This is a genomic window from Flavobacterium sp. N2038 (assembly GCF_025947185.1).
GTDB lineage: Bacteria > Bacteroidota > Bacteroidia > Flavobacteriales > Flavobacteriaceae > Flavobacterium.
Window position 1 is genome coordinate 3,402,609 of record NZ_CP110001.1, and the last position, 57,671, is coordinate 3,460,279.

59 protein-coding genes (2 of these 59 cut by a window edge) are annotated in these 57,671 nt (G+C 32.5%); 33 read left to right on the forward strand and 26 right to left on the reverse strand.

Translation table 11 applies throughout. The features are described from left to right. The 13 genes from OLM51_RS15025 to OLM51_RS15085 all read left to right on the forward strand — a co-directional run. Positions 1–4,385, forward strand: the 3' portion of a protein-coding gene (locus OLM51_RS15025; protein WP_264551413.1) for a fibronectin type III domain-containing protein. It extends 925 nt beyond the left edge of the window; only the last 4,385 of its 5,310 coding nucleotides appear in the window; its start codon lies off the left edge, out of view; its stop codon occupies positions 4,383–4,385. A gap of 11 nt (positions 4,386–4,396) precedes the next feature. Then, the gene (locus OLM51_RS15030) at positions 4,397–5,392 is read left to right on the forward strand and encodes a hypothetical protein (RefSeq protein ID WP_264551414.1); all 996 of its coding nucleotides are present in this window, start codon (positions 4,397–4,399) and stop codon (positions 5,390–5,392) included. Positions 5,393–5,394: 2 nt separating this feature from the next. Continuing rightward, positions 5,395–6,099, forward strand: coding sequence for a hypothetical protein (locus OLM51_RS15035; RefSeq protein ID WP_264551415.1), 705 nt, complete (start codon positions 5,395–5,397; stop codon positions 6,097–6,099). Positions 6,100–6,207: 108 nt separating this feature from the next. Then, positions 6,208–6,570, forward strand: coding sequence for a hypothetical protein (locus tag OLM51_RS15040; protein WP_264551416.1), 363 nt, complete (start codon positions 6,208–6,210; stop codon positions 6,568–6,570). A 12-nt stretch (positions 6,571–6,582) separates the two neighbouring features. Then, positions 6,583–7,128, forward strand: coding sequence for a hypothetical protein (locus OLM51_RS15045; RefSeq protein WP_264551417.1), 546 nt, complete (start codon positions 6,583–6,585; stop codon positions 7,126–7,128). A gap of 43 nt (positions 7,129–7,171) precedes the next feature. Continuing rightward, positions 7,172–7,867: a hypothetical protein gene (locus tag OLM51_RS15050; protein ID WP_264551418.1), complete on the forward strand. Its 696-nt coding sequence runs from the start codon at positions 7,172–7,174 to the stop codon at positions 7,865–7,867. A 61-nt stretch (positions 7,868–7,928) separates the two neighbouring features. Then, on the forward strand, positions 7,929–8,426 hold the full coding sequence (locus OLM51_RS15055; protein WP_264551419.1) for a hypothetical protein: 498 nt from the start codon (positions 7,929–7,931) through the stop codon (positions 8,424–8,426). 11 nt (positions 8,427–8,437) lie between these two features. After that, positions 8,438–8,749, forward strand: coding sequence for a hypothetical protein (locus OLM51_RS15060; protein ID WP_264551420.1), 312 nt, complete (start codon positions 8,438–8,440; stop codon positions 8,747–8,749). Between the two features lie 21 nt (positions 8,750–8,770). Continuing rightward, positions 8,771–9,091 carry a hypothetical protein gene (locus tag OLM51_RS15065; protein WP_264551421.1) on the forward strand — a complete coding sequence of 107 codons (321 nt, stop codon included), beginning with the start codon at positions 8,771–8,773 and terminating at the stop codon, positions 9,089–9,091. A 94-nt stretch (positions 9,092–9,185) separates the two neighbouring features. Next, positions 9,186–9,614, forward strand: a complete 429-nt coding sequence (locus tag OLM51_RS15070) for an SMI1/KNR4 family protein (RefSeq protein ID WP_264551422.1) — start codon at positions 9,186–9,188, stop codon at positions 9,612–9,614. A gap of 21 nt (positions 9,615–9,635) precedes the next feature. Further along, positions 9,636–10,292, forward strand: coding sequence for a hypothetical protein (locus OLM51_RS15075; RefSeq protein WP_264551423.1), 657 nt, complete (start codon positions 9,636–9,638; stop codon positions 10,290–10,292). A 135-nt stretch (positions 10,293–10,427) separates the two neighbouring features. Then, positions 10,428–11,003, forward strand: coding sequence for an SUKH-3 domain-containing protein (locus OLM51_RS15080; RefSeq protein ID WP_264551424.1), 576 nt, complete (start codon positions 10,428–10,430; stop codon positions 11,001–11,003). A 235-nt stretch (positions 11,004–11,238) separates the two neighbouring features. Further along, positions 11,239–11,442: a hypothetical protein gene (locus OLM51_RS15085; RefSeq protein WP_264551425.1), complete on the forward strand. Its 204-nt coding sequence runs from the start codon at positions 11,239–11,241 to the stop codon at positions 11,440–11,442. Between the two features lie 93 nt (positions 11,443–11,535). On the opposite strand, the gene OLM51_RS15090 is transcribed toward OLM51_RS15085, so the two are convergent. The 4 genes from OLM51_RS15090 to OLM51_RS15105 all read right to left on the reverse strand — a co-directional run bounded on the left by OLM51_RS15090 (position 11,536) and on the right by OLM51_RS15105 (position 17,271). After that, complete coding sequence (locus tag OLM51_RS15090) at positions 11,536–12,441, reverse strand: LamG domain-containing protein (RefSeq protein WP_264551426.1); 906 nt, start codon at positions 12,439–12,441, stop codon at positions 11,536–11,538. Between the two features lie 383 nt (positions 12,442–12,824). Further along, positions 12,825–13,745, reverse strand: a complete 921-nt coding sequence (locus tag OLM51_RS15095) for a LamG domain-containing protein (RefSeq protein WP_264551427.1) — start codon at positions 13,743–13,745, stop codon at positions 12,825–12,827. 351 nt (positions 13,746–14,096) lie between these two features. Further along, complete coding sequence (locus OLM51_RS15100; protein ID WP_264551428.1) at positions 14,097–15,137, reverse strand: PLP-dependent cysteine synthase family protein; 1,041 nt, start codon at positions 15,135–15,137, stop codon at positions 14,097–14,099. Positions 15,138–15,207: 70 nt separating this feature from the next. Continuing rightward, positions 15,208–17,271 carry a S9 family peptidase gene (locus OLM51_RS15105; RefSeq protein WP_264551429.1) on the reverse strand — a complete coding sequence of 688 codons (2,064 nt, stop codon included), beginning with the start codon at positions 17,269–17,271 and terminating at the stop codon, positions 15,208–15,210. Between the two features lie 149 nt (positions 17,272–17,420). On the opposite strand from OLM51_RS15105, the gene OLM51_RS15110 reads away from it, so the two are divergent. Beyond that, positions 17,421–17,741, forward strand: coding sequence for a YbaB/EbfC family nucleoid-associated protein (locus OLM51_RS15110; RefSeq protein ID WP_264551430.1), 321 nt, complete (start codon positions 17,421–17,423; stop codon positions 17,739–17,741). 201 nt (positions 17,742–17,942) lie between these two features. Here OLM51_RS15110 and OLM51_RS15115 read toward each other — a convergent pair whose 3' ends face one another. Beyond that, a complete protein-coding gene (locus OLM51_RS15115) occupies positions 17,943–18,962 on the reverse strand; it encodes a threonine aldolase family protein (RefSeq protein ID WP_264551431.1) in 1,020 nt (339 codons plus the stop codon). Between the two features lie 308 nt (positions 18,963–19,270). On the opposite strand from OLM51_RS15115, the gene prfB reads away from it, so the two are divergent. The 8 genes from prfB to hemN all read left to right on the forward strand — a co-directional run bounded on the left by prfB (position 19,271) and on the right by hemN (position 27,119). Then, positions 19,271–20,369, forward strand: a protein-coding gene (gene prfB, locus OLM51_RS15120) for a peptide chain release factor 2 (RefSeq protein WP_264551432.1) whose coding sequence is annotated in 2 segments (ribosomal slippage) — positions 19,271–19,333 and positions 19,335–20,369 — 1,098 coding nt in all. Because the reading frame shifts where the segments join, the coding sequence is not laid out codon by codon here. A 103-nt stretch (positions 20,370–20,472) separates the two neighbouring features. Further along, a complete protein-coding gene (msrB, locus tag OLM51_RS15125; protein ID WP_264551433.1) occupies positions 20,473–20,919 on the forward strand; it encodes a peptide-methionine (R)-S-oxide reductase MsrB in 447 nt (148 codons plus the stop codon). A 334-nt stretch (positions 20,920–21,253) separates the two neighbouring features. Continuing rightward, complete coding sequence (gene lpxD / locus OLM51_RS15130) at positions 21,254–22,252, forward strand: UDP-3-O-(3-hydroxymyristoyl)glucosamine N-acyltransferase (RefSeq protein WP_264551434.1); 999 nt, start codon at positions 21,254–21,256, stop codon at positions 22,250–22,252. Between the two features lie 160 nt (positions 22,253–22,412). Then, positions 22,413–24,041, forward strand: a complete 1,629-nt coding sequence (locus tag OLM51_RS15135; protein ID WP_264551435.1) for an acyl-CoA carboxylase subunit beta — start codon at positions 22,413–22,415, stop codon at positions 24,039–24,041. A 124-nt stretch (positions 24,042–24,165) separates the two neighbouring features. Beyond that, positions 24,166–24,588 (forward strand): DoxX family protein, encoded by a 423-nt coding sequence (locus OLM51_RS15140; protein WP_264551436.1) that lies wholly within the window; start codon positions 24,166–24,168, stop codon positions 24,586–24,588. A gap of 121 nt (positions 24,589–24,709) precedes the next feature. After that, the gene (locus tag OLM51_RS15145; protein WP_264551437.1) at positions 24,710–25,057 is read left to right on the forward strand and encodes a hypothetical protein; all 348 of its coding nucleotides are present in this window, start codon (positions 24,710–24,712) and stop codon (positions 25,055–25,057) included. 104 nt (positions 25,058–25,161) lie between these two features. Continuing rightward, positions 25,162–25,638 carry a hypothetical protein gene (locus tag OLM51_RS15150; protein WP_264551438.1) on the forward strand — a complete coding sequence of 159 codons (477 nt, stop codon included), beginning with the start codon at positions 25,162–25,164 and terminating at the stop codon, positions 25,636–25,638. Positions 25,639–25,754: 116 nt separating this feature from the next. Then, positions 25,755–27,119, forward strand: a complete 1,365-nt coding sequence (gene hemN / locus OLM51_RS15155) for an oxygen-independent coproporphyrinogen III oxidase (protein WP_264551439.1) — start codon at positions 25,755–25,757, stop codon at positions 27,117–27,119. 7 nt (positions 27,120–27,126) lie between these two features. Here the strand turns inward: hemN and OLM51_RS15160 are convergent, their stop codons facing one another. From OLM51_RS15160 to OLM51_RS15195, 8 genes are all read right to left on the reverse strand, one after another. Continuing rightward, positions 27,127–27,828 (reverse strand): sulfite exporter TauE/SafE family protein, encoded by a 702-nt coding sequence (locus tag OLM51_RS15160; protein WP_264551440.1) that lies wholly within the window; start codon positions 27,826–27,828, stop codon positions 27,127–27,129. 5 nt (positions 27,829–27,833) lie between these two features. Beyond that, positions 27,834–28,283 (reverse strand): FixH family protein, encoded by a 450-nt coding sequence (locus OLM51_RS15165; RefSeq protein ID WP_264551441.1) that lies wholly within the window; start codon positions 28,281–28,283, stop codon positions 27,834–27,836. 12 nt (positions 28,284–28,295) lie between these two features. Next, positions 28,296–29,714 (reverse strand): cytochrome c oxidase accessory protein CcoG, encoded by a 1,419-nt coding sequence (gene ccoG, locus OLM51_RS15170; protein ID WP_264551442.1) that lies wholly within the window; start codon positions 29,712–29,714, stop codon positions 28,296–28,298. A 10-nt stretch (positions 29,715–29,724) separates the two neighbouring features. After that, positions 29,725–30,663, reverse strand: coding sequence for a cbb3-type cytochrome c oxidase N-terminal domain-containing protein (locus tag OLM51_RS15175; protein ID WP_264551443.1), 939 nt, complete (start codon positions 30,661–30,663; stop codon positions 29,725–29,727). Then, complete coding sequence (locus OLM51_RS15180) at positions 30,660–30,860, reverse strand: CcoQ/FixQ family Cbb3-type cytochrome c oxidase assembly chaperone (RefSeq protein ID WP_264551444.1); 201 nt, start codon at positions 30,858–30,860, stop codon at positions 30,660–30,662. Before OLM51_RS15180 ends, OLM51_RS15175 begins: the two co-directional genes overlap by 4 nt. Positions 30,861–30,867: 7 nt before the next feature. Further along, entirely contained in the window at positions 30,868–33,054 is a 2,187-nt protein-coding gene (ccoN, locus tag OLM51_RS15185; RefSeq protein ID WP_264551445.1) for a cytochrome-c oxidase, cbb3-type subunit I, read from the reverse strand. 2 nt (positions 33,055–33,056) lie between these two features. Beyond that, positions 33,057–33,248, reverse strand: coding sequence for a cbb3-type cytochrome oxidase assembly protein CcoS (ccoS, locus tag OLM51_RS15190; protein ID WP_264551446.1), 192 nt, complete (start codon positions 33,246–33,248; stop codon positions 33,057–33,059). Positions 33,249–33,358: 110 nt separating this feature from the next. Continuing rightward, positions 33,359–35,752, reverse strand: coding sequence for a heavy metal translocating P-type ATPase (locus tag OLM51_RS15195; RefSeq protein ID WP_264551447.1), 2,394 nt, complete (start codon positions 35,750–35,752; stop codon positions 33,359–33,361). A 203-nt stretch (positions 35,753–35,955) separates the two neighbouring features. Here OLM51_RS15195 and OLM51_RS15200 point away from each other — a divergent pair, with 203 nt between their 5' ends. After that, positions 35,956–36,636, forward strand: a complete 681-nt coding sequence (locus OLM51_RS15200) for a Crp/Fnr family transcriptional regulator (RefSeq protein WP_264551448.1) — start codon at positions 35,956–35,958, stop codon at positions 36,634–36,636. Here OLM51_RS15200 and mazG read toward each other — a convergent pair whose 3' ends face one another. The 3 genes from mazG to def form a co-directional block, all read right to left on the reverse strand. Beyond that, positions 36,637–37,407, reverse strand: coding sequence for a nucleoside triphosphate pyrophosphohydrolase (gene mazG / locus OLM51_RS15205; RefSeq protein ID WP_264551449.1), 771 nt, complete (start codon positions 37,405–37,407; stop codon positions 36,637–36,639). It lies immediately after the preceding gene. 99 nt (positions 37,408–37,506) lie between these two features. Continuing rightward, positions 37,507–37,992 (reverse strand): DUF5606 domain-containing protein, encoded by a 486-nt coding sequence (locus OLM51_RS15210; RefSeq protein WP_264551450.1) that lies wholly within the window; start codon positions 37,990–37,992, stop codon positions 37,507–37,509. A gap of 65 nt (positions 37,993–38,057) precedes the next feature. Continuing rightward, positions 38,058–38,648, reverse strand: coding sequence for a peptide deformylase (def, locus tag OLM51_RS15215; protein WP_213255621.1), 591 nt, complete (start codon positions 38,646–38,648; stop codon positions 38,058–38,060). Between the two features lie 201 nt (positions 38,649–38,849). Here def and OLM51_RS15220 point away from each other — a divergent pair, with 201 nt between their 5' ends. Then, a complete protein-coding gene (locus OLM51_RS15220; RefSeq protein ID WP_264551451.1) occupies positions 38,850–41,072 on the forward strand; it encodes an FUSC family protein in 2,223 nt (740 codons plus the stop codon). A 38-nt stretch (positions 41,073–41,110) separates the two neighbouring features. Here the strand turns inward: OLM51_RS15220 and OLM51_RS15225 are convergent, their stop codons facing one another. The 3 genes from OLM51_RS15225 to OLM51_RS15235 form a co-directional block, all read right to left on the reverse strand. Further along, positions 41,111–42,607 carry a malate:quinone oxidoreductase gene (locus tag OLM51_RS15225; protein WP_264551452.1) on the reverse strand — a complete coding sequence of 499 codons (1,497 nt, stop codon included), beginning with the start codon at positions 42,605–42,607 and terminating at the stop codon, positions 41,111–41,113. A gap of 125 nt (positions 42,608–42,732) precedes the next feature. Further along, a complete protein-coding gene (ruvX, locus tag OLM51_RS15230) occupies positions 42,733–43,149 on the reverse strand; it encodes a Holliday junction resolvase RuvX (RefSeq protein ID WP_264551453.1) in 417 nt (138 codons plus the stop codon). Positions 43,150–43,311: 162 nt separating this feature from the next. Continuing rightward, entirely contained in the window at positions 43,312–43,941 is a 630-nt protein-coding gene (locus OLM51_RS15235; protein WP_264551454.1) for a PAS domain-containing protein, read from the reverse strand. A 279-nt stretch (positions 43,942–44,220) separates the two neighbouring features. Between OLM51_RS15235 and OLM51_RS15240 the strand changes: the two genes are divergently transcribed. Then, positions 44,221–45,036: a 2,3,4,5-tetrahydropyridine-2,6-dicarboxylate N-succinyltransferase gene (locus tag OLM51_RS15240; protein ID WP_264551455.1), complete on the forward strand. Its 816-nt coding sequence runs from the start codon at positions 44,221–44,223 to the stop codon at positions 45,034–45,036. A gap of 295 nt (positions 45,037–45,331) precedes the next feature. Here OLM51_RS15240 and OLM51_RS15245 read toward each other — a convergent pair whose 3' ends face one another. Together OLM51_RS15245 and OLM51_RS15250 are read right to left on the reverse strand one after the other, a co-directional pair. After that, positions 45,332–46,057: a polysaccharide deacetylase family protein gene (locus tag OLM51_RS15245; protein WP_264551456.1), complete on the reverse strand. Its 726-nt coding sequence runs from the start codon at positions 46,055–46,057 to the stop codon at positions 45,332–45,334. A gap of 341 nt (positions 46,058–46,398) precedes the next feature. Beyond that, entirely contained in the window at positions 46,399–47,163 is a 765-nt protein-coding gene (locus OLM51_RS15250; RefSeq protein ID WP_264554296.1) for a glycosyltransferase family 2 protein, read from the reverse strand. A gap of 127 nt (positions 47,164–47,290) precedes the next feature. On the opposite strand from OLM51_RS15250, the gene OLM51_RS15255 reads away from it, so the two are divergent. Together OLM51_RS15255 and OLM51_RS15260 are read left to right on the forward strand one after the other, a co-directional pair. Continuing rightward, on the forward strand, positions 47,291–48,355 hold the full coding sequence (locus OLM51_RS15255; RefSeq protein ID WP_264551457.1) for a glycosyltransferase family 9 protein: 1,065 nt from the start codon (positions 47,291–47,293) through the stop codon (positions 48,353–48,355). A gap of 19 nt (positions 48,356–48,374) precedes the next feature. Continuing rightward, a complete protein-coding gene (locus tag OLM51_RS15260; protein ID WP_264551458.1) occupies positions 48,375–49,142 on the forward strand; it encodes a glycosyltransferase family 2 protein in 768 nt (255 codons plus the stop codon). Here OLM51_RS15260 and OLM51_RS15265 read toward each other — a convergent pair. Then, positions 49,123–49,890, reverse strand: a complete 768-nt coding sequence (locus tag OLM51_RS15265) for a lipopolysaccharide kinase InaA family protein (protein ID WP_264551459.1) — start codon at positions 49,888–49,890, stop codon at positions 49,123–49,125. The genes OLM51_RS15260 and OLM51_RS15265 overlap by 20 nt on opposite strands. Before the next feature lie 60 nt (positions 49,891–49,950). On the opposite strand from OLM51_RS15265, the gene OLM51_RS15270 reads away from it, so the two are divergent. The 3 genes from OLM51_RS15270 (at position 49,951) to OLM51_RS15280 (ending at position 52,933) form a co-directional block, all read left to right on the forward strand. Continuing rightward, entirely contained in the window at positions 49,951–50,901 is a 951-nt protein-coding gene (locus OLM51_RS15270; protein ID WP_264551460.1) for a hypothetical protein, read from the forward strand. Positions 50,902–51,121: 220 nt separating this feature from the next. Then, positions 51,122–52,279, forward strand: coding sequence for an acyltransferase family protein (locus OLM51_RS15275; RefSeq protein WP_264551461.1), 1,158 nt, complete (start codon positions 51,122–51,124; stop codon positions 52,277–52,279). 93 nt (positions 52,280–52,372) lie between these two features. Continuing rightward, on the forward strand, positions 52,373–52,933 hold the full coding sequence (locus OLM51_RS15280; protein WP_155100773.1) for an L-threonylcarbamoyladenylate synthase: 561 nt from the start codon (positions 52,373–52,375) through the stop codon (positions 52,931–52,933). A 106-nt stretch (positions 52,934–53,039) separates the two neighbouring features. On the opposite strand, the gene OLM51_RS15285 is transcribed toward OLM51_RS15280, so the two are convergent. Next, positions 53,040–54,164, reverse strand: coding sequence for a cysteine desulfurase family protein (locus tag OLM51_RS15285; protein ID WP_264551462.1), 1,125 nt, complete (start codon positions 54,162–54,164; stop codon positions 53,040–53,042). 85 nt (positions 54,165–54,249) lie between these two features. Between OLM51_RS15285 and OLM51_RS15290 the strand changes: the two genes are divergently transcribed. Then, the gene (locus OLM51_RS15290; protein ID WP_264551463.1) at positions 54,250–55,242 is read left to right on the forward strand and encodes a hypothetical protein; all 993 of its coding nucleotides are present in this window, start codon (positions 54,250–54,252) and stop codon (positions 55,240–55,242) included. A gap of 139 nt (positions 55,243–55,381) precedes the next feature. Here OLM51_RS15290 and OLM51_RS15295 read toward each other — a convergent pair whose 3' ends face one another. Both OLM51_RS15295 and OLM51_RS15300 read right to left on the reverse strand, forming a co-directional pair. Beyond that, positions 55,382–55,933 carry a Smr/MutS family protein gene (locus tag OLM51_RS15295; RefSeq protein WP_264551464.1) on the reverse strand — a complete coding sequence of 184 codons (552 nt, stop codon included), beginning with the start codon at positions 55,931–55,933 and terminating at the stop codon, positions 55,382–55,384. Continuing rightward, on the reverse strand, positions 55,923–56,108 hold the full coding sequence (locus tag OLM51_RS15300; RefSeq protein WP_264551465.1) for a hypothetical protein: 186 nt from the start codon (positions 56,106–56,108) through the stop codon (positions 55,923–55,925). Before OLM51_RS15300 ends, OLM51_RS15295 begins: the two co-directional genes overlap by 11 nt. Positions 56,109–56,214: 106 nt before the next feature. On the opposite strand from OLM51_RS15300, the gene OLM51_RS15305 reads away from it, so the two are divergent. Further along, the gene (locus OLM51_RS15305) at positions 56,215–56,499 is read left to right on the forward strand and encodes a DUF2752 domain-containing protein (protein WP_264551466.1); all 285 of its coding nucleotides are present in this window, start codon (positions 56,215–56,217) and stop codon (positions 56,497–56,499) included. A gap of 12 nt (positions 56,500–56,511) precedes the next feature. Here the strand turns inward: OLM51_RS15305 and OLM51_RS15310 are convergent, their stop codons facing one another. Next, the gene (locus tag OLM51_RS15310) at positions 56,512–57,213 is read right to left on the reverse strand and encodes a DUF1003 domain-containing protein (protein WP_264551467.1); all 702 of its coding nucleotides are present in this window, start codon (positions 57,211–57,213) and stop codon (positions 56,512–56,514) included. 191 nt (positions 57,214–57,404) lie between these two features. Between OLM51_RS15310 and epsC the strand changes: the two genes are divergently transcribed. After that, positions 57,405–57,671, forward strand: partial view of a serine O-acetyltransferase EpsC gene (epsC, locus tag OLM51_RS15315; protein ID WP_264551468.1) — the 5' end (the start) only. The gene runs 525 nt beyond the window's last position; the window shows 267 of its 792 coding nt (coding positions 1–267); it begins with the start codon at positions 57,405–57,407; its stop codon lies off the right edge, out of view.

Genomic DNA, 57,671 nt, shown 5'->3' on the forward strand with positions numbered 1-57,671 from the left:
ATATTGATAATTTTGATTATCAGGTAAAATACCGCGAAAAAAATTCGGGATCTGAGTGGTATAGTCTTGTAACTCCAAGAGAAAATATCACCATTAGCAATTTAAAAGCAAATACAACTTACGAATATACTGTTGGTTCATCTTGTGATGTTGGAAAATATACCCACAGTACTATTAAAGAATTTACAACACTTGTAAGAGACGAAATTGCTTTTCAGGGTTGTGGTATAAAACCGGATCCAAAAGATTTGGCTAACAAAACACCGCTAAAAGATTTATTCCCTAATGATGTCGTAACGGCCGGAGATTTTCCAATCGTAGTATTACATTCTACTGGCAGTAATGGAACATTCTCTGGTGATGGTTATGTAACATTGCCATTTTTAGAAAAATTCAGAAAATTAATTGATGCTGCAGATGCCTTAGCCGGAGAAAATGAAAAAGGCGAGTCAAAAGGCAAAATCGGTGAAAATACACGTATCAGAATTACGTTTAACAACATTGGAATTAATACCGATTTCAAATTAATTTCGGGAGAGATCATTGCCAGTTACGATCCTAATTGGAGCAGTATGGCAGATTTGGATGGTGTGTTTAATGATGTATTTGGTAGTGATGGAAAACCAATAGAAGTTAAGGTTAATTATGAGGTAAAATCAGCTGTTTTAAATCCTGATGGAAGTACAACTATAACCGGAACTGATGGACAGATTACAAATGTTCCAAAATCTGCTTACAATCAGGTTTATACAGATAATAAAGGAACAACCGTTACTATTCCTGCAAATGGCAAAGGTGAACCAATCATCACAGCTGCTGCCCCAGGTGGTAAAGCAACGGCCGCAAATACCAACGGGGTATCTTCTAGTGGCGAAGTAACACAAATATATACTTCTAATGCTAAAATTACCTTTAAAAACAGCACAGACAGTAAATACGCTTTTGATGCTAAACCAGGTTCAGGTTCACAAAAACTATTAGATACTTACGAGAAAATCCCTACCAGTGATGGTAGTACGTATAATGTAAATTATAAAGCTGTCTCAAATCTAAAAGGTCCGGAAACGTTTATTGCTACAGCTATATTTAAAAACGGAAAGACAAAAGATGATATTGTTTTTAAAACCAATACAGGAACTATAGTTGATGCTAACTGGAAAAATGATACCGAAGCAGAAATAACAGTTGAGCAAACATTGGCCTTCTCTAAAGAAAGTATTATTGCCACAGTAAAAGGCGTAACAAAGAAAGATCCTGATAATGCTACTAAAACTATTGAAGGTAAAGCTGAGATTGCCGGTAAACTAAATGTTTGGCAACTGGAGAAAAAACCTGTAATAAGCGTAACGATCTTAAGTGTAAACAAAGCAAGCGTTCCAAAAGCTTCGGTAATGCAGGATTCTTTAAACAGTATCTACAATAAAGCCGGAGTAGAATTTAAAGTAAGTTCTCAGAATGTTGATATAAATCCGTTACCCAATATAATTGATTGCGGAGACAGTAATATTGTTAATGTATATACCAATGCTCAAAATGATATTAAGAACCAGATTGAAGCAAGTTCTACTTTCACTTATAATGACGAAACCTACTACGTTATTTATACCGGTAAATTGGGCAGTAACGGATACAATGGTTTTATGCCTTTGGGTGGTCAGTATGCTTTTGTTTTTGATAACAAATTAAGAACAGCGGCACACGAACTGGGACACGGTATTTTTGGACTTAAACATCCATTTACAACCGATGCCGACAAAGGAAAAACTAATCTTTTAATGGATTATGGAACAGGAACTGTGTTATCTCACAACGACTGGGACATTATTCATAGCGGCGGATGGAAATTCTATGGTTTCCAGAAGAGTTCTTCTGGTGGACATGTTTCTTCAGAGCTTTCTAGTCTTCCAGCTAGATATAAAAACAATAACAATACATATAGTTTTTTAACTCCATCAGGAATAATCATAACATTGCCTTCAACTACCAAAAAAGTTACTTTTTCAACTTTAGATCCGTTTAAATATAAATTTGATGGAAAAAATTCCGGAGATTATGCTCCTTTAGGAAGCTTAATTAGTTTTACAACTTCAACAAATAATAGGTATGCTTACAAAGGGGGTAACAATGAATTTGTATATGAATGTGAAGAATGCAAAGAAAACAAACAATATAATGATCAATTAAGTAGTGCATTAGGTAAGAATTTATCTAAAACAATAGTAGCGATTCCATATTATGAGAATAGTAACATCTATTTACATTTTATTGTTTATCCAAAAAAATCGGATCAAAACTTCAACACAAATAACATTAATTATGGAAACCCATTAAACACTTTCTCTATAATAGAAGAACTGAATAATAGCGAAAATTTAAATCAAAATTATTTTGATTTAATAAAAGATGACGATTATTTTTCAAATGAAATCACAAGTAGTGCTCTATCAGAATTCTCGATTGATTTTCTGGAGAAATATAACACTATTGCTTCAAAATATAGTCCGCTTTCTCCTCTAGTTGTTTCAAGTGGATTTTTATTTTCTGAATTTGATTCTAGTGAAAGTAATATCACATGCAACATAAATACAATCCAGGAAGAATTAGACAAAATATTTCAAAAAATAGAAGAAGCTACAAAAACAAAATCTAGATCTGTTGCTATCACTGCGTATTTAAGAGCATTATCAAGTGACTTAATAATTAAACAATTGGGACAAAAGTATGATTTGTTTAGAAATGGGCTTCAAAACACTAAAGACAATAAAGAGACAACTCGTAAAATAAATAGTGAAATTGCCAGTTCAAATACAGCAAATCAAATGGCTGAGATTATTAATAAATATGATAACTGTAATCTTGAATTAATAAACTTTGAAAACAGAATAAAAGCAATAAATCTTTTAGAGAAAACTAATAATGAAGAGGAAATTATTAAATTAATAAATACTGTCGCTTATAATAGTCAAACACCACAATTGCTACAAAAATTATTCGAAAATAAATCGAAGCTATTTATTAAATTATGGAACAGGCTAGATTTTTCAGAGTTTCACTTATACATTAATAAAATTACCGAATATGTAAAAATTAGTGATACAAGCACTCCTAAAGAAAACTTTTCATTTAGTTTAAATCAGAATAACAATTCGGGAACAGACTTCAATTTTATATTTAATCCTGATGGTACATTAAAGGTTGAACTAAAAAGACTGCCTATATATTCTTCTTATGTATTAGCTGCAAATGCAGGATTTCTTGCAGTACCAATAGAAGGAATTAATGAAACAATAAAAACGTGGAATTTCACAAATCTAAATCAGATTGTAAGTATAACTATTCCGGCAAATGGTACATTTTTAGAATGGGAAAACAATCAAAAAACAGATGTAAATATAGATGTCCCGGCATATTATATTGCTTATTTAATTCACAATAAACATCTTAAACAAGGCATGCTTGCTGCTAGAGTTTTAGGTAATCTGGTAGCCATAGTAACTTCAATACCATCCGGCGGACAATCTCTTACAGCAATGGAAGCATTAACTATTGTCCTATCTAGCAGTGATTTAATAATTGCTCTAAATGAGGATAAAATTAAAGAATTAAATGGCGGAACTACATTTATTGAGGCTTGGGATACTATAATGTTAGTAGATGGAGGAATTGCCCTAACACGTTTAGGTATATCAGTAATTAAGAGTTCAGCCGGAAAAATTTTAAAAATAAGTTTTGATCTTGAAAAATTTAAAAATGCTTTAAAGACTTTATCCATTGAAGATTCTAAAATAATTAAACAATTAAAAGAAATTTCACCACTTTTAAAACGAATGGGGCAAGAAACTTCGCAAGTAATTTTTAATAATAAGCTGCTATCTTATATTGAACAATCTATACTAAAGACAAAATTTACATCAATGAACAAGTCAATTTTAGATTTTGAAAATTGGATTATTGGTAAAATCGGAACAACAAAAGTATTTGAAATTGACTTTGCAACGAGTGGCGGTTTCGTCAAATTTACAAATATTAAAAGTTCTTTAGTAAAGGCAAATGATGAAGTTATTGGGACGCTAACTGAAATACGTTATGCTGATGAAACTGGGAAAATACAAGAAGGCTCATTTAATATAATGAAATCTGGAGATTCTGTTTATGTAATAAAAATAGCCAATGAAACGAACGATTTCATACGTAAAATTTCTGGTACACCATTGCTTGCAAAATTTAATTCACTAAGTGATGAATTCAAAAGCCTTCTTATGCACGATTTTGGTGACGCTAGTACAGATCTTTTTAAAGAATTAAGTAAGAAAGATTCAGAACTATTCACTGGATGGAAAAAATTCAGAACTAACAATCCTAAAGAAATATTATGTACAAATTAAGACCTACAACTATGAAAAAAATACTTCTTATAGTATTAATAAATCTGTTAAGTTTTACAACTGCACAGTCTCAGTGTTGGTATACTTCATTTCTAAAAGACTATGAAGCTGGTAATGTTGATTTTAGAAAGTTTATCGGTGAAAGCAAAGATGGTATGGGAGTCTATAGACGACTATACGATGGAGGAAGTACTTATGTACTAAAAAATGCCACATATTTACAAAAATTCGAAAAACTAAGCCCTGATGTAGCCTCAAGAATAGCAAAATTTACAGACGACAAAATTGGATCTACTCTTGCTAAATTTTTAGATGATTGCGATGATCCCGAATTTCTCAATTTTATTAACAAATCCGAAAACAGTAAATTTGTAGATGCATTCTCAAATCACAAACTTACTGATGCTGAAGCTCAAAACATTGGTGACTTAGTAGCTGAGTTAAAGTTAAATGAACAAAATACTGAAAAGATTGAAAAATGGCTTGTGCGAAGCGACAAAATTTCAATAATGAAAGGTCGTTTTAAAGTAGCTGATGATTTCGAAAAATTTAGTAACAGATCCATTGCAAGTAATACTGATATACCATGTAAAGCTTGGGGAGGTAACGGTAACCGAACACATTATACTCAACTCCAGGCAGGTGAACCAAAAGTGATTTTAGATGATGCCTTAGTAGATCCAATTCCAATAGCAACTGATGAATTTGGGGCTAGAACTTATAAAACACTTTATCACGATAGTAAATTAACTAAAAATGCTCCCTGGACACCCAACCAAAGTAGCGAAATAATTGATAAATTTACAAGCGGGAACGGTGTGCTTACTGATACAAAAGGTTTACAATATGTTGAACTTGAAGTAAAAAGTAGTGCAAATTATTTCAAAGACTATGGAGGAGTTTTAAAAACTGGTGATAAGATTAGAATTTACAAAAATGAAATTTATAAATCAATTAGTAATGGTGATGGAAAATCAATTATAGAAACAATTAAAATATTCAAATAAACATGACAAAAGAATATATTAACGAAAGATACAACCAAATTCTACCTGATAATTTTAACATTTTAACATTAGAAGAAAAATATATTGAAGCAATATCTATTGCTGATAATAAAGTAAATGCTCTATATTTAGGAAACATTGAAATTTACCTATTAAAGAATATATTAGCCAGTATTGAGTTCAATGACGTTGAAAAAATTTTAGATCCTAAATATAAAATTGGTCAAGGAAATTCAACAATCAATATCAATATAAACAAGCATCTTTTCAAACATAATGTAGGAGAAGGAATTTTGAACCAATTACCTGCTAATTTAGACACTGAATCTGGCATAGAAAAAGCTTGCCATCTTATGCAGCAATACATCCAACAGGAAGCATTGCCTTTTTTTAACTATTGGCAGGATATACGTGATTTTTTGCCTTTTTTAGAATCCGATGACATTAATTTTATATCAGATATATTTTATAGTGATGCATTATTTAAAAAAATAATTATCTGGAAACTGTGTTCACATCCCCAATACAATAATTTTACAGACAAAAAAACTGAGCAATTAACAAAAAGGCTTCTCGAAATACCCAAAGATAAATCATTTAAAAAAAATTATGACCGGTATATTAAAATTTTAAAAACATTAGAAAAAACAAAACCTTTGTATGAATGGGATGAAAAATATCTGATAGAAAAACCTTATGTAAAATAGATTTAATTTTAATAGTTCACTGCAGAATATTTCCCGTTGACTAGAGCGTCTCGCTTCCATCAACGGGAAATATTTTAATCACAATATCTTAAAATTAATGGATAATATATGACCATAACAGCTCAAAAAATAAATCATTTCCTTTTTAATACACAAAATGGCTTTTTAATAAAATATCATATGAAAGAAGGTATTGATCTTATTTTATTAGATGAATTATATGAAATTTTGGAAGAATTAAAAGCGGATTGGAAATATAAAAAAGAGGTCCCAAAAGATATTTTATATTATTTGATGACTATAGTACCTGGATTATATGCCGATTTGGAATTATATAGAAATGACGAAGAAAAACATTATATCTATGACGAAATGATTTACAATTTAAGCATCGCTATAGAAATGTGCTTAAATCCTGCTCCAGATGATGAACAACATTTTAATACTCCACTTAAAGAATTGGGTATTTAAAAAAGTAAACACATGATAAAAGTTTTAGAAAAAGACTGGGAAATTCTTCACGAAAATTATAGAATTAGCAGAGAAGAATTGTTTCCCATTTTCCCTTACAGAGCAAATTTTGAAGAACTAAAACAATTATTAATAGACTCAAAAACAGATTCTGTATTCAATAATCGATTTAATGCAATATTATGGAGATTTCCAATTTCTATGTCGGATAATGAATTCATGAAATTACTGCAAATCTTTATAGTAGAAGATGGGCATCATGATCATGAATTCATGATTGAATCTTTTCAAAACTGGTTCAATGAAGACAAAGCGAATGTAAAACTTTTAATGCAGGCACTTTCTTCACTTCCTGAATTTTATAAATATGATGAAGATCTTAAATACCCCTATATTCGTAAAATTATCTATGCCATTGGTGCACAACCGGAACCTTATAATATCGAAGCATTAGAAACGATTTCACAATCGGAAGACGAAGAAATAAAGGCATTAGCACTGCATCAAATTGAAAAAAGAAAGCGACTTGGCAGATGGGAGGCAAAGAATCATGAATAATTTTTTCATTAAAAACACTTATTTAACTTTCCAGAACTAAATCATGATACAGCTCACAAAGATTGAAAAGTTAAATCACTCTAAAACTCCGAACAAAAAAATAGAATTTGTTTACAAAGGCTGGGAAGAACCCAATCGAGGTCAGGAGATTGTATATTACAGCGTATTGATAAATGGAATAGATAAAACCCAAGAATTATTTTCAGAAGAAAGAATTCAGTATTGTATCAATGAAAAAATAGAAACGGAACATCCAGGTAAAAATTTTGTATTTATTCCTTCTTTAGATTTTCTTTTAGTGGATACTCAAAATTTTAATAAAATGAATTTAAAGGTTTATTTAATCGAAAATCGCAAGGCAATTCAAGACAGTTTGGTTGGCAGCTTTTTTTACAAAGAAAATCATCTCTTAATCAATAAAAGAAGTCTCATCATTACAAACCTTTCAACTTTTCAAAAGATAAAAGTAAAGTTTGAAAAAGATATTGATATTGAATGGGCATTTTTTATTAATTCAATGCAAATACAAGTCATTCAAGCCTTTTCTAATAGCAGTTTTATTTATGATTTAGAAAAGGAGACAATCATAGAGAGAAAAAATATCATTAGTGAATCTCTTTACCCTGATATATTTCGATGGATTTACAGAGGACAAAATTATCAGACTAATGAAGTACAAATGGAACTACTCCAAAAAAAAGAAGATCAATTTATAAGTACTTACTTTAAATTAAACTAAATTTTGTGATCAACTTAAGCATAACTTACAGACATGATCAGAAATAAAAATTGTTTGACAAATGATACCCGAAAATAATATAGTATCACATTTTGATTCTAATCTTATTAAGAGAGAAATTGCCTCTGGAATAAGCCAAAAACTTACTGATGAAGAAATCTCTATTATCTCTCATATAGGACTGCCAAATGGTGTTTTAGATTTTCAATTTACAGAAAATCTTTGCTTAATGTCAGAATCTAAAATTATAATTGGAAAAACAGCTTCTGACAGTAATCTGATTTTAGATTTAAAATCCCGAAAGATAATAACAGATGACAACCTTTTTATTTCTAAATCTCTAAAAAATTTAATTCTACAGCTTTATACTTATGATCGTTTATGGAAAATCAATATTTCACAAAAAACATTTGGGAATTATCGGGAGGATTCCAATCATAAGAAATATGCAAAATTTTTAGAAACTGAATTATTGCAAATAGATGAAGGTTTATTAAAAAATGATAATGGATTATGGCTATCATTAATAGAAGATATTGAGTTTGGTATAGTGGGTTAAAAAATTAAATAATGGCACTAAATGATATTGAATTAGAAAAGTTCAAACGGACTCTTAAGAAAGCAAGTGAAGAATTGGGAACAAAAGAAATAGTGCTTTTCTCTGAATGGTTTTATTTATTGCCCGGCCAATCGCTTGAAATGAACGGGGTACCTCTTAATGAAAAATATGATATTCCTATTGGCTGGGACGGTTATGGAATTGATGATCTTGATAAATTGGAAAAAATGGAATTTCTAATAAAAACTTTTGAGTCGGAAGAAGATCCGGTTACTTTCGAAAAAACTATAAAATACCAGATATTAGAAACCAACACAAAATGATCCTTTTCTCTAAAATAAAATATGAATACTTTAAAATACAAAATCAAACCCGCTATTTATCTTGAAGATAAAGAACTGTGGATTTTTAATAATGAAATTTTAGATATGCCGCTTTCAATGATAGAAGACGGTATTATAAGTTGCAAGCGAGTCATGAGCGGAGAATATCCTGTGATGCACTGGGGCTTAGAGGTATCTGAATTATTTATAAATAAAGAAATAACTACATTAGAATACCACGGGAAATTTGTGACAGAACTACCAACAAAAGAGATTTGCAGGATGCTTGAAAAATATCGGGACAAATTAAAGGAATATGAAAATCATGACGGTTCAATGTAAAATTTCTGAAATTGTTTCCTTTGGCAGTATGGCATACTCTGGTTCAGTTACATAATAAAAAGCATATTTGAGAATTACTAAATATCCATAAAAAATGAGAAAATTAAATCTATATCCAAGAATGGGGGACTCAAATATGAGATACATCGAAAGTATCATTAGTGAAAACTTACCTGAATATTTTAAGGGTTTTCTAAAATTAAATGGAGGATTGAGCCATTATGAAAGATATTTTATAGATCATGACGAAACTGTCTGGGAAGTTAAAAATTATTTAAACTATGCTGATTTATTTAAACTTACTGAGGAGTTTCTTCAAAATTATCATCGTAAACTTGTTCCTTTTGCTTTGGATATGGGAGGATGGCATTTTTGTTTATGCCTAGATGAGGGTCCAGATTATGAAACAATCTTAGTCAACCGCTGGACAGATTATCTTCCTGAAGAGCAATTTTTAAAAATTGCAGATAATTTTGAAGATTTTATAAATAAACTAAAAACTGAAGAGGAAATAAATTTATAATGATTTATTAATTTTTAAATTATGAAACTTTATTCACCGGAAAAATTAAGAGGGAGTTGGCATTTTGACAGCAATAAATACGATTATGATTATGACATAGCACCATACCCGGAGATTAGATCAGACTTAAAAACTTTATTAACTATTCTTATCGAATCAAAACTATTGATTCCAAAATCATTAGAAGGTAAGAATGAAAAATTGGATTATAATAACATAGAAGATTTAATCTCTTTAATAGAAAAAGACAATTATTTACAAACTTGTTTTGAGTTTGATATCAACGGAGACACTGTAATATACACCGAAAAGGGTGAAGAAACACACTCAGGTATCTTTTGTCTGCAAAGCTTTCGTACGTTTCAACAAAGTTTTGTATTATCAACAAAGTCTGATATCTGGATGCCAATGTCTTTTGATGAAGATAGTTATTCCTATGTTTGGAATCTTGAACGATATAATTTAAATAATCAAAGATTATCATCTGTTTTAGAAAAAGTAAATAAAAGTTTAGACTGGGAAAACGAAAATCTATTGCAGAAAGAATTTAATGAAAGAGGGAGTTTACAAATAGGATACAACATTTTTCTATCTAAAGAAGTATTGATAAGAGAATATGAAGAGAATCCAAATCCTGATTTTAACATAAAGGAATACATCGAAAAAATGGAAATTTAATTTTTCATCTGCTATTCGTAAAATAAACTAATTTCAATCTTAATTTTTGAGGTTTGCATAATTTGCAATCCTTTTTTAGAGTACTTTGGAGGAGATGAAATAAAAGTAAATATTATTTAAAAATTGAATCATTTTATGCCTAATAATCAAGAAGATTTAAAAACCACACTAATAGATGCTGGATGGTATGAAGGACGAAGCATAAGACAAAATATAGCAAATAGTCTTCTTTATGAAATATTGCCAGCAAAGATTCAAGATTTTCTTTCTGAATTTGGTGATCTGAAAATCCACGCCGAAAATAAAATAGAAACAATGACAATTGATACTAGCCATATGGATAGTAAAAAAGTTTTTGACTATCATCTTTTCAATGTTTATAAGATAGGCGATAAAATTGATTTATCTGAAGATAAAAGTCTTGTATACTATTATTCAACATTGATTGGTACGCAGTTATATCCAGTTGCAGAATTAATCGAACAATGCACCGTAATGATGGATGAAAATGGTAATTTTTACATTATTAATTTTTTACCAGAACTTATATGGATTTCTAATAGCACTTCTGACGCCCTTACTAAAATAATATTTGGTTCAAGAGGTATGGCAATTTTAAATGAAAATACTTTAGAATGGATGCCTCCAATAGGAAAAGAATTAGAATATACACTTCCTATTAATCCAAATTTAAAAATAAATCCCTGGTAGTAATAAAATGTGTTTTTAAGTTTCTTGTTAAGGAACAGGATAACATACTTGCAAGCACTGGCAGGAATGTCTTAAAATCTCTTTTTTACAAATATGAGTATAATAAAGATTTTGATTAGTCCCTCACTCACAATAAAAGCATCTATTTGAATTCATTTTAAACTAAGAGCATAAACATCAAAAAATGCTATTAAAAAGTATATTTGCAGTACCTCAAATAAAAAATAAATAGAAGATGCAAACATCAAAATACACAAAAATAGCCGTAGTTGTACTCGTACTTTTGTTTTTAGTATTAAGCGTAATCAGCTGTAGTACTCATACGCATACTTACAATCAAACAACAACCACTAAAAAAGTACCACCGGGACAAGCTAAAAAAATGTCTGGTAGCAAAAGTGCAAAAAATTATGCACCAGGACAGCAAAAGAAACACTAAAAAAATGCCTTCCAATAATCTGGAAGGCATTTTTGATTTAGAGAAGTTGGTCTTATTATTTCTTAGAATCTTAAATTTTAGTATACTGTAAGTCTATTTTTTTGCATGCGTCTTTGTTATTTTCAGTAAATAAGTTCCTTCAGGCAGATCCCCAATATTAGAAGCGTTACTTCCTGTTATTTTCCTTCCTTGTGAGAAAACCTCAACCGTTTTAGAATCTGCATTTGTTTCCGGTGAACTTATAGTATTGGAAACTGCAGTTTTAACAGGCGACGAAGGTGTCGATACTACAGCTTTTTTTACTGTATTTGAAATCTGAACAGTCTCTGCTTTAGAAGCTGTAATCGGTTTTGAGCTGTTATAAGATTCCAAAACCTGCTCCTCGGTCATTGCAACATTATATATCTTAAGATCGTCAATATCTGCATTAATCGTAACAGTTGTATTTATTTGACCTAATCTCAGAATATAACCTTTGGTCAAGCGCTGAATTCCGTTTGCAGATTTCAATAATTCACCATTACGATATATTTTAGAGGTAGTTCCGTCATAAGTAAGATTGTATTGGTACCAAACCTCTTTTTGAAGCGGAACTGAAACAATAATGTTAGTATCTCCCCAACCCACCAGACTTACATCTGAATTGCCCGAAACTGCAGGCTGTTGCAAGAAACCAAAATACTGACCATTTACTGCATTACCATAACCAAAAATATAATTTGCTGAAGCGACAGTATTAAACTTCACCCAAAAAGAAATTGATCTGGGTTTATTATCCTGCGGAAGCTCCCCCACTACACCCTGCAAGACCTTATTAGTAAGTCGTTGAGCTTTCTTGGTCTCTCCCATTCTGTCATTTACAAAATTAGGAGTTCCTAAAAGCGAAATTGTATTATCAGTACTGTTTAAAGTTCCGTTGAAAGTAAACTCCTGAACCGGATTTTGAGCATTAGTATTTAAAAAAGTTACAAACATTACAGTCAGTAATAATTTTTTCATATTTACAATTTTAGGGGATTTTAAAAGTAATTTCAATAATATTAAACGACAAAATAATAAGCACAAACAAAAAATTTAATTCATTACAAATCTCAATAAGCATCAAGCTTTTACAATTAGTAATTTCAAAAATTTTGTTAAAACTATAAATTTAATTCAAAGTTACCAAACATTTTACACACTTAAGTACGATATTCTTATTTAAATTATAAAAAAACAAAAAACAAGGAGCTTCTTGGCTAACATTTGTAAAGACATTTTTACAAAAATATATTTACAGTATATAAAAATTTAAAAGCCCTCTGACTTTCAGAAGGCTTTCTCAACTATTCAAAATGCTTACTAAACAAAAAACTAACTAACTATTTCTATTAACCAAAATCTTATTTGGAAGTCACTTTTTTTGCCGGTACATCTGTTATTTTTAGCAAATAAGTTCCTTCTGGCAGGTCATTAATGCTCATGGCATTATTTCCTATTATCTTTTGTCCTTGTGAATAAACTTCAACATTTTTAGATACAGCGATATTACTAGTTGTAATTATTGTACCTGATGGTTTTACAGTTGCTTTGGCAGTTTTAGTTGCCGCAACCGGTTTACTGCTTTTTACTGTTGATGCTACTACCTCTGCAGTTACAGCCAAAGTTGGCTTAGATTCTTCATAAAGCGCTGCAACCTGCTGATCAGTGAGTGCAACATTAAAAATCTTTAAATCATCTATATCAGCATTTATACCAACGGTAGTATTTATTTCTCCCAACCTAAAAATGTTACCTTTAGTAGATCGTGTAATACCACTTACAGATTTCAGCAGCTCACCATTTCTAAATATTTTAGATACTTTTCCGTCGTATGTAATGATATAATTATACCAGGTTCCTTTTACTAATGACGTAGAAACAATAACATCATTACTTGCGCCCCAGCCTGCCAAACTTAAATCAGAATTAGAAGTTGCAGTACCCTGCTGTAATAATCCACAATATTGTGCATTATAAGCAGTTCCATAACCCCAAATGTAATTTGCAGAAGCAATATCATTTAGCTTTACCCAAATACTCACAGTTCTTGAGCTATTATTTTGAGGAAGATCATCAATTACAGCTTCCAAACCTTTATTAACCAATCGTTGAGCTCCATTGACATTTCCCATTCTATCGGCAACAAAATTATTTGTGCCCATGAATGAAGTTGTATTTGCAGTATTATTTAAAGTACCATTGAAGTTAAATTCCTGAATTGGGTTTTGCGCATTAACATTCAAATGACTTACAAACATCAAAGTAAGTAGTAATTTTTTCATAATGATAGATTTAGGGGATTAAAAAACAATTGTGTCATTTTAACACTGCTAAACTATATTTTTATGTTTCTTAACAGAAATTTTTCCGATAACTAACCTAAATAATCGTTTAAATAACCAAAATTGATAATTTTAAACGATTAATTACATTTACTTATACTTCTGTAAATAGTATTAAAATAATAAATATTCATCAACCAAACACTTAATTTCTTACGTATAAATACGGTATTTATATTTTATAGAAAACATTTAATACTTAAAAAAACATACATTTTAAGTATGTAGCATAAAAAAACTCCATCGCTTTAAGCAGATGGAGTTTCTATATTTTAAAAAACGGTATGTCGTTTATTTTACAAATTCAATTTTTTGAACTTCTTCTTCATTTATACTGTCAAAGAATCCTTGTTCGTTCATCCAGTCATCACTAAATACTTTACTCATATATCGTGATCCATGATCCGGGAAGATGGCAATAATATTACTATCTTTTGTAAACTCACCTTCTTCTGCATATTGTTTAATTGCCTGCATTACTGCCCCAGACGTATATCCAACAAAAAGTCCTTCTTTTCTGGTAACTTCTCTGGCTGAGTGAGCACTTTCTTCATCCGTCACTTTCATGAACTTATCGATGATATCGAAATCTGTCGCTGATGGAATCAGGTTTTTACCTAAACCTTCTATACGATATGGATAAATTTCTTTATTATCAAATTCTTTTGTTTCGTGGTATTTCTTCAATACTGATCCAAAAGCATCAACTCCAAGAATTCTGATATTAGGATTTTGCTCTTTTAAAAATTTTGCTGTTCCTGAGATAGTTCCTCCGGTTCCGCTACAAGCAATAAGGTGTGTAATTTTTCCGTTTGTTTGTTCCCAAATTTCAGGACCTGTAGTGTTATAATGGGCATCAATATTTAATTGGTTAAAATATTGATTAATGTAAACCGAGCCTTTTGTTTCTTCATGCAGACGTTTTGCTACATTATAGTAAGATCTCTCATCATCTGCAGAAACGTGAGCGGGACACACATATACTTTGGCTCCCAAACTTCTCAACATGTCAATTTTGTCCTTAGATGATTTTGAACTTACGGCCAGGATACAATTGTAACCTTTTATAATACTTACCATTGCCAGGCTAAAACCTGTATTACCCGATGTAGTCTCAATAATAGTATCGCCTGGAGAAAGTATTCCTTTTCTTTCGGCTTCTTCAATAATATATAACGCTATTCTATCTTTTGAGGAATGACCTGGATTAAAAGCTTCTACCTTTGCGTAGAAATTACCTTCTAACTCTTCGGTGACTTTATTTAGTTTAATAAGTGGGGTGTTACCTATTAACTCTAAAACATTATTATAAGCGTTTATTTCTTCTTTCATAAAAAAATAGTTAATCGAAGGCATTTTAAAATAACCTTGATAGGTTGCAAATTTAACAAAAAATTTCTAATTAGCTTTTAATTTTTTCTAAATCTAATAAAAAACTAAATTCCTTTGCTAAGTCTTTTAAAGCCTCAAAACGTCCTGAAGCCCCACCATGACCCGCATCCATGTTAGTATCTAAAAACAAAAGATTTTCATTTGTTTTCAGATCTCTCAACTTAGCGACCCATTTAGCTGGCTCCCAATATTGTACCTGAGAATCGTGCAATCCCGTTGATACATACATATTTGGATATTTTTGTGCTTTTACATTATCATAAGGTGAATATGACAACATATAATCATAATATTCTTTTTTGTTAGGGTTACCCCATTCGTCATACTCTCCGGTAGTCAGCGGAATACTGTCATCCAGCATCGTTGTAATAACATCTACAAAAGGTACCTGAGCAATAACTCCATTGTATAATTCCGGGGTTTCATTTACAATTACTCCCATCAGAAGCCCTCCTGCAGATCCACCTTCAGCATAAAGATGTTCAGGCGAAGTATATTGCTCGTTTATTACAAATTTAGAAGAATCGATGAAATCTGTAAAGGTATTTTTCTTTTTTAACAGTTTCCCGTCATCATACCATTGTCTTCCCAGGTCTTCTCCGCCTCTAATATGAGCAATTGCGTAAATAAATCCACGGTCCAACAAAGAAAGTCGCGTCGAAGAAAAATACGTATCCATAGTAATTCCGTATGATCCATATGCATAAAGCAGTAACGGATTTTTACCATTTTTCTCTAACCCTTTTCTGTAAATCATCGAAATTGGCACTTTTACTCCATCTCTGGCCGTTGCCCAAACTCGTTCTTCTATATAATTCTCTTTATCAAACTTCCCTCCTAAAACCTGTTGTTCTTTTAAGATTTCTTTGGTTTTAGTCTTCATATTAAAATCAATTACAGACGATGGTGTCGCAAGTGATTGGTAGCTGTAACGCAAAATATCGGTATCAAAATCAATATTTGTTGTAGTAAATGCACTGTAAGTTTCACTACCAAAAGGCAAATAATAATCTTCCTCTTCTTTATTCCAAGGCATGATTCTGATATGATTTAAACCATTTGAGCGTTCTTCAACCACTAAATAGTTTTTAAAAATCTCAATATCTTCAAGTAAAACATCTTCTCTGTGCGGAATAATATCGACCCAGTTTCTTTTTGCTGTTTTATTTTCAGGCGTTTTCATTAACTTGAAGTTTGTCGCTTTATCTTTATTGGTCAAAATATAAAACGAATCTTCAAAATGTGAAATACTATATTCTAAACCACGAACACGAGTCTGAAAAACTTCAAAATCACCATCTGGATTATCTGAATTCAGAATTCGGTATTCAGTTGTTAGCGTACTTCCGGAACTAATAACAATATACTTTCTCGATTTCTCTTTACTTACCGAAACATTAAAAGTATCATCGGTTTCATTATAAACCAAAACATCGTTTTTTGAATCTGAATTTAGTTTGTGTCTGAAAATTTTATCTGCTCTTAAAGTAACTTCATCCTGTCGGGTATAAAAAACAGTTCTATTGTCATTTGCCCAAACAGATCCACCTGTGGCATTTTCGATTTTCTCTTCTAAAATCTCACCAGTTTCAAGATTTTTAAACTGAATGGTATAGATTCTTCTTCCTACAAGGTCTAAACCAAAACTGGCAAATTTATTGTCAGGACTTATACTTAAACCTCCCAATTTGAAATAAGCATGTCCTTTTGCCATTTCGTTACAGTTGAATAAGATTTCTTCATCTGCCGAAAGACTACCTTTTTTTCGGGCAAAAATGGGGTAATCCTGACCTGTTTCAAAACGGGTAATATAAAAATAACCGTTGTAAAAATAAGGAACAGATGAATCGTCTTCCTTAATCCTTCCTTTCATTTCCTCGTATAAAGACTCTTGTAAATCTTTTGTATGCGAAGTCATTTTTTGATAATAATCGTTCTCTTTATTCAAATAATCAATAACTTCAGGATTTTCGCGGTCGTTCAGCCAAAAGTAATTATCGATTCGGGTTTCTTTGTGTTTTTTGAGTTTTTTAGGAACTTCTTTAGCCTTTGGAGCCAGTATATCGTTTTGCATTGATTTAATTAAGCATTAATTTTTTATTCAGAGAGGCAAAAATACTACAATCACAACAGAACCTAAATTAATATTTTCATAAAATATTCTATTGTTATCAAACAGCAATATAGTAATTTTGTCTGAAATAATTTAAAAATCGACAAAAAATGGATTTAATGGGAATGATGGGCAAACTTAAAGAAACCCAACAAAAAATTGAAGATACAAAGAAACGTCTTGATACTGTTTTAATTGACGAACAAAGTGCTGACGGATTATTAAAAATAACAATTACCGCAAGCAGAAAAATAAAAACAATCTCTGTTGATGATTCTCTTTTAGAAGACAAAGAACAATTAGAAGATTATTTAATTGTAACGCTAAACAAAGCAATTGAAAAAGCAACAAGTATAAACGAACAAGAACTTGACGCCGTTGCCAAAATGGATATGCCAATGATTCCCGGAATGGATAATTTGTTTAAATAAAGACTCTAAGATACTAAGGCTCTGAGTTGCTAAGATTCATAGAAACAAGTCTTTTAAAATAATAGACGCACAAATTGTGCGTCTATTATTTTTTAGCAAAGTAAAACTCAGAAACTTAGCTGCTCAAAACCTTAGTATCTTTTTTTTAAAGTAAAGCAAAAAACTCAGAACCTTAGCAACTCAGAGCCTTAGTATCTTTTTTTAGATTTTCGAAAAAATCTCCATCACATAAGTATGCATCACTTCTTTATAATCCAGATGCGTAACAATTCGAAGTTTATTATGACCTAAAGAGCTAATTAAAATATTTTTTTGTTTTAATTTTTCTATTAAAAGCTGATCACTATAACCTTCAGCCAGCGAAAAAATCAAAATATTAGTTTCTACCGGTTCAACAGCCGAAATCCAGGATTTAGTACTCAAAATAGCCCCGATTTCTTTAGCTCTGCGGTGGTCTTCTGCAAGTCGCTCAATATTATTTGCTAAAGCGTACAATCCGGCTGCAGCCAAATACCCTACCTGACGCATTCCTCCACCAAGTATCTTTCTGATTCTCAACGCTCTATGAATATCACTTTTACTTCCAAGCAAAACTGAACCAATTGGAGCGCCTAAACCTTTTGACAAACAAACCGAAATAGTATCGAAAATTGCTCCAAATTCCTTCGGATTCTGTCTTTTAGCTACTAATGCGTTCCAAATTCTCGCTCCATCTAAATGGAATTTTAAATTATTAGCATCGCATACTTTTTTTATCTCTCTTAAATCTTCTAATTCGTAGCAAGCCCCGCCACCTTTATTGGTAGTATTTTCAACACAAACCAAACTTGTTAACGGACTATGATAAAATTCAGGATCATTTATAGCCGCAGCAACCTGAGCAGCATTTATCATCCCTCTGTGTCCATCAAGCAAACAACAGGAAACTCCACTGTTAAAGGAAACCCCTCCTCCTTCATAATGATAAACATGTGCATATTTATCTGCTATTAACTGTTCTCCAGGCTGAGTATGAAGTTTAATAGCAGTTTGATTCGCCATAGTTCCAGACGGAAAAAAAAGTCCAGCTTCCATACCAAAAAATTCAGCTACCCTAGTCTCTAATTCGATAACAGTAGGATCTTGTTTGTATACATCGTCGCCAACCTGAGCGTTAAACATATACTGCAACATTTCGTATGTAGGTTTGGTAATGGTATCGCTAATTAAATTTATTTCCATATAAAAACTATATCTTTTTTTGGACAGCAAAATTACATATTACTGTTAGTTATTGATCGTAAGTTTTAATAAAATTTAACTTCCGGATTACAATACAACCAAATTAACGTAATATTTATAAAAAACATATAAAATCCTCTTTATAATTTAAAAAATGATTTCTTATTTTATACGATCACTGTCTTATAAATTTATTGCTGTATTCTAAAAACTAAATCTTATTTTTGTACTACGAAATTACGCATTAATTCTTTGAAATAAATTAACGTAATATCAACAAAAAAACCTATAAAACTATTTATAAATTTATGACAACAGCCGAACAAGTAAAAGGTATTGTGGAGCGCCTTGGTGCGTTGAGGAGGTATCTTTGACGTTGATGCCAAGCTAATCGAAATTGCAAACGAAGAAGAAAAAACATTCGCTCCTGATTTTTGGAACAATGCAAAAGAAGCAGAAAACATTGTAAAAAACCTTCGAAACAAGAAAAAATGGATCGAAGATTATGACAAAGCGGTTTCTCTAACGGAAGAATTACAACTTGCTTATGATTTTTACAAAGAAGGCGAACTTTCTGCTGATGAACTGGATGAGCAATACAACATTACTCAGTCTCATGTAGAAAACATCGAGTTCAAAAACATGCTTTCTGACGAAGGAGACAGCTTAAGTGCAGTTCTTCAAATCACTGCCGGAGCAGGCGGAACTGAAAGTTGTGACTGGGCGGGAATGTTAATGCGTATGTACATGATGTGGGGAGAAAGCTATGGTTATAAAATAAAAGAACTAAACTTTCAGGCTGGTGATGTTGCCGGAATCAAAACTGTAACATTAGAATTTGAAGGAGATTATTCTTTTGGCTATTTAAAAGGAGAAAACGGTGTACATCGTTTAGTGAGAATCTCTCCTTTTGACAGTAATGCCAAACGCCATACCTCTTTTGCTTCTGTTTACGTTTACCCGCTAGTAGATGACAGTATCGAAATTGACATTAATCCTGCCGATATCGAAATTACAACTTCTCGTTCTAGTGGAGCCGGAGGGCAAAATGTGAATAAAGTTGAAACAAAAGTTCAATTAGTACATAAACCAACCGGAATTCAGATTCAATGTTCTGAAACGAGATCCCAGCAAGATAACAGACAGCGTGCTATGCAAATGTTACGTTCTCAATTGTATGAAATTGAATTAAAGAAACAACAAGCACAACGTGCCGATATTGAAGCCGGAAAAATGAAAATCGAATGGGGTTCGCAAATACGTAATTACGTTATGCAACCTTATAAACTGGTAAAAGATGTTCGTACAGGCTATGAAACCAGCGATGTTGATGGCGTAATGAACGGAAATATCGATCCGTTCCTGAAAGCATTTTTAATGATGATGGGACAGAAGGAGGAGGAATAAGTCAAAGTATTCCGTTTTTTAGTGTTCCGTCTTGGTTTACAATCATAGTAAACATGAAACGTGAAACATGAAACATGAAACCTCAAACTAAAAAGAAAAGATTATGATAAAATGGGCAGATGTAATTCATTTTACAAATAAAGGAAATCCGGCTCCGGAAAAAAGAGTGGAGAAAACAGAGGAAGAATGGAAACAACTTCTAACTCCTGAAGAATTTCAGGTAACACGTTTGAAAGGAACTGAAAGATCTTTTAGCTCTGAATTATGCAGTTTATTTGATCCGGGAATTTATGAATGCAAATGTTGCGGTACAGTTCTTTTTGATGCCCGCGAAAAATTTGAATCAGGAACTGGCTGGCCTTCATTTACACAACCAATAAAAGAAAATGCTATTGGTTATCATGCCGATAAATCCCACGGAATGATTCGTGTTGAAGTAGTCTGCAATGTTTGTGATGCACATTTGGGACATATTTTTCCAGATGGACCAGAACCAAGTGGTTTGCGATACTGCATCAATGCACTCTCTCTTTCCAAAATAAAAGAATAACAATCAAAGCGATTCCTTCTCAAAAGTGAATCGCTTTTTTTTACACACAAATCTGTTACCAATAAAAATTGTAAGACACTGCTTATCAATAAATAAAATTTATTTTTGAATTGAAATCACCTCTGTCTGTGCACATTATGTTTCAATTTTTCAATAAAAACGGCTAGTGAAAATTACAAAACCCACAGTATTTTAATAGGTAAAATGTTAATTTTGTAATATTTAAACTGTTATTTTAAATATTTTTTAAAAAACACCAAAAAAACATTAGGTAATTAAAATGTTATTCATTTTATTTGGCAAAAATTAACCTAAAATTCTATTCAACACATTAATGAAATCCTATTCAATTCAAGAAATTAATGAAGTGATTAATGGCGTGATCTACGGCACTACTTCACAAAGTATAACTGCAACAGAGCAACTGGAAAAAGCTACAACTTCAGAAATCTCTTTTATAGGAAACAAAAAATACGAAAAATACTGGTCTGCATCAAATGCATCTATTGCTGTGGTAAACGAAGACATTTCTATCGAACCCGGCGAAAATCGTGCATTCATCAAAGTAAAAAATGCAGACTTAGCAATGTCTCAAATTTTAGCCCTTTTTGCCCCACCTACTCCAATCTTTCGTGTTAATATACACAAAACAGCAACAGTTGATGAAACTGCAATAATTGGCGAAGGAGCTAAAATTGGTGCTGGTTGTTACATTGGCCCAAAAGTCGAAATTGGAGCCAATGCAACAATTTATCCAAATGTGACCATTTTAGACGAATGTACTATTGGCAAAAATACCGTAATCTGGTCTGGAACTGTTGTTCGTGAGCGTTGTCACATTGGTAGCGATTGTATTATTCATCCAAATGCAACTATTGGTGCTGATGGCTTTGGATTTCGTCCATGCAAAGAAAACGGCTTAGTTAAAATTCCACAAATCGGAAACGTAATTATTGGAAACGGAGTTGAAATTGGCGCCAATACCTGCGTAGATCGCGGAAAATTCAGCTCAACAATCCTTGGTGATGGCTGTAAAATTGACAATTTAGTTCAAATTGGACATAATAGTAAACTAGGTAAATTTTGCATTATGGCCGGAAATAGTGGTTTAGCAGGTTCTGTAACTTTAGGAAATGGTGTTATTATTGGCGGGAGCGCCTCTATAAAAGACCATACTACTATTGGCGATGGTGCTGTGGTCGGAGCTGGTTCAGGTGTAACCTGCGATGTTCCGGCAGGAAAAACCATGTTAGGATATCCTGCGGTTGAAGCTCGTGATGCACTAAAACAATGGGCAATTTTAAAACGAATGGTTTGTGATTCGAAAAAATAACATTTTTCGATTTTAGATATAAAAGCAGAAGTTAATCTTCTGCTTTTTTGTTTTAAATAAGTTAATAATTAATAAAAATTACACATCTGTAAAATATTCTGTTTATTTCAACGGATTTTGTAAATTAGCCAACCTTATTTTGTAAAATTAATATTATATCATGGATTTAAACTTCAATAAAAACGAAGATCACAATAAACTATTACTTTCAGAACTAAAACAAAAATTTGCCAAAGTAAAACTGGGCGGAGGCGAAAAACGTATTGAAAAATTACATGCCGAAGGAAAAATGACGGCTCGTGAACGTATCGCGTACTTATTAGATGAAAATTCAGAGAATATTGAAATTGGCGGTTTTGCCGGTGATGGAATGTACAAGGAACATGGCGGATGTCCTTCTGGTGGTGTAGTCATAAAAATAGGCTACATAAAAGGAAAACAATGTATTGTTGTAGCCAATGATGCAACGGTTAAAGCCGGCGCCTGGTTTCCTATTACAGGCAAGAAAAATCTTCGCGCTCAGGAAATCGCAATGGAAAACAGACTTCCAATTATTTATTTGGTAGACAGTGCCGGAGTTTATCTTCCTATGCAGGATGAAATCTTCCCGGATAAAGAACATTTCGGGCGAATATTTAGAAACAACGCACAAATGAGCAGCATGGGAATCACCCAAATAGCAGCCGTTATGGGAAGTTGTGTTGCCGGAGGTGCATATTTACCAATTATGAGCGACGAAGCTTTAATTGTAGACAAAACAGGCAGTATTTTCCTTGCAGGTAGTTATCTGGTAAAAGCTGCAATTGGAGAAACAATCGATAATGAAACTTTGGGTGGCGCCACAACACATTGCGAAATTTCAGGTGTTACCGATTACAAAGCTAAAGACGATAAAGATGCTTTAGACAAAATAAAAAACATTGTAGATAAAATTGGTGATTATGACAAAGCCGGTTACAGCCGAATTAAAGCTGAAAAACCTGCCTTAGAGCCAAATGATATTTATGGAATCTTACCAAAAGCCCGAAACGAACAATATGATATGATGGAAATCATCAATCGTTTGGTTGATAATTCGGAGTTTGAGGCATACAAAGAAGGTTATGGTCAATCATTAATTACCGGTTATGCCAGAATTGATGGCTGGGCGGTGGGTATTGTAGCCAACCAGAGAAAAGTGGTTAAAACTAAAAAAGGCGAAATGCAATTTGGCGGTGTTATCTATTCTGACAGTGCCGATAAAGCAACCCGATTTATTGCCAATTGTAACCAAAAGAAAATTCCATTAGTTTTTTTACAGGACGTTACAGGTTTCATGGTTGGATCTAAATCTGAACATGGCGGAATCATTAAAGACGGAGCAAAAATGGTGAATGCCGTAAGTAATTCGGTAGTTCCGAAATTTACTGTAATTGTAGGGAATTCTTATGGAGCAGGAAACTATGCCATGTGCGGAAAAGCCTATGATCCAAGATTAATTTTTGCCTGGCCAAGTGCAGAACTTGCTGTAATGGGCGGAACTCAGGCTGCAAAAGTTTTAGCACAAATTGAAGCTTCTTCGCTTAAAGCAAAAGGAGAAGTTGTGGATGAAGCTAAAGAAACTGAGCTTTTTAATAAAATAAAGGCTCGTTACGACGAACAAACATCACCTTATTATGCTGCCTCAAGATTATGGACAGATGCTATTATCGATCCTCTTGATACCCGAAAATGGATTTCAATGGGAATAGAAGCTGCAAACCACGCTCCTATTCAGAAACCATTCAATTTAGGTGTAATTCAGGTATAAGCAATTTCGACATTCTCAGGTAAAAGTTAAATAAAAGGCAAAAAGCTTATTTTCAAGTACTTAAAAATAAATATCTGATTAAAAATTAGTAACTTAGTTAAAAATTTAAAATCACGTAAGTATCATGGAAAATGTAAAAAGTTTGAATAAATGGGCAAATTCGCACACTTATTTACCAGTAGATTTAGTACGTATTGTATTGGGTGTTTTTTTATTTATGAAAGGAGTTTCATTTGTAACGAATGTCCAGTATTTACATGATTTAATTTCTCCCATTGATCAATTCGGTGGCGGTATGTTTCTTTTGCATTATATCGCGCCAGCCCATATGATTGGAGGAATAATGATTGTTTTTGGGCTACTCACCCGTTGGGCAATTGCAGCGCAATTACCAATATTATTTGGTGCCGTCCTTATTAATTTTATGGGACGTATGCATTCTGAAAGCTTAATCCTGGCAATAGTAATTTTATTACTTTGCATATTTTTCCTTTTCTACGGAGGAGGAAAACACTCCGCTGACTATTACTTTAAAATGCAGCAATAATTTTTTTTATCCTCAACTTTTTACAAGCAAAAGTTGAGGATAATAACAAAAAAGCCACTTTTAAGAAGTAATTGGCACTTAAAATTTCTTTTATTGTGTTTTATGAACTAAATTCGCCCACATGAATTGGATTCGTAAAACCATAATTTTTGTTTCACTTTTGTTCCTAACCTTTTTTGCCGTTCAGGCAAATGAGATTCCTGTGCAAAAAATTGAAACACAAAAAACAGATTCCAATTTCACAAAGGAAACACCAGATTCTTCTGCTTTCATCCAACCGCAGGCAAGCTATCAGTTTGCTGCAAACATCAAAACAAATCATCCCGGCATTATAAAATGCTTTGACTCTTTATTGCTTATTGTTCCTCAACACAAAGCAATAAAATCAAGCGCTAACTTTGCCAATCAATTTTCTACTCAGAGCAAAAAAATCTTATTGATGCTCTACCCCTTCCATTTTTTCTGGTAGTCATATGAAATTTTAAAACTGAAGAACTCATTCTTCACCATCATTAAACCGTTTTCTATCAGGAAACTGTTTATTATTTCATATTATTTATCAAATTTTCAAACATGGAAACAAGTGTAACCATAATTGGTATTGTGATCGCAATCATAGTAGCCATTCCCGTATATTTTTCAGCACGATCGAGCGCTGCAAACAAATCAAGAATTCTAAATATTAAAAAGAAATTTAATCCGACTCATCCGGAAGATTTTGACTTAACAGAATCTCAAAGCAATAAAACTTTAACCATTGATCAAAAATTTAGAAGATTTATTTTGATGAATTTTAATCCAAATCAGCAAGAAGCAACCTATTTAGATTTAAAAACTGTTTCTTCCTGCAAATTAGTTTTAACCGAAGACGGAAACTCAAATACAATCCTAAAAATTGATTTTGAATTTCAGGAAAAAGATACACCTAAAAAAATCATCATACCATTCTATGATTTTGATGATGACCGCATTAAACAAATAAGTGCTTACCAAGATCATATGTTTGCAAAAAAATGGCTTAAAATCATCCAAGATTCTATTTCACGTTAGTTATTTAATTCAGAAAAGAGGCTCATTATGAGTCTCTTTTTTTATAGATACATGACATTTGTCATTTTATGCCTGAGCCTGAAATAGTAATTTTGATGCATACTTAATCCGTCATTATGAAAATTTCCTTAACTCAAAAATACAATGTACCTGGTCCAAGATATACGAGTTATCCAACGGTACCTTACTGGAATGAAGCTGCTTTTACGGTTGAAGAATGGAAAGAATCTTTTCGAAAATCATTCATAGAAAGCAATTCTGAAAACGGAATAAGTTTATATATTCATTTACCATTTTGTGAAAGTATGTGCACCTTTTGCGGTTGTAACAAACGAATCACAAAAAACCATTCGGTTGAGGAAAAATACATTCAGGCTGTTCTTAAAGAATGGAGCTTATACTGCAATTTACTGCCCGAAAAACCTCTTATAAAAGAAATACATTTAGGCGGAGGAACACCAACTTTTTTCTCCTCTGATAATTTAGAACTTCTTATTAACGGAATCTTTGCCTATGCAGGTAAGGCAGAAAATCACGAATTTAGCTTTGAAGGACATCCTAACAATACAACATACGAACAACTTAAAAAACTTTACGATTTAGGCTTTCGCCGAGTAAGTTTTGGTGTTCAGGATTATGCCGAGAAAGTGCAAAAAGCAATTCACAGAATCCAGCCTTTTCATAATGTTGCTAAAGTAACCTTTTGGGCAAAAGAAATTGGTTATAAATCAATTGGACATGATATTATATTTGGATTACCATTTCAAACTATAGAAAACATCGTTGATACAGTTGAAAAAACAAATTCATTAAAACCGGATCGTCTTGCATTTTACAGCTATGCTCACGTGCCATGGATAAAAGGAAATGGACAGCGAGGATTTAATGAAGAGAATCTTCCAAAAGATGCCGAAAAACGAAAACTATACGAAATCGGAAAACAATTGCTTTCTGCAAATGGTTATCATGAAATTGGAATGGATCATTTTGCATTGTCTTCAGATAGCTTATTTCACGCTGTACACAACAAAAAAATGCATCGTAATTTTATGGGGTATAGTGCTTCAAAAACACAGCTTATGATTGGTTTAGGCGTTTCTTCTATTAGTGACAGCTGGTACAGTTTTGCCCAAAATACAAAAAGCCTTGAAGACTACTATCAATTAATAGATGCTGATCAATTACCAGTTGTAAAAGGTCATATTTTAAATGAAGAAGATTTAATTATTAGAAAACACATCTTAAACTTAACCTGCGAACTTGAAACTTCCTGGAGCAAAGATTCTTTATACTTTAAAGAGCTTCCGGATGTATTAATGGCTTTAAAAGAAATAGAAAACGATGAATTAATCGTAATAGAAGGTCATAAAATCAAAATTACAGAAGCCGGGAGACCATTTGTTCGTAATATCTGTATGGCTTTTGATTTGCATCTAAAAAGAAAATCTCCGGAAACAAATCTGTTCTCAATGACCGTTTAATCACTGTCTAATGGCATTCAGGAGTTCCCTGAACAAACAAACTCATGTTTGAAGGAGATATATAAGGTATACCCAATCCTAAACCTCTCAATATAAAAAGTACACCAATTAGTACTGCAACATAAGGAATTGCTTTTTGAATTTTATTTCGAAATGGCAGTTTTAGTAGTGAATGGATATAAACAACGATTGTCATTAAAGGAAGAGTTCCTAATCCGAACAACAACATATACATAACACCCAGACTGGCGCTTTGCATTGCAATTGCCCCAAATAAGGCCACATAAACCATTCCACACGGCAAGAAACCATTTAATAAGCCTATTGTAAACAAAGATTTATAGCTTTTCTTTTTAAACTGGCTTCCTAAACTGGTTTTTATATTGGAGATAATCTTATATACTGGTTTTGAAAAATTGTATTTTGCGAATATTTTTTCCGGAATTACAACAACGAGAATCATTGCAACACCAATAAATATAGACATTTTTTGCTGCATTCCGGCCAGGAAAAAGCCACGTCCAAGTAATCCAAAGATTAAACCTATTGTTGCATAAGCTGTTAATCTTCCTAAATGATACGTTACAATCTGGGTTACTTTCTTAGCCTGATTTTGATGATCGACCGGCAACATCATAGCAATAGGCCCACACATTCCAACACAATGCAGACTACTGATAAGGCCTAATATAAAAGCAGAAAACAGCATTTTATTTAATTTACGTAAATCACCTCTTTAGTTAAGTATTTTTTACCCTCATATTGCCATTCCATATTAACATCCCAGCGTCCTTTAATCAATTTATTCTGCGGAATATGTAAAGAAGAATTTGTCAGTGCAAGTTTGGTATCAAAATCAAATTTTTTATTTGATGGCCTGTACAACAAAACATTACCTGTAATTTTATTACTCTCAAAAGTAGCAGGAAATATAACTGTCAGCCCTTGATCATTGTATTTTACAACAGGCTTATGCTGCAAATCATGTGCGTTTTGAATTCGCGCCATCTCTTCCTGAAAATGAGTATCGTGTTTGTAATACTCTTCTACAACCAAATCATTATCATATTTACTATTGGATTGTACTTCAAAAACAAAATATAAAATAAATGTCATAAACAATGCAAATGCAATGACAATTCCTGTTCCCCAATTAATTTTCATAATCCTGTAATTTTAATTAAAACTTCGTGGTCCTAAGAAATTTGTATTGGTGGTTTCCAGTAATTCTTTACCGTTATATATACCAATTTTCACATTAGTTTTATCACTTTCTAAAAGCGCCTCGTTAATTTCGATAAATAACGTTCCTTGCGAAATACCTTCTTTAGCCACTTTAAAATGAGTTTTCCCAACATTCCTGATTTCTCCTTTTTGATCAATTAATTCAAAATGGATATCATTATAGTCTTTCATAGTTTTGTTTACAATTTTGTACGTGTAAACATTACTAATTTTGTCACCGTCATGTTGAAAAAGCTGTCCCGGCAAGCGCAAAACAACAGCCTGAACATCTGTTCTTAAAAACAACATTCCAACAAAGATACTTAATAGAATAAACAACACCGCTGTGTAACCTTTCATTCTTGAAGTAAATTTGAAAGGTTCTTTTTTAGCAATCTCATCTTCTGATGCATAACGAATAAGACCTTTTGGTAATCCAACTGATTCCATTATATGATCACATTCATCAATACAAGCGGTACAATTTGTGCATTCCAACTGCGTTCCGTTTCTAATATCTATTCCCATAGGACAGACATGAACACATTGAAGACAGTCAATACAGTCTCCTTTACCAGTTAAGACTCTGTCTTCTTTTTTATTAAATTTTGCACGCCCTTTTTCTTTTTCGCCACGTACAAAATCATAAGCAACATTAATCGATTTATTATCTAAAAGAACTCCTTGTAATCTACCATAAGGGCAGGCTATAATACAAACCTGCTCACGAAACCAAACAAAAACAAAATAAAAAATACCGGTAAAAATAAGAAGTGCAATAAAATTACTGGACTGTTTAATTGGTCCTTGCTCTATCATTAAAAACAAAGCATCGCTACCAACTAAATAAGCCAGAAAAACATTTGCAATCACAAAAGAGATCACGAAGAAAATCGTCCACTTTATAGCTCTTTTTCTAATTTTCTCAGCATTCCATTCCATTCTGGCTAAACGAGACTGAGATCCCCGATCACCATCGATCCAATATTCAATTCGGCGAAAAACCATCTCCAAAAATATGGTCTGAGGGCAAATCCATCCACAAAATATCCTTCCAAAAACAACTGTAAATAAGATAACAAATACAACGCCTACAAGCATTGATATAACAAACAGGTAAAAATCCTGAGGCCAAAAGGGGAATCCAAATATATTAAAACGACGTTCGAGAATGTTGAACATCATAAATTGATTTCCGTTTACTTTAATAAACGGATTTATAAATAAGATAGCCAGTAAAACATAGCTGACAATTTTGCGGTAATTATAAAATTTACCAGACGGTTTCTTAGGGAATATAAATTTCCGATTACCGCCTTCATCTATAGTTCCAATAGTATCTCTAAAAGCCTCGTCTGGTAAATTTGACATGATATTTTAATTATTTTTTAACTTCAGTGGTATCTTTTTGTGTATTTGCAGCTGCATCGGTTTTAGGAGCACTATCGTCTACCCAAACATCTCCTTCTGCTTCTTTTGGATCTTTAGGATTACTTCCCTGTAAAGACAAAATGTAACTTGCTACTTTTTGAATTTCTTTTGGTTTTAAAGTACCTTTCCAGGCAATCATTCCTTTTCCATCACGTCCTCCATTTGTAATAGTATGGAACAGATTTTTAATTCCTCCACCTAAAATCCAACGGTCGTCTGTAAGGTTTGGTCCAATTTGTCCTCCTGCATCAACACGGTGACAAGCGGCACAATTTGTTGTGAAAATTTCTTTTCCTGCATCCAGGCTTGGAGCGTCTGTTAGTAGAACTACTGTCTTTTCATCCATTAAATCTGGAGCAGTTTTAAGATATTCATCCACATCAATTTTGGCCTGTGCCATTTCTTTTTTCAACTCCGTTTCCTGGTTATCACCACCAAAAAGTTCATATTTTGCAACATAGATTACTCCAAAAATGATACAGATGTAGAATAAATATACCCACCAAGGCGGTAAATTATTATCTAACTCTTTGATTCCGTCATAATCATGATCCAATAATAAGTCGCCCTCTTTTTCCATAGGCTGCGTTTTCGTCAGCTTATGCATTAGATTTTTGTACCAAGTACTTTCTTTAAGACTTAGACTATCTTCGTATTCTAATTTTGCTTTTTCTTCTGGTGTCATCAATTGATACAGAACACGATTGACCGCACTTAAAGTAATTTCAACAGCAATCAGAATAAACAGAAAAACAAGCAAAAAGACAGAAACCATTGGATATTTGATAAAAGCAGGTTTATCTCCTGAATCTATAAAATATTCCATCAAGGCAAAACCGATAAAGAAAATTAACGGTACTCTTACGTATGCTGGGAAAAACTTTTTCATTGTTGTCTATCTTTTGAAATTATAATACTTCCTTCATCTAAAGGTATCTGACTCATTTCCTGAATTTTGTCTTTTTTATATGAGAACACCCAAAAGCCTAATCCTACAAAAAAGAAAAAGAAAATCAAGAGAGAAATAATCGGGTAAACTTCTATACCCGATATTGTTTCCATATTGTGTTTTATTTGCTCAAACATAATGCTGTTATTTAGAAGTTTCTTTTACCTTAATATCAGTACCTAATCTTTGAATATATGCAATCAGTGCAACAATTTCACGTTCGTTCATCGGAATGAATTTCTCGCCTTTAGCAGCAGCTTTCTTTTTACTGTCATCATAACTCTTAACAAAGTCAGGATCACTTTCTAAGCTTTTTTCGATTTTAACTGCCTGCTCTCTTAATATTCGTTGCGCATTTGCCACTTCATCTTCAGAATATGGCACTCCCAATGTAACCATCACCTGCATTTTTTTCTGAGTCAGTGATATGTCTAGTGGTTTGTTATCAAACAACCATTTGTATCCTGGCATGATTGATCCGGCAGATGTACTTTGTGGATTCCACATGTGATTAAAATGCCAGTTGTCATTATATTTTCCACCTACTCTAAGCAAATCAGGACCTGTACGTTTAGATCCCCATAAAAATGGATGGTCGTAAACAAATTCTCCTGCTTTTGCCTGAACTCCATAACGTTCTACTTCACTTCTAAAAGGGCGAACAGATTGTGAGTGACAACCTACACAGCCTTCTCTGATATATAAATCACGACCTTCTAACTCCAAAGGTGTATAAGGTTTCACGCTTGAAATCGTTGGAATATTTGATTTTACCATAATCGTTGGAACAATTTGAATGATTCCTCCAATTAAAATAGCAACTGTAGCCAAAATGGTTAACTGAATTGGTTTTCTTTCTAACCATGAATGGAATTTTTCTCCATTAAGTCTGTTGCTGTTTATTTTTTGTAATGCAGGAGCCTGAGCTAATTCATCTTCAATAGTCTCACCCGCTTTTACAGTCATGATAATATTGTAAACCAATGTTAACATACCTATTAGGTACAAACTTCCTCCGATAGCTCTCATCCAGTACATTGGCATAATTGCTGTTACGGTTTCAAGGAAATTTCCGTAAGTTAAAGTTCCATCCGGATTAAATTGTTTCCACATTGAAGCTTGTTGAAAACCAGCCACATATAATGGAATTGTATATACTATAATACCTAAAGTACCAATCCAGAAATGGAAATTTGCCAGTTTCTTAGAGAATAAGTTCGATTTTGTCATTCGAGGAATCAACCAGTAGATAATACCAAAAGACATAAATCCGTTCCATGCTAATGCTCCTACGTGCACGTGTGCTACGATCCAGTCCGTATAGTGCGCAATAGCGTTGACATTTTTAAGAGAAAGCATTGGCCCTTCAAAAGTTGCCATTCCGTAACCTGTAATCGCTACTACAAAGAATTTTAAAACCGGTTCTTCACGAACTTTATCCCAGGCACCTCTCAGTGTCAATAATCCATTAATCATACCTCCCCAAGATGGAGCAATCAACATTACAGAAAACGCAACACCTAAGTTCTGTGCCCAGTTTGGAAGAGCAGAGTATAATAAATGGTGTGGTCCTGCCCATATATATATAAAGATTAAAGACCAAAAGTGAATAATTGATAATCTATAAGAATAGATTGGTCTATTTGCCACTTTAGGAATGAAATAATACATTAAACCTAAGAATGGAGTAGTTAAGAAAAACGCAACTGCATTATGACCGTACCACCACTGAACTAAAGCGTCCTGAACTCCGGCATAAACAGAGTAACTTTTTAATCCAGAAACCGGAATCTCAATATTATTAAAGATATGTAAAACAGCTACAGTAACAAAAGTCGCGATATAGAACCAAATTGCTACATACAAATGGCGCTCTCTGCGTCGAAGCATCGTTCCGATCATATTAATCCCCATTACAACCCAAATAACCGCTATCGCAATATCTATTGGCCATTCAAGCTCTGCATATTCTTTTGAAGAAGTATACCCTAATGGTAACGTAATTGCAGCTGCTACAATAATAAGCTGCCAACCCCAAAAATGCAGGTTACTTAAAAAGTCACTAAACATTCTGGCTTTAAGTAGTCTTTGCATCGAATAATACATTCCGGCAAAGAAAGCATTACCCACAAAGGCAAAAATTACAGCATTAGTATGCAACGGTCTTAAACGACCATAACTAAGCCAGGAGATCCCATCTGTTATATTGGGAAAAAGGTACATAACCGCAAGGGTCAGTCCTACTAACATACCTACTACTCCAAAAAGAATAGTGGCGTAAATGAATTTTTTTACAATTTTGTTGTCGTAATAAAACTGTTCCATTTCCATAATTATACTTGTTTTTCTTCGGTTGGTGAATTATTTTTCTGGGGAGTAATTTTTGTTTCGTCGTCAAAAAGCATTCTGACTGAGGGTGTATAATCATCATCGTATTGACCAGATTTAACCGCGACGATGAAAGCAATAAAGAAGCCTATTGCTACACAAATACTAACTGAAATTAATAGATAAATTACACTCATACCATAAATTTATGTTAACAAAATTAGCGGGTTACTAGGGTATATAATATGATAATTATCATAGTCGGAAGACTAATGTTAAATTTAGTAAAAAAACATTTCAGAATTATTTATAATCGTTTTAAATTACTCTTACTGAAATAGTTAGACATAAACGTAACAAAACTAACAATCGTAATTGTGCTTAAAGGCATTATTATGGCAGCTACCAGAGGTAAGAGATTTCCTGTAATTGCAAAACCCAATCCTACTACATTATACAGAAGCGATAAACCAAAACTCATTTTAATTATCAAAATAGATTTATGAGAAAGTTTCAGAAAGTAATCTAATCTCGAAAACTCGCTGGCATCCAAAATTGCATCGCAAGCAGGCGAGAAAACATTGACGTTTTCTGATATAGAGATTCCAACATTACTTTGAGCCAAAGCACCGGCATCATTCAGTCCATCCCCTACCATCATTACATTTTGCCCTTTTTCCTGCAGTTTTTTTATGAACTCGAGTTTTTGTTCCGGTTTCTGATTAAAAACCAATTCGGTGTTTTTCGGCAATATGGTCTCCAAAGTTCCTCGTTCTCCATCATTGTCACCTGACAGCACTTTTATTTCATATTTTTCACTCAAGGTAGAAAATAACGTTCTTAAACCATCTCTATACTGATTTTGAAAATTAAATTCGCCATAATAAACATCATTAATTTTTATATGAAGCGCCGTTTTTTCAATTTCAGAGGCATCTTTTTCAGGTCCGCCAACAAAACTTCCTGAACCTATTTTAATCGTATTATTTTCAGCTGAAGCTAAAATTCCTTTTCCGGTTATTTCCTGAAAATCATCAATTTTAATTCTTCCTGATTCCGGCAAGAAGTCATACAGCATGCGGCTCAAAGGATGATTTGATGCCCTAAGGACGTTTTTTATTAATACCAAATTTTCATCTGAAATTGGAGTACCCTCATAGATAATATTTGATTTTTTGTTTGTTGTAATGGTCCCTGTTTTATCAAAAACAATAGTGTCAACTTTTGCTAACTGTTCTATTACCAATGCATTTTTAAGATACATTTTTTGCTTACCCATAATTCTCAGGATATTTCCAAAAGTAAATGGAGCGGTAAGCGCTAACGCACAAGGACATGCTACAATTAATACCGCAGTAAAAACATTAAATGCAGTATTAGCATCGATAAATATCCAGTAACCAAATCCGGCAAATGCAATTAATAATAAAAGAGGCGTAAAATATCGGCTAATCTTATCTGTAATCGTTTTATGTTTTTGATCTACTTTTTTCTGGAAAATTTCATTACTCCATAATTGCGTAAGGTAACTTTGTGAAACAGAATGCAATACCTCCATTTCTATCACTTTCCCTATTTGTTTTCCTCCTGCAAATACTTTGTCTCCGGATTTTTTGGTAATCGGAACTGCTTCTCCGGTAACAAAGCTATAATCTATCTCCGCTTTTTCACTAATCAGAATACCATCAACCGGAATTAATTCCTGATTTCTGATTAACAATCTGTTTCCTTTTAAGACATCATATATAGGAACACTTTCTTCAGAGGCATCGGCATTAATTCTTGTAACCGCTATAGGAAAATAGGATTTAAAATCTCTTTCGAAACTTAAAAAACTATAGGTTTTAATTTGAAACATTTTTCCAAGTAACATAAAGAAAACCAGACCTGTTAAACTGTCAAAAAAACCAGAGCCATAATTCATCACAATATCAAAAGTGCTTCTAATAAACATTACGATAATTCCTAATGCAATTGGAATGTCAATATTCAGCATTTTTGATTTGATGCTTTTATAAGCCGAAACGTAGTAACCGCTTGCAGAATATAAGAAACTAGGCAGAGCCAGCACAAAAATCAAAATCCTAAAGAAAGGTTTGTAATTGTCTAACCAAAACTCTTTTATTTCAAAATATTCAGGAAAAGACAATAGCATGATATTACCAAAACAAAAGAACGCAACACCTAATTTGTAAGTCAAGCTTCGGTCTACATTGTTTTTTCCCGTTTCGTAATTTTCAAGACTTATATAAGGTTCATACCCGATAGAGCTCAACAAATAAGCGATTTCTTTAAGAGAAATAAGATCTGAGTTAAAGGTTATTCTAACTCTCTTTTCAGGAAAATTTACTTGTGATATGCTAATTCCGCTTTGAATTCGGTTTAAATTTTCAAGAATCCAAATACAAGAACTACAATGAATGTGTGGAATATTTAAAGAAACAATAGCGGTATTTCCTTCCTGAAACTCAAGTACTTTTGAAAGAATAGTTTCATTATCCAGAAAATCATATTTTCCAGCAATATCCTGAGGAGTGGCACCTGGTGATTTTTCGAAATCATAATAACAGGTTAAATCGTGAAGACTAAAAATTTCATACACGGTTTTACAACCATTGCAGCAGAATTTTTTTTCATCGAAAGTGATTTCTTCATTTTTAGGAATGGTAAGTCCACAATGAAAACAACCTAACTCACTCATAATTTGTTTTTTTTTAATCTAACAAATATTCCAAATAAGAAGCGATTATAAATATGATATTTATCATATTAAAATGAAATCGAATTCTAATTTAAGAAATAAAAACAAGCAAAATACAGGCGTAAAAATTTTCTCTATTTTTTAAGGAATATTACTGGGAAAGAAACTGAATATTGGTTAATTTTGCAGTAAATTTTTTTGCTATGAATAAATGTGACCAATGTATTGTACGCCAGCTTTCTTCTCTTAAAGCACTTAATAAAGAAGAAGTTGTAAAATTGGCTAGTAGCAAAACTACTTATACCATAAAAAAAGGGGAAGCTCTTTTTGAAGAAGGTGAAGTTACAAATGGCGTATTTTGTGTAAAAGACGGTGTAGGAAAACTTTCTAAATTAAGCGCAAACGGAAAAGACCAAATTGTAAAACTGGTAAAATCCGGTGAACTTTTGGGGCAACGTTCTATGATTAGTAATGAACCTGCTAATTTATCTGCAAAAGCAATTGCCGACATGGAAGTTTGTTTTATTCCGAAAGCCGAAATTCTACACTTTTTTAACCACAACAATCAATTCTCACTGAATTTGATGCAATCTGTTTGTGAAGACTTAAAAGAGTCTGAAAACGAAAAAATTGCTTTAGTACAAAAAACTGTAAAGCAACGTTTAGCAGAGACATTACTGCATCTGCATGATTCGTTTGGAGAAAATGCAGACAAAACACTACAAGTACAACTTACAAGAGAAGAGCTTGCCGGAATGATTGGAACTGCTACAGAAAGCTGTATCCGCTTACTGTCTGATTTTAATAAACTGGAATTGATTGAGCTTGTTGGAAAAAAAATTATGCTTAAAAATATTAAGGCATTAAAGAAAATGGCTGAATAATCAGAGCTTTTTTGCTTCGTTCCAAAAAACGTCCATTTCCGCAAGAGTCATTTCCATTAAAGGTTTTCCTAATTCACCTGCCTTGCTTTCTAAATATTGAAAACGTTTAATAAACTTTTTATTGGTTCTTTCTAAAGCATCTTCAGGGTTTACATTTAAGAATCGGGCATAATTTATCATTGAAAACAAAACGTCCCCAAATTCGGCTTCAATTTTATCCTGATCACCGGCTTTGACTTCAACTTGCAATTCTTCTAATTCTTCCTGAACCTTATCCCAAACCTGATTAGGTTCTTCCCAGTCAAAACCAACACCTTTTACCTTGTCCTGAATTCGACTGGCTTTTACTAAAGCAGGAAGACTTCTTGGAACACCTTCTAAAACTGATTTTTTACCTTCTTTAAGTTTAAGTTTTTCCCAGTTCTGTTTTACTTCTTCTTCATCTTTTACAACTGTATCACTATAAATATGTGGGTGACGATGAATCAATTTATCACAGATTTCATTGCAGACATCGGCAATATCAAAATCATTTGTTTCTGAACCAATTTTGGCATAAAAAACAATATGCAACAGCAAATCTCCCAGTTCTTTTTTGACTTCATTTAAGTCGTTATCCAGAATGGCATCACCAAGCTCGTAAGTTTCTTCAATTGTAAGATGTCTAAGCGTTTGTAAAGTTTGTTTCTTATCCCAAGGACACTGCTCTCGCAATTCATCCATGATAATCAATAATCTTTCGAAGGCTTTTAATTGAAGTTCTTTACTCATTTTTTTGTTTTTTATATTTCTGCCGATTCTCTGTAAAAGTAAAAAATCCTGCTAAGAAAACATCTTAACAGGATTAATATATTTAAAAGTATAGGACTACTATTCTTCTTTTTTAGCTTTTGCTTTTTTTGCTGCCGGAGCTTTTTTTGTTTTCTCTTCTGCAACCGGAGCTTCTTCTGCTGCTTCAACCGCTGCAGGAGCTAAATCAGTCACTAAACCTTTAGCCTGAAGTGTATTGTACCAGTTTAAAACTTTTTTAATATCAGAAGGATAAACTCTTTCTTCATCATAATCTGGTAAAATTTCTTTAAAATAAGCACTTAAAGTTGCGTTATCTTCTTTGTGAGAAATAGCCTGACCTTTGTTTTCTTTAGTTGCAATTTTTTGCATTACTTCAGTCAATGGTTTTTCTCCTTCGTGTGTATAAATTGAAATTTCTGATAATAAACTTACATTACTTTTTAAGTTTACTGTAATTTTTTTTCCGTCTAATAATGATTCTGCCACAAAACCTGTACGAGTCTGTACTTTCAATACATATAAACCTGGTTTCCCAGAAATGGCTAAAATTTTGTCTAAATTCATGTTTATTAAATTAGTATTAAGAATTTTTTCTATTATATCTTTTTAGTTCTAATTTCTTAGAACGTTTATCTGCCTTTTTTTGCAGCGGCAAATTTCATTCTATATTCCTGAAATGTTTTGCCTTCTGTAATGTTTTTTAATTTCTTTTGAATCAAACGCTTTTTTAAAGAAGATATTTTGTCAGTAAATAAAACTCCTTCGATATGATCGTATTCGTGCTGAATAACCCTTGCAATTAATCCGTCAAAAACTTCTGTTTTCATTACAAAATCTTCCTCACAATATTCGATTGTTACAGTAGGTTTTCTATAAACATCTTCGCGAACATCAGGAATACTTAAACAACCTTCATTAAAGCTCCACTCTTCACCTTCTTCTTTCACAATTTTAGCATTTATAAAAGTCTTTTTGAAACCTTTTAATTCTTTCTGTTCATCTGAAGCCAAATCGTCATCTTCGCTAAAAGGTGTGGTATCAATAACAAATATACGAATTGCAAGACCCACTTGTGGCGCAGCAAGTCCTACACCATAGGCGTTGTACATGGTTTCATACATGTTTGCTATAGTTTCTTTTAGGTTTGGATAATCTGGCGTAATTGCCACACCTACTTTTCTTAAAACAGGATCACCATATCCTACAATTGGTAAAATCATTTGTGTACTTTTATTCTATTATCTACTGAAAAACTGAATTTAGTTTCCCATAATTCAGCTGGCAAAAATAGTAAAAAATAGTCTACGAATAATCCTAAACAGTATATAATATCTTATTTTTTGCCAGTCTGTCAAAATCTCATCCATAATTATGCCAAATTAATTCGTACAATTCTTACCTTTGTTAGTAAACCTCTTTATATGATCGATCGAATTTCAAAATTTACCAATAGTACTTCATTTTTAAATGCTTCAAAAGTAACTATTGCTTCTGTTGTTCCTGTATTGATTTTGAACTTTTTAGGTCATTTTGAAATAGGTTTTACCATTGCTTTAGGAGCATTCTACACCTACCCTAGTGATATTCCAAGTTCATTAAACCATAAAATAAAAGGACTTATTGTTGCTTCATTTATTGTTTCGGGAGTAAATTTACTAGTCAATCTTGCTTATCCGTATCCCTTTTTATTTTATCCCTTTCTTGGCTTTTTACTTTTTTTATGTTCTATGATTTCAGTTTATGGGCAGCGAGCAACATTGGTTTCTTTCTCTGCGTTGTTATCAATCTCATTATCATTTGGACATTTACACGAAGGCTGGGAAGCTTTTGAATATTCGGGATTCATTTTTATAGGTGGAATTTTATACCTTATTATTGCACTTATATTCCATTTTATTCAACCTTATAAATATGTTGAACTTCAAATTGCAGAAGGAATCAAATTAACTGCCAAGTATTTAAAACTAAGAGGCGATCTCTGGAATCCAGAAGCTAACAGAGAAACTATTATCGAAAAACAACTTGCCGTTCAGGTTGAATTGAACTTGATTCATGAAGATCTTAGAAAAATGCTGATTGGCAATCAAAACACTTCCGGAGCAACAGCTCAAAACCGTAAGATGTTACTGGTTTTTATAACATTGGTAGAAATTCAGGAACTGGCGCTATACACCTCTTTTGATCATAGTAAACTTCATGAAAAGTTTGCCCAACATCCTGAAGTATTAAGAACATACCAGAATGTAGCATACAAATTGGCCTCGACCTTAAAAAAGCTTTCTAAAAATGTTCATCATATTTCTGTATATGTAGATAAAAATGATTTAAAGAATGAGCTGGATGCTCTAGAATTTGCTATTTTCGATTACGAAAAAAGTTTAGGCAAAGAAGAAGCTTCTGAAGGCGTTCTGATGTTGACCAATATGCTGAAATATGCAAAAAACCAAGTTGGAAAAATCAAGATTATTCAGCGTGCTTTTTCACTTGCTATGCAATCTTACAAACTGAAAGACAAAGACAAAGAGCTCGAAAAATTCCTGACTCCGCAATATTATCCTTTGCGTACTTTAATAGAAAACCTAACCTTTTCATCTTCTATTTTCAGGCATTCACTTAGATTGACCATTACGATTATGCTTGGTTTTTTTCTGGGCAAGATTCTTCCGTTTCAAAATGTATACTGGATCTTACTTACAATTGTGGTAATCATGCGGCCGGGTTATGGTTTAACAAAGGAACGCTCGTATAATAGAATTTTCGGAACTCTTTTGGGCGGATTGCTTGCTTTTGGAATTGTTTCGGTAATTCAAAATCACGTTGCGCTGAGTATTTTTTCTATTGTTTGCATGCTCTTAGGAATTTCATTTACACAGATAAACTATAAAATAAGCGCAACGTTTGTTACAATGTATGTCGTTTTTATATACGGAATTCTAACTCCAAATGTTGTAGAAGTGATTCAGTTTAGGATACTGGATTCGCTTACCGGAGCAATTTTAGCTTTTATTGCAAATCAATTTTTATGGCCAGCATGGGAGTTCATCAATACACCTATACATATTGAAAATTCGGTTCGGGCAAACAGAAACTATCTTAAAGAAATTGCCGATTTTTATAACAAAAAAGGAGAAGTTCCAACTTCGTATCGCTTAGCCAGAAAACATGCATTTGTTGAAGTTGGTAATTTAATGACTTCTTTTCAGCGAATGATGCAGGAACCAAAGTCAAAACAAAAAACACTTCCTTTAGTCAATAAATTAGTGGTTTTAAATCATTCTATATTGTCTGCTTTGGCTTCATTGTCAACTTATATTCAATCACATCAAACCACATCAGCCTCAGAATCTTTTAATTATATCATAAAAACGATTTTATCCAATCTAGATCAGTCGATTTCGGTTTTGCGAAATGAAACCGTAATAAATGATACTTTTTTTGACAAAGATGATGTTACGCTGCAGTTTGAAGAGCTTAAACGTGTTAACTTTAAGCGTCTGGCAGATGATGATGATCTGGATAAAGAAACCCGCCAGGCCAAAATGCAGGAAGCCCAAATGGTAATTGAACAATTGATCTGGATGAGCAATCTTGCTGAGAAGATTTTAAAAATAACAAAAGAACTTAAAGCAACAAATCCAGATTAATTCATCTGGATTTGTTGTTTTTATACAAAAGCTTAAGCTTAATTATTTAATTTCAAAACTTGAGAAGTATGTTTTCTAACTTCTTCCAAAAGCTCTGGTTTATCATTTAAAGTTTGTCCGTAAGAAGGAATCATTTGTTTTATTTTCGCTTCCCATTCCGGCGTTTTAATCTGATTTGTAAAACATCTGCTAATCAAATCAACCATAATAGCAACGGCAGTTGATGCTCCCGGAGAAGCTCCTAATAAAACTGCCAGAGATCCATCATGTGTATTGATTACCTCTGTACCAAACTCCAATACTCCGCCTTCTTTTTCATCTTTTTTGATCACCTGTACACGTTGTCCTGCTTTTTCTAATTTCCAATCCTTAGAACGTGCCGAAGGCAAATATTCGCGAAGTGCTTTCATTCTGTCTTTTGGAGACTGACGAACTTGCTCGATTAAGTATTTGGTTAACGGAATATTATGGTATCCCGCTGATAACATTGGGATTAAATTGTTTGCCTTTATTGATAATGGTAGATCTAAATAAGAACCATTTTTTAAGAAACGGGTTGAAAACCCGGCGAAAGGCCCAAAAAGAAGTGCTTTTTCACCATCAATAACACGCGTATCGATATGAGGAACAGACATTGGAGGCGCTCCAACACTTGCTTTCCCGTATACTTTTGCCTGATGTTTTGCAATAACTTCCGGATTGGTACATTTTAACCATTGTCCACTTACCGGGAAACCTCCGTAACCGTTTCCTTCCGGTACATTTGCTTTTTCAAGTAAAGGTAATGAACCTCCTCCTGCTCCAATAAAAACAAATTTGGTATAGGCTTTACGTTTTTGCCCTGTTGAAATATCTGTAATTTTAATTCTCCAGGATTTATCTTCACGTTGCTTTAATTTTTTAACCTCATGATTAAAGTATAAAGTTACGCCGTCAAGTTTTTCAAGATAATTAAACATGCTTCTTGTCAGGGCACCAAAATTTACATCGGTACCAATTTCCATGTGAGTTGCCGCTAGTTTGTCAGTAGCTTCTCTTCCTTCCATAACAAGTGGCATCCATTTTTTTAGTTGCTCAAAATCTGAACTGAATTCCATTTGAGAAAAAATTGGATTGCTTTGCAGCGCATCGAATCTTTTTTTAAGATACTTTATATTTTTATCTCCCCATACAAAACTCATATGCGGAACACTTTTAATAAAATTTTCCGGAGATACTACTTTATTTTCTTGTACTAAATAAGACCAAAACTGACGAGAAATCTCAAAAGATTCTGCAATACTGATTGCTTTTTTAGGATCTATACTTCCGTCGGCCTTTTCTGGGGTATAATTTAATTCACAAAAAGCAGAGTGTCCGGTTCCGGCATTATTCCATGCATCAGAACTTTCGGCAGCTGCCACATCTAATCTTTCGTAAATTTCAATTTTAATATCTGGCTGTAACTCTTTTAAAATTAATCCAAGAGTTGCGCTCATAATTCCAGCTCCAATAAGCACTACTTCACTATTGGAACGTATTGTATTGTCAGGCATAACAGTAATTTGTTTTTAAAGTGCAAAGGTACTTTTTTCAATTGCAAAAAAAAACTAATTTTCACACGATAAAAGTTAGAAAATCATATTTTTTTGTGAAAAAGTAAATTCCGAAGAAATTACATCTAAAAGCGATTTGAAGAAAGATAATCCTGAAGCATAATCGTTGCAGAAATTTCATCAATCAATCCTTTATTTTGACGTTGTTTTTTGCTTAGTCCGCTGTCAATCATCGTTTGAAATGCCATTTTTGAAGTAAAACGTTCATCTACACGAATGACTTTCATTTCAGGAAAAATATTCGAAAAATGAGTCACAAAACCTTTTATTATCGATGCACTTTCAGACGGTTGTCCGTTCATTTGCTTTGGCTCGCCAACTAAGACTGCTTCGACCTTTTCTTTTGCGAAATAATCTTTTAAAAAATCGATCAAAGTATTAGTTGGAATTGTGGTTAGACCCGAAGCAATAATCTGCATTTCATCGGTAACTGCAATTCCGGTACGTTTTTGTCCGTAATCTATAGAGAGAATTCTTGGCATTTTATAATTTTTTAAAAAAGAAAAATATTAAGCTCATTTGCAGCATTTTTTCAGAATCAAAATTACAACTTTAATCCACAATTTTTACTAAAAACAAAAGTCCGTTCTGAGAAAACTCAAAACGGACCAGAACCTAAATATGTGAACCTAAAAAACTCTTATTTATCGATTAAATAATCGTCTGAAGAAACCTCTTCCCTCTTCTTCTTCCTCATCTTGTTCTTCGTACTGAGCAAATTTTGCCTGCGATTTCTCGTGCTCAAAGATCAACTCTTTAATATACTCTACATAGGATCTCTTTTTTTCTTCCAGAAAACCTATTAAATATTTCTCACTGAATTCTACTCCGCTGGCAGCCTCAATTTGAAGCAGCTTTTTGTATAACGGTTCAATATGCATTGCAATTACTTCTTGTGGAACGGCTTGTCTTCTTCCAAAAAAATTCGCAATTGCACCATTTTCATCTTTTGCGATCTCAAAGTCGGTAATAACCCAGTAATAACGACCTGATTTTGCTAAATTTTTCACAATAGCATGGAAGTTTTTTCCAGCTTTAAGGTTCTCCCAAAGGACCTTAAAAATAACTTTTGGCATATCCGGATGACGAATTATATTATGAGGCTGTCCCATTAATTCATAATCCTCGTAACCACAAACATCAACAAAAACTTCATTGGCATATTCAATAATACCAAAAGCATTTGTTTTACTCATAATTACTTGTGTTTTATCCCATGTAACTTCTTTATCGATGACGGTGATTGGAGTTCGAAGTTGATTTTCCTGATTCATTTTTTACTGCTTATAAATGTTATTTGGATTGGTAAATTTTAATTCGAATTTCTTAGAATTAATCCGACAAAAATAAAACGAAGAAAAAAATCAAAATCTGATTTTTGTCATATTTTGATAGTAAAAAAACTTTTAGTGGTTTATAAACCAAAATCAATTTACTATAGACTGAGTTTTTATATCAAATTACAAACAAAATGTTACATGTATAACACTTTCAAAAGCTTTTACTTTTTTGCTTTTCTACAAATACGTTATCTTTGCCAAAAATTAAAACTTATGAATTCTTTACAGACTATAATAGAACAAGCTTGGGAAAACAGAGCTTTATTGCAAGAAACTACAACAACTGATGCTATCAGAGAAGTTATCGAACTTGTAGATGCCGGAAAATTACGTGTTGCCGAACCAGTTGCTGACGGTTGGCAGGTAAACGAATGGGTAAAGAAAGCGGTTGTAATGTATTTTCCAATTCAAAAAATGGAAACATGGGAATCTGGTATTTTTGAATACCACGATAAAATGTTGCTAAAAAGAGGTTATGCTGAAAAAGGAATTCGTGTAGTACCAAATGCTGTTGCACGTTATGGAGCTTATATTTCAAGTGGTGTTATCTTAATGCCAAGTTATGTAAATATTGGTGCTTATGTTGACGAAGGTACTATGGTTGACACTTGGGCAACTGTAGGAAGCTGCGCTCAAATTGGGAAAAATGTTCACTTGAGCGGTGGTGTTGGTATTGGTGGCGTTTTAGAGCCATTACAAGCTGCTCCGGTTATTATAGAAGATGGTGCTTTTATTGGTTCTCGTTGTATTGTTGTAGAAGGTGTACATGTTGGTAAAGAAGCTGTTCTTGGAGCAAACGTTTGTTTGACTGCCTCAACAAAAATTATCGATGTAACTGGTGACGAGCCTGTTGAAATGAAAGGTTTTGTTCCTGCACGTTCTGTTGTAATTCCAGGAAGTTACACTAAGAAATTTGCTGCCGGAGAATTTCAGGTTCCATGTGCTTTAATCATTGGTACCCGTAAACCATCTACAGATTTAAAAACATCTTTAAATAATGCACTACGTGAATACGACGTTGCTGTATAAATTTTAAATTCCAAATAAAAAAAATCCAAATCCCAATCTATATCAATTGGAATTTGGATTTTTTTTATTGCTTTTTTTTTTAATAAACAGGATCTTTCAGTCTAAAATCACATTCATTAAAAAACTACATGATTCACTCTGCCCTCAAAGTCCTTTTCCAATTTAGCAGCAAACAAAACAATTAATGTATGTTTTGAAGCAAATAGAGCCTACAAAAAGGGCTTATCTCAAATTTGCAACTGCCTCTGCATATAACGTTTATCAAGATATACAAAAACAATATTAATCAAAAAACCTAAAATAAACTGAATCTCCCAAATTTAAGTTTAAGCTTAAAAGCCAACAGATTATCTGTTCCTTTAATATCAATTCGTTTAATTTTATATCGATCCTTAAAAGGAAATGCATCCGAACGATTTCCTCTCCTTAATCCAAATTTCATAGCATTTTCAGACAAAAAATTTTTTAAGACGCTATTCTTACTTTTCGTTTTTGGATAATCCTCATACGGACAAGCAAATGCAGGACAAACCTTTAGATTATTATTTTTTAGAACTTCTTCACATTTCAAAAAACTATTTTCAATTCCCTCTATATTTAATAATCTGTATTTTTTACACTCATAAGAATGATACCCCAATTCAACTAAATCAGACGGAACTTTTTTTAACTGGTCCATACTCATTATTTTTTGACTGCTATCATCCTTATAATCATCCACGAAATCAGTCTTTTTTATACAATGAAACGGGATAAAAAAACTAGCCTTTAAATTGTATTTTTCTAATAATGGAATTACATAAATCAATTGATTTTCAGCGACATCATCAAAGGTCAAAATGATACTTTTTGGAGGAATTCTAAATAGATTTGCTAATTCTGTAAAATGAAATGTGATATACTTATTTTCGGTTAAATATTTAAATTGTTTTTCTAAATTCTGAACGGAAATGGTTAAACTACTTTGTTCCGCTTTTGACAGGCAGACATTATGATACATTAAAATTGGCAGCTTTTTCATTATTTTGTAGGATTTTTACGTAAAAATACTACTTTAATATTACTTTTCTATATTGAATCGATAATAAAACACCAAAATGGAACCATCATAAATTAGCATCTTATTATTTACTTTCGATGTTGGTATACTGGCAACTTCAAGACAGGAAATAATAAAAATTTATCTGCAAAACACACTATAGCCTTTAAATTATATCTCCGGAATTTTAGATTACATCTCTGATTATAAATCATAAAAAAAGGATCAAATTTATATAAAATTTGATCCTGAACTTTTTAAAGACACTATTTATTGTTTTTTAAATCGTCATTTATAATTACCCGCAAAATATTGCTCAAAATTTAATGGTTTCTTTTGCTTTCAGTTTCTTTTTGGAGTTTTAAAAGCTTTGCATATTTCATATAAGAGAAAAAACTCTGAATCATTGCAATTGACAATCCGTCGATACCATTAAAAATTCCTTTCTTAAAAAAGTAACAACGCACAAAAGCTACTGTACCATTAAGAACCGGTTTAAAAGCATTAATTCTTTTTCCCTGATCAAATAATTGTTGCGCATGCCAACCAGAATATTGGTTCTTTTTGGCAATAATCTGATCTAAGGAATCCCAGCCATAATGCAGAATATGCACTGCAACTTTCTTTTCGTTTTGAGTTATGATTTTCTGATGTACAATAGAATCTGAAGGACGTGCCGTTTGTTTATTAAAGAAACGAACTTTATGATCTGGGTACCAGCCCGAGAAATCGATTAATTTGTTTCCTAAAAAGTTTTTCACTCTAAAACTAAAGGCATCATAATTTCCTTCCAGATATTTTTTATCCAAAATATATTGCTCAGCATCTTTATCCAGAAATTCATCGGCATCAAGATTTAAAATCCAGTCGTTTTTGCAATAAGGCAAACCATGTGTACGTTGCGGCCCATCACCCAGAAAAGCCTGCTCAATAACTATTGCACCTTTTTCTTTGGCAATTTCAACTGTACGATCTTTACTAAAAGAGTCTACAATAATAACCTCATTGCAAACTTTTAATAAAGCATCAATACATTTTCCAATGTTTTTTTCTTCGTTGAAAGTAATAACCAAACCACTAATTCCCATCGTAAATTTTAATTTATTGACCACAAAAATATAACTTTTTCGTTTAGTTTAATCTTATTGCGGGCATCACTTGTACACTAACTAAAATAGTTTGTACTTTAGCCTGCAAATTGAATTATAAAAACAAATGAGAATATTAGTTATTCAGCAAAAGAGAATTGGAGACGTATTAACAAGTACAATAATCTGTAACAACTTAAAAACTAAGTTTCCGGAAGCTAAGATAGACTATATGTGTTATCCTAATTCCGTAGATGTTTTAAAAGAAAATCCAAACATTGATACTATTATTCCGTTAACCAATAAGGTTAGAAAATCTATTCCTTCTTTGTTTAAATTTATTTTTCAGATCAGAAAAAGAAAATACAATGCTGTAATTGATGTTTACAGTAAACTAGAAACCAACCTGATTACGCTATTTTCCGGGGCAAAGTATAAAGTTTCTTACCACAAATGGTATTCTAATGTATTTTACAACCATAGTTACGAACGTTTTGATGCCATTAAATCTGAATACGGTCTGGCTATCGAAAACAGATTATTACTGCTAAAACCTTTCATCTCAGAAAAAATTACAGATGTAAAACCTAAAATCTTTCTAAAAGAATCTGAAATTGCTGAAGCAAAAGATCTTTTAAAAAGCTACAATATCGATAGTGAAAAGCCATTGATTATGTTTGGTATCCTGGGAAGCGAGGTTTATAAAACGTATCCTCTTGAGGGAATGGCAAAAATTATTGATTTTACTGTCGCTAAAACGAATGCTACAATTATTTTCAATTACATTCCGGATCAGAAAGAGCAAGCCTTAGAAGTCTATAATTATTGCACAGAAGAGACTAAAAAACATATTGTTTTTGATTTATACTGTACAGAACTACGTCCGTTTTTAGCATTATTATCTCAATGTGAGATGTTAATAGGAAACGAAGGCGGTGCTGTAAATATGGCAAAAGCACTTGAAATTCCAACTTTTTCAATTTTTACTCCTTCAGTAAGAAAAGAAACCTGGCAATTATTTGAAAACGAAGCCAAAAACGCCTCAATTCACCTAAAAGATCTAAAACCGGAAATCTACGAACAACATACTGAACAATATATTAAGGAGCATACTTTTGAATATTATGCAGAGTATCCTCTGGAACTTATGCTGAAAAAATTAGAAGCTTATTTTCAAGAATATAAAAATTGAAAAAGTAAAAAGCATTCCTATGAATGAAAAGCAAAAATTATCAGTTCTGATTATTACGCTTAACGAAGAATATCGCATAAAATCGCTTCTTGAAGATATTGATTTTGCCGATGAAATAATCGTTGTTGATTCTTATAGCACGGATCAGACGGTTAATATCGTCGAATCATTCCCTAATGTAAAATTAATTCAGAATCCTTTTATTAATTATACTTCGCAGCGCAATTTTGCTTTAAATCAGGCCAAAAATTCCTGGATATTGTTTATCGATGCTGATGAACAACTGACTCCGGATTTAAAAGCTGAAATTAGTTCGGTCATAAATGACAAAAATGCTGCGAGCGCCTATCTTGTCTACCGCACTTTTATGTTTAAAAACAAAAAACTCAATTTTAGCGGATGGCAGACCGATAAAATTTTCCGCCTTTTTAATAAATCAGATTGCCGTTACAATGAAGAAAGAATGGTTCATGAAAAACTAGTTGTAAATGGCCGAATTTCTACCTTAAAAAATAAAATAATACACTTTTCATATATTTCTTTCTCGGATTATCAGGCAAAAATGTATCAATATGGAATTTTTAAAGCTCGTGAAAAATTAAAAAAAGGACAAAAACCATCTTTTTTATTAATGGCTTTTCATCCTTTATATACTTTTTTATATCAATTTATAATTCGCTTGGGCTTTTTGGACGGCACTAAAGGAATCACGATATGCTATTTAAACGCTTACAGTATCTTTATTAGGTACAAAGAACTAAAACGTATTACTTCTTCCAGAATTTAAATTTCTTTTTCAGACGTTTTTTTCTATAAAACTGTTCCTGAAAATCTGATGTAAATTTCCATAAAGTTTCAAAAATCTTTTGCTCAGATTCTTCTTTGTAAAACTTTGCATATTCATTGCTCATTACTGCCACCATTTCTTTTAACGGAGTCAGACGACACAAATTTTTCATACGCATTTCAAAAGACATTGACGCATGAAATTCCATTCGGTTTAAATCAACCAGAAAGAAGTCATAATTTCCACTGGCATTCTTTTTAATCAAAGTATTTCCCGGCGAATGATCTAAAAATTCGATTCCTTTTTCATGAAGATCAAAACTGAATTTTGTGAATTGCCTTAATATATTGTCGTGATCCGGAAAATCAGGAATTTCTACAAGTTCTCTGTAAGTCAGATCACAAACCAATTGTTCACTGACATAAAAACTTTTCTCTAAACCTACAATCGAAGAAAACTCTGCAAAAGCAATTGGTTTTGGTGTACCAACGCCAAGTTCCAATAATCGGTTTGCAAACTCAAAAGAACGTTTTGCTTTTGATTTTCTAAAATATTTGTAGGCTATTTTATTTATTAAATGCGGAACCTTAAACGATTTTATATTTATTTTTTGATTGTCTAAATCAAAAAGTTTTATCTGATTACGCTGACCAATGACAAAGTCTTCTCCTTTGGTATTAAAAAACTGAATATATTCAAGAAGAATATTTTCAAATTTTTCATATCCGCGATTTAATCTTAAAATCATAAAAATTGTTTCAGCAAATTTAGCTAGTTTTACCAACTAATAAAAACAATTTCACAGATAATGTATATAACCTTAATAAGTCTTGATAACTGGGGCCTCAACAAACATATTGCGTCAAGTCTGGAAAAACAAGGACATGTTGTTCATCATATCGATTTTAACACGTTTAAATACAAATATCCTTCTGTATTGCATAAAGCTAATAATTTTATTCTAAAAGCTTTTTTCAAAACAAATTTAAAGCACCTGCATTATGGAAAAGAAATTATAAATCAGTTACAAAAAAACAATCAGATTCAGGATGTTATTTTAACTATAAAAGGAGATTTTATAGATCCAAAAAGCATTTTAGAGTTCAAAAACTATACTAAAAAGTCTGTTGGCTTTTTTAATGACAATACATATCGTTGCCCGAAAATCAAACGTGTTCTGCATTGTTTTGATGAAGTTTTTTCATTCGAAAAAGAAGATTGCGCCAAATTCAATTTAAAATTTGCCTCAAACTGGATTTACACTTCTAAATCTGCAGAAAACAACAACCAATTTGATTTTGATGTTTTCAACATCAGTTCTATAGACAAAAGACTGCCTATTTTAAAGCGAATTGCAAACAATCTGGCTTCTCAAAATATAAATTTCAAGTTCATTATATATGACAAAAAGAAAAATGACGAGGATAAAAACATTACTTACATCAGAAAACACATGCCTTTGTCTGAAGTAAATGATTATATCAGCCGATCAAAAGTACTTTTAGACATCAACAGACTTGGTCAGGCTGGTTTAACCTTCAGGGTTTTTGAAAGTTTAGGTTTAGAGAAAAAACTAATCACAACAAACTCAGATATCAAAAACTACGATTTTTACAATCCGAACAATATCTTAATCATCGATGAAAATAATCCGGTGGTTCCTGCTGATTTTTTTAAAAATGAGTACGAGAAAATACCCGATTCTATTTTACACAAATATACTTTGGAAGGCTGGACCGAAATTGTGGTTTTAAAATAATCCGCTATTAAAGAGAACGAGTTTCTTGTTCTTACTTTCTTTTGATACACAGACCATCAGATAAAATTAAATGATCATATACTGGATTGCAAAAAGTAGCTTTCCAGTATATTTTAATTTAACAATAATACTTTTGCAATTAATAATCGTTTGTTATGTTTGCAAAAATTTAATCCAGAACAAAACTATCACGGTAAAATGTGATTCTATCAAAAAAGAAATGAACTTCACTCTTTACACGTATTTAATACCCGTATTAATTGCTTTAGTTATTGCTGTAATACTAACCAATAAAATAGTAAAAATAGATTTAACCGAAATTCGTTATCCCGAAATTGATGGTTTAAGAGGTTATCTCGCTTTTTTTGTTTTCTTGCATCACAGTTACATCTGGAGGTTTTTTCTACAAAGCAATGAGTGGAATGAGCCCGAATCAAATTTATTTAATCAGTTTGGGCAAACTACGGTCGCTTTCTTTTTTGTCATCACTGCATTTTTATTTACTACCAAATTAATCAATAGTAAAACAAAACAAATCGACTGGACAGAGTACATTAAAGCCCGATTCTACAGGCTTTTTCCCATGTATTTTTTCTCTGTTCTTGTTATATTTTTTATTGTAGCGTATTTAACCGGTTTTACAGCTCAGGTTCCTTTTCTTGAAAATTTAAAAAGTATACTTTCATGGATATTTTTTAATGTTCGCAAAGATCTTGACATTAACGGACTGGAAAACAGCCGCATCTTAAATGCCGGAATAACATGGACATTGCCGTATGAGTGGGTCTTTTATTTCTTACTACCGCTAATCGCTTTATTTTTTAAAATTAAAGTAAACTACAAAACACTTTTTATATTCCTTGCTGCCGCTGCAATTACAATGATTATAAACAAATCTTCATTGAGGCATTTTATTCCGTTTATCGGAGGGATTTGTGTAGCGTTACTAATAGACAGTAAAAGATTTGAAACCGTTTTAAAACAAAAGAAATATGCTGTTCTATCTCTTATTTTGCTATTGATATCGGTATACTTTTTTCATAGTGGCAGAAAACCTGTCCCAATCATTATCACATCGATTGTGTTTTTAATCGTTGCTTCGGGAAATAATTTCTTCGGACTTTTATCAAGTGCTTTTTCACGTAAATTCGGGCAGGTAACTTATAGCCTTTACTTAATACACGGGATTGTTTTATACATTCTGTTTAATTTTGTAATAGGAATTGAAAAAGCCAAAACATTAACCGATTGGGAATTCTGGCTTATTATTGCTGCTTCTGTTTTTCCTTTAATTTTTATCTGTCAGCTTACTTTTAAGTATATAGAGTTACCATTAATGAATTTGGCCAAAGCAAAATCTGCCAAAACAAAGAAATAAAAGGCTTATCGTTTTTTAGATAATTTATAAAAAGCATTTAGTCGCAAAATTTATAACTTTGCAATCTTAACTGAGTCTATTATAATTTACAAAATGAACGAAGAAATCATCAAAGCATACGAAGTCATCAAAGAAGGTGGAATTATTCTTTATCCAACTGATACTGTTTGGGGAATTGGCTGCGACGCTACTAATCCTGAAGCCGTTGCAAAAATATACAAACTAAAACAACGTGCCGAAACCCAAAGTATGATTGTATTGATGAATGGTGAAAAGATGATGTACAATGTTTTTAAAAACATTCCCGAAGTTGCCTGGCAAATACTGGATTTATCTGAAAAACCAACCACTTTAATTCTGGACGAACCTAGAAATGTGGCTCCAAACATTATTGCAGCCGATAATTCTCTTGGAATACGTCTTGTAAAAGAGCCTTTTTGTTTTAAATTGTTAGAACGAATGAAGAAACCTCTTGTATCTACTTCTGCCAATATCTCAGGACAACCAACACCTATAGCTTTTAAAGATATTAGCCCTGAAATTGTAAACGGTGTTGATTATGTAGTGAATTTATACCATGATAAAGTTGCCGGAAAACCGTCAACAATCATCAAATTAACAAACGACTCACAAGTAAAAGTGATTAGAAAATAGTTTTTTTGTTTCAGGTTTCAAGTTTCACGTTCTTCTTAAAACCTGAAACTTGAAACCTGAAACTTGAAACTTTAAACTTGAAACCTGAAACTTTAAACTTGAAACCTTAAACAGCCTTCAAACTCTCAATAAGCCAATCAATATCTTCTTTGGTATTATAATGACTAAAAGAAATTCTGAGATTTGGCAATTTTAAATCTGCCTCTGAAAGCATTTCTTTTAAAACATGTGATGGTTTTATACTTCCGGACTGGCAGGCACTTCCTCTGGAAACCGCAATCCCTTTCATATCCAGACTAAACAAAAGCATAGACGTTTTATCTGAAGAAAAAGGTAAAATGATATTGATAATATTGTAAAAATCGTCCTTTTTACCATTGATCCTAAAGCCTGGAAAATGATTCTCGAGTTGCTCAATCAAATACACTTTTAAATTAGAAATATAATTTCTTTCCTCATCGAGATTCTCATAAGAAAGCGACAAGGCTTTTGCCATTCCGGCAATTTGATGAACTGCTTCGGTTCCTGCACGCAGGCCTTTTTCCTGCTCACCTCCAAAAATTAAAGGCTGTAATCCTGAATTTTTTCTAACAAAAGCAAAACCAACTCCTTTTGGACCATGAAATTTATGTGCACTTGCTACAATAAAATCAACAGGCGTTTTTTGCAGATCAATCTCGGTTTTCCCTACAGACTGAACAGTATCTGAATGAAACAAAGCGTTGTATTGTTTACAAATAACACCAACTCTGTCAAGATCTAAAACAGTTCCTGTTTCATTATTTACATGCATCAGACTCACGATTGTCTTTTTCTCATCAGCCAATAAATTAGACAAATGGGTTAAATCGATAGTTCCGTCTGAATTTACATTGACATAATCTACCTGGATACCATAATCAGATTCCAGTGCCATAGCGGCGTATAAAACGGCATGATGCTCAATTTTCGAAGTTATAATGCGTTCTACTTTCAGATCTTCAACTGCAGAACGAAGAATCCAGTTATCTGCCTCTGTCCCTCCGGAAACGAAAATAATTTCCTGAGCAGCGCAATTTAAATGCTTTGCAATACTTTTTCTTGAAAGTTCTAAAATTGTCTTTCCATTTCGCCCAAAACTGTGCGTAGAAGACGGATTACCAAAATCTTCTGCCATAACTTTTGTCATTTCCTGAATTACTTCAGGTCGCATAGCAGTTGTAGAAGCGTTATCGAGATATACTTTTTTCATTGCTGCAAAGTTATAAAATATCAATTGTCTAATCTTAAATATCATTTACCAAATTTTCACTATTTTTGACCCAAATAAATCTATGATGAAAAAAATTGCAAGCCTTATATTATTTGCGCTTTTATTAAATGGTTGCGACGATGGTGATCTAACAATAGAGACTGTAGACTTTTCGGAGATTACTGCTACAAGTTGCGATCCTGTTGCCAACACTTTAATCTACAAACTTAAACCTCAGGAATCTCTATTGTTACAGATGCCTGAAAATAGTCTTAAAAACAACCCAACTAACAAAGACACTTTAACTTATAATATTGACAATACTTCATTTCGTGTATTTTTCAGAGCATATGATGGTGTAATTTCAAAATCGACAATATGTGACGCAATTCCTCCTGCTTCACCAAAAGTGAGTGACGAATGGTATGCAACAGGTGGACAAATTAGAATTGCTACAAAAGCAGTCTACAAAGACCCTCCACCAGAAGATGGTCATACCGAAATTGTAGGATACAATCATAATATTATTTTTAGAGGAATCACGTTTTCAAAACCGGGTCCTAAACTTACAAATGATGAACTCGTTTTTGGAGATTATCAGACAACAGTCACCCCAGCAGTAGTAGTTGCTTTTACAGATGAAGTAGCAAAGTTTTGCGATGTACAATTAAAAGTTTACAACAACAATTCTTCAAATTCACTAGTTATTGAGAATCTGGACAAAGAATTAATCAAAAACGAAAATACTCCACCCGGAACTCCGAGAACAAGCTTAATTAACTTAAACGGAACCACAAATAATGTATTTTACAGAATGTACAACAGCAATATACCAGAACCCGTAAAGGACTATTATTGTACTAATCTTACCCCAACCTCTCCAACTGTAAAAGAGACCTGGGTTGGTGTTGCGGGTGTTCAAAATGTAAGTGGAATTATCGAGGTAACAACTACCAGTAGTCTTAAAGTTTTTAAACACAAAGTTGTTCTTAGAAACGTAACACTTAAAAAAGAGAACAGTACTTTTAAACTGGCTACAGAATTTGTTCTGGGTACCGTAACAACTATTGCTCCTTAAAAATATACTGAATTTAATCAAGCTTAAATTCTTACAAAAAAACAGCTATTTTTTATCCTGTTTCAATAACGAAATCAGTTTAAAAAACAGCTGTTTTTTTATGCCTTAAAAAGACCTTTTCTAATACCGAAAAAAATCTTTATTTATTGTTTTGCCTAAAATAAACTTCGGTTGCACCAAGGCCGTATTTTTGATAATTGGCATCCTGAAAATCTATTCCGTCGTAACGTCCTAACAAAAAATCAAGTTCGGCTTTTAGAATTCCTTCACCAACACCATGAATAAAAACAATTTTTGGAATGCGGTTTTTAATCGCAAATTCAATATGCCTTTTTGCCGTTTCGGTCTGCAAAGTCAAAATATCATAATTGGACATTCCGCGTTTATTTGGCACTAATTTTTCGATATGCAAATCAAACTCAGGAGCCGAAATTTCACGTTTATCTTTGCGTTCCTTGACAAAACTTCTTGCTTTTGGCTCCGTTTTCTCTTTTGAAATTTCATCTAAATTAATCCTTTTAATAGAATTCATTAAATTACTGGAATCATGAATTTTAACTAATTCATTGACAAAAAATGTCATCATAAATCCATCCTCAGTTTCTATCGAAACTTCGTTGTTTTTCACCGAAACCACTGTTCCGTTTATAGCTTCGTCTAAAACCGAAACCTTATCTCCTTTAGTCAACATCCTCTTCTTCTTTATCTTGATTTTTACTTGGTGTTTTCGCACTTAGCTGCATCATTCCGTACATGAAAACTACAATTGCAATTATCATGATATAGATATTTTTTTCTTCAGAAACCTGCTCGTACAATGCTACTCCAATCGCAAGAATCATTATTAAAATTTTAAACGTTTTCATTTCATTTCTATATAAGTTTTCAAAAGTATGAAACTTTAAAATAGGACTTCTTACTTCCGGATTAGTTATCGAATATTTTTTCGTAAAATTGCAAAAAACAATCCCTTTGAATTTAGAGAAATACATGATCCCCTGCCTCTTCAAAAAACTCTTCGGAACAGAGTGTCTTGGCTGTGGTTTTCAACGCTCTTTATTCTTACTTTTTGAAGGTGATTTTTCTGGCGCTTTCAGGATGTTTCCTGCCATCTTTTCTACCCTTTTATTCTTCGTTTTTGTCGCTTTGTTTTTTCTGGACAAATCAAGAAACTATAAAAAAGTCGTTTGGAATATCGCTTTATTTAATCTCGCCTTTATGATTGGCGGCTACATCTACAAACACTTTTACATTTAGTTTTTGTAAGAATCATTTCTTGATCTTATTCAGAATATCATTCATCATTTCGATCTGTACTTTCTGAATTTCGATCAATTCCTGTTGCTGATGCATGATTAAATGATCGATTTTATCATGAATCATTCTGATCTCTAATTCAGATTTCAGGTTAATCATATAATCCTTTTTTGCACGATTCCGATCTTTCTCCTCCTGACGATTCTGACTCATCATAATCACCGGAGCTTGCAATGCGGCAATACAGGATAAAATCAAATTAAGCAAAATAAAAGGATATGGGTCAAACCCCTTGTTGAGCAAAATATATACGTTTGATAAAATCCAGACAGCAATAAAAACCACAAACGAAATAATGAAGGTCCAGCTTCCTCCAAAATCGGCCACTTTATCTGCTATTTTTTGCCCAAAGCTTCTCTCCTCATTTTCATCTTCAACGATCGTCACTATCGATTTATCTTCTTTTAATGATGAAATAACATTTTTTTCAAGATCAGAAAGCATTCCAATTTCCGAAGACAAATAATTCGAAATATACTTTTGTCTATATTCATTAAGCTCCTTAACTGCAATACAATCCGTTTCACAAAAGTCGGGATGATCTTTAATAATCAGGCTTAAAATGGGATCATGAATTGATTTTCCATAGATTTTTTCACTTTCCGCAAATTCAATATTAGAAATAGCGCTCTTAAAAGTTGAATTATTTTTCATTTTTATAAATTTTACGAGCTAATTTACACAATTAACTTCTATAAGAATTATATAATTCAATCCGTTTTATTAATCTTTTTTATATCACAAATACGTGCAACAGTCCAAAATTTCTTTAGTTAATTCGTGCCCTTATTTACAAAAAACGTCTTACTTTTAACCTTTTAAATTTTACATTTAATTTCATAATTGTGACAAAAGACACTATCATACAAAATATCAAAGCTTTAAAAAGCCACTCTAATATAAACTACGGTATTAAAACCAAAACTGAAGATTTTACCGAGAAGCTTTTTTACACCCTTTTTGATTCTAACGCAGCTCTTGACGAAAGTATTAATGAACTTGAAATTCGTTTTAAAGAAATTGCGGTTCTGGCCTGCAAAAAACCGGAAAATTTATGCGAATCGATTTGGGATCGCTTTTTAGAGAAACTTCCTGGCGTATTAGAAAAACTA

Coding starts and splice junctions, on each gene's coding strand:
- OLM51_RS15275 (WP_264551461.1), top strand. CDS start 51,122: ATGAACTTCACTCTTTACACGTATTTAATACCCGTATTAATTGCTTTA.
- OLM51_RS15235 (WP_264551454.1), bottom strand. CDS start 43,941: ATGAATCAGGAAAATCAACTTCGAACTCCAATCACCGTCATCGATAAA.
- OLM51_RS15180 (WP_264551444.1), bottom strand. CDS start 30,860: ATGTTTGAGCAAATAAAACACAATATGGAAACAATATCGGGTATAGAA.
- OLM51_RS15055 (WP_264551419.1), top strand. CDS start 7,929: ATGATACCCGAAAATAATATAGTATCACATTTTGATTCTAATCTTATT.
- ccoN (WP_264551445.1), bottom strand. CDS start 33,054: ATGGAAATGGAACAGTTTTATTACGACAACAAAATTGTAAAAAAATTC.
- OLM51_RS15280 (WP_155100773.1), top strand. CDS start 52,373: ATGAACGAAGAAATCATCAAAGCATACGAAGTCATCAAAGAAGGTGGA.
- ruvX (WP_264551453.1), bottom strand. CDS start 43,149: ATGCCAAGAATTCTCTCTATAGATTACGGACAAAAACGTACCGGAATT.
- OLM51_RS15165 (WP_264551441.1), bottom strand. CDS start 28,283: ATGAAAATTAATTGGGGAACAGGAATTGTCATTGCATTTGCATTGTTT.
- OLM51_RS15255 (WP_264551457.1), top strand. CDS start 47,291: ATGAGAATATTAGTTATTCAGCAAAAGAGAATTGGAGACGTATTAACA.
- hemN (WP_264551439.1), top strand. CDS start 25,755: ATGAAAATTTCCTTAACTCAAAAATACAATGTACCTGGTCCAAGATAT.
- OLM51_RS15225 (WP_264551452.1), bottom strand. CDS start 42,607: ATGCCTGACAATACAATACGTTCCAATAGTGAAGTAGTGCTTATTGGA.
- OLM51_RS15240 (WP_264551455.1), top strand. CDS start 44,221: ATGAATTCTTTACAGACTATAATAGAACAAGCTTGGGAAAACAGAGCT.
- mazG (WP_264551449.1), bottom strand. CDS start 37,407: ATGAGTAAAGAACTTCAATTAAAAGCCTTCGAAAGATTATTGATTATC.
- OLM51_RS15260 (WP_264551458.1), top strand. CDS start 48,375: ATGAATGAAAAGCAAAAATTATCAGTTCTGATTATTACGCTTAACGAA.
- OLM51_RS15105 (WP_264551429.1), bottom strand. CDS start 17,271: ATGCAAAACGATATACTGGCTCCAAAGGCTAAAGAAGTTCCTAAAAAA.
- OLM51_RS15290 (WP_264551463.1), top strand. CDS start 54,250: ATGAAAAAAATTGCAAGCCTTATATTATTTGCGCTTTTATTAAATGGT.
- OLM51_RS15095 (WP_264551427.1), bottom strand. CDS start 13,745: ATGAAAAAATTACTACTTACTTTGATGTTTGTAAGTCATTTGAATGTT.
- OLM51_RS15200 (WP_264551448.1), top strand. CDS start 35,956: ATGAATAAATGTGACCAATGTATTGTACGCCAGCTTTCTTCTCTTAAA.
- OLM51_RS15100 (WP_264551428.1), bottom strand. CDS start 15,137: ATGAAAGAAGAAATAAACGCTTATAATAATGTTTTAGAGTTAATAGGT.
- OLM51_RS15265 (WP_264551459.1), bottom strand. CDS start 49,890: ATGATTTTAAGATTAAATCGCGGATATGAAAAATTTGAAAATATTCTT.
- ccoS (WP_264551446.1), bottom strand. CDS start 33,248: ATGAGTGTAATTTATCTATTAATTTCAGTTAGTATTTGTGTAGCAATA.
- OLM51_RS15080 (WP_264551424.1), top strand. CDS start 10,428: ATGCCTAATAATCAAGAAGATTTAAAAACCACACTAATAGATGCTGGA.
- OLM51_RS15090 (WP_264551426.1), bottom strand. CDS start 12,441: ATGAAAAAATTATTACTGACTGTAATGTTTGTAACTTTTTTAAATACT.
- OLM51_RS15175 (WP_264551443.1), bottom strand. CDS start 30,663: ATGAAAAAGTTTTTCCCAGCATACGTAAGAGTACCGTTAATTTTCTTT.
- OLM51_RS15160 (WP_264551440.1), bottom strand. CDS start 27,828: ATGCTGTTTTCTGCTTTTATATTAGGCCTTATCAGTAGTCTGCATTGT.
- OLM51_RS15300 (WP_264551465.1), bottom strand. CDS start 56,108: ATGAAAACGTTTAAAATTTTAATAATGATTCTTGCGATTGGAGTAGCA.
- msrB (WP_264551433.1), top strand. CDS start 20,473: ATGATAAAATGGGCAGATGTAATTCATTTTACAAATAAAGGAAATCCG.
- OLM51_RS15150 (WP_264551438.1), top strand. CDS start 25,162: ATGGAAACAAGTGTAACCATAATTGGTATTGTGATCGCAATCATAGTA.
- lpxD (WP_264551434.1), top strand. CDS start 21,254: ATGAAATCCTATTCAATTCAAGAAATTAATGAAGTGATTAATGGCGTG.
- OLM51_RS15035 (WP_264551415.1), top strand. CDS start 5,395: ATGACAAAAGAATATATTAACGAAAGATACAACCAAATTCTACCTGAT.
- OLM51_RS15045 (WP_264551417.1), top strand. CDS start 6,583: ATGATAAAAGTTTTAGAAAAAGACTGGGAAATTCTTCACGAAAATTAT.
- OLM51_RS15040 (WP_264551416.1), top strand. CDS start 6,208: ATGACCATAACAGCTCAAAAAATAAATCATTTCCTTTTTAATACACAA.
- OLM51_RS15295 (WP_264551464.1), bottom strand. CDS start 55,933: ATGTTGACTAAAGGAGATAAGGTTTCGGTTTTAGACGAAGCTATAAAC.
- def (WP_213255621.1), bottom strand. CDS start 38,648: ATGATTTTACCAATTGTAGGATATGGTGATCCTGTTTTAAGAAAAGTA.
- OLM51_RS15115 (WP_264551431.1), bottom strand. CDS start 18,962: ATGGAAATAAATTTAATTAGCGATACCATTACCAAACCTACATACGAA.
- OLM51_RS15060 (WP_264551420.1), top strand. CDS start 8,438: ATGGCACTAAATGATATTGAATTAGAAAAGTTCAAACGGACTCTTAAG.
- ccoG (WP_264551442.1), bottom strand. CDS start 29,714: ATGTCAAATTTACCAGACGAGGCTTTTAGAGATACTATTGGAACTATA.
- OLM51_RS15065 (WP_264551421.1), top strand. CDS start 8,771: ATGAATACTTTAAAATACAAAATCAAACCCGCTATTTATCTTGAAGAT.
- OLM51_RS15070 (WP_264551422.1), top strand. CDS start 9,186: ATGAGAAAATTAAATCTATATCCAAGAATGGGGGACTCAAATATGAGA.
- OLM51_RS15135 (WP_264551435.1), top strand. CDS start 22,413: ATGGATTTAAACTTCAATAAAAACGAAGATCACAATAAACTATTACTT.
- OLM51_RS15270 (WP_264551460.1), top strand. CDS start 49,951: ATGTATATAACCTTAATAAGTCTTGATAACTGGGGCCTCAACAAACAT.
- OLM51_RS15195 (WP_264551447.1), bottom strand. CDS start 35,752: ATGAGTGAGTTAGGTTGTTTTCATTGTGGACTTACCATTCCTAAAAAT.
- OLM51_RS15250 (WP_264554296.1), bottom strand. CDS start 47,163: ATGGGAATTAGTGGTTTGGTTATTACTTTCAACGAAGAAAAAAACATT.
- OLM51_RS15220 (WP_264551451.1), top strand. CDS start 38,850: ATGATCGATCGAATTTCAAAATTTACCAATAGTACTTCATTTTTAAAT.
- OLM51_RS15145 (WP_264551437.1), top strand. CDS start 24,710: ATGAATTGGATTCGTAAAACCATAATTTTTGTTTCACTTTTGTTCCTA.
- OLM51_RS15085 (WP_264551425.1), top strand. CDS start 11,239: ATGCAAACATCAAAATACACAAAAATAGCCGTAGTTGTACTCGTACTT.
- OLM51_RS15140 (WP_264551436.1), top strand. CDS start 24,166: ATGGAAAATGTAAAAAGTTTGAATAAATGGGCAAATTCGCACACTTAT.
- OLM51_RS15285 (WP_264551462.1), bottom strand. CDS start 54,164: ATGAAAAAAGTATATCTCGATAACGCTTCTACAACTGCTATGCGACCT.
- OLM51_RS15110 (WP_264551430.1), top strand. CDS start 17,421: ATGGATTTAATGGGAATGATGGGCAAACTTAAAGAAACCCAACAAAAA.
- OLM51_RS15310 (WP_264551467.1), bottom strand. CDS start 57,213: ATGAAAAATAATTCAACTTTTAAGAGCGCTATTTCTAATATTGAATTT.
- OLM51_RS15050 (WP_264551418.1), top strand. CDS start 7,172: ATGATACAGCTCACAAAGATTGAAAAGTTAAATCACTCTAAAACTCCG.
- OLM51_RS15210 (WP_264551450.1), bottom strand. CDS start 37,992: ATGAATTTAGACAAAATTTTAGCCATTTCTGGGAAACCAGGTTTATAT.
- OLM51_RS15245 (WP_264551456.1), bottom strand. CDS start 46,057: ATGAAAAAGCTGCCAATTTTAATGTATCATAATGTCTGCCTGTCAAAA.
- OLM51_RS15075 (WP_264551423.1), top strand. CDS start 9,636: ATGAAACTTTATTCACCGGAAAAATTAAGAGGGAGTTGGCATTTTGAC.
- OLM51_RS15030 (WP_264551414.1), top strand. CDS start 4,397: ATGAAAAAAATACTTCTTATAGTATTAATAAATCTGTTAAGTTTTACA.